This is a genomic window from Olleya sp. Ti.3.14, assembly GCF_038154885.1.
Classification (GTDB): Bacteria; Bacteroidota; Bacteroidia; order Flavobacteriales; family Flavobacteriaceae; genus Olleya.
The window spans coordinates 57,672-111,772 of the sequence record NZ_JBAKAO010000012.1; the positions used below are offsets into that span (position 1 = coordinate 57,672).

The 54,101-nt window shown below is 32.0% G+C and carries 54 protein-coding genes and 2 tRNA genes (1 of these 56 only partly in view); 21 read left to right on the plus strand and 35 right to left on the minus strand.

Annotation, left to right across the window (positions count from 1 at the left end; all coding sequences use genetic code 11):
* Both V6251_RS14085 and crcB read left to right on the plus strand, forming a co-directional pair.
* Positions 1-366, plus strand: partial view of an SRPBCC family protein gene (locus V6251_RS14085; protein ID WP_341588825.1) — the end only. 681 nt of this gene lie to the left of the window's left edge; only the last 366 of its 1,047 coding nucleotides appear in the window; its start codon lies off the left edge, out of view; the stop codon is at positions 364-366.
* The gene (crcB, locus tag V6251_RS14090) at positions 367-738 is read left to right on the plus strand and encodes a fluoride efflux transporter CrcB (protein ID WP_341588826.1); all 372 of its coding nucleotides are present in this window, start codon (positions 367-369) and stop codon (positions 736-738) included.
* Between the two features lies 1 nt (position 739).
* On the opposite strand, the gene V6251_RS14095 is transcribed toward crcB, so the two are convergent.
* Positions 740-1,342 (minus strand): DUF1684 domain-containing protein, encoded by a 603-nt coding sequence (locus tag V6251_RS14095; RefSeq protein WP_341588827.1) that lies wholly within the window; start codon positions 1,340-1,342, stop codon positions 740-742.
* Between the two features lie 255 nt (positions 1,343-1,597).
* On the opposite strand from V6251_RS14095, the gene V6251_RS14100 reads away from it, so the two are divergent.
* Positions 1,598-2,809: an MDR family MFS transporter gene (locus V6251_RS14100; protein WP_292943664.1), complete on the plus strand. Its 1,212-nt coding sequence runs from the start codon at positions 1,598-1,600 to the stop codon at positions 2,807-2,809.
* Entirely contained in the window at positions 2,806-3,180 is a 375-nt protein-coding gene (locus V6251_RS14105; RefSeq protein ID WP_341588828.1) for a VOC family protein, read from the plus strand. The genes V6251_RS14100 and V6251_RS14105 overlap by 4 nt, the downstream gene beginning before the upstream one ends.
* On the opposite strand, the gene V6251_RS14110 is transcribed toward V6251_RS14105, so the two are convergent.
* Positions 3,177-3,617 (minus strand): Lrp/AsnC family transcriptional regulator, encoded by a 441-nt coding sequence (locus V6251_RS14110; protein WP_341588829.1) that lies wholly within the window; start codon positions 3,615-3,617, stop codon positions 3,177-3,179. The genes V6251_RS14105 and V6251_RS14110 overlap by 4 nt on opposite strands.
* A gap of 117 nt (positions 3,618-3,734) precedes the next feature.
* Between V6251_RS14110 and V6251_RS14115 the strand changes: the two genes are divergently transcribed.
* The gene (locus V6251_RS14115; RefSeq protein ID WP_341588830.1) at positions 3,735-4,130 is read left to right on the plus strand and encodes a hypothetical protein; all 396 of its coding nucleotides are present in this window, start codon (positions 3,735-3,737) and stop codon (positions 4,128-4,130) included.
* 4 nt (positions 4,131-4,134) lie between these two features.
* Here the strand turns inward: V6251_RS14115 and V6251_RS14120 are convergent, their stop codons facing one another.
* The 4 genes from V6251_RS14120 to V6251_RS14135 all read right to left on the minus strand — a co-directional run bounded on the left by V6251_RS14120 (position 4,135) and on the right by V6251_RS14135 (position 9,666).
* Positions 4,135-4,749 (minus strand): DEAD/DEAH box helicase, encoded by a 615-nt coding sequence (locus V6251_RS14120; RefSeq protein WP_145000507.1) that lies wholly within the window; start codon positions 4,747-4,749, stop codon positions 4,135-4,137.
* A 56-nt stretch (positions 4,750-4,805) separates the two neighbouring features.
* Complete coding sequence (locus V6251_RS14125; RefSeq protein ID WP_341588831.1) at positions 4,806-5,345, minus strand: sigma-70 family RNA polymerase sigma factor; 540 nt, start codon at positions 5,343-5,345, stop codon at positions 4,806-4,808.
* A gap of 264 nt (positions 5,346-5,609) precedes the next feature.
* The gene (locus V6251_RS14130) at positions 5,610-6,083 is read right to left on the minus strand and encodes an OsmC family protein (protein WP_341588832.1); all 474 of its coding nucleotides are present in this window, start codon (positions 6,081-6,083) and stop codon (positions 5,610-5,612) included.
* A gap of 169 nt (positions 6,084-6,252) precedes the next feature.
* Entirely contained in the window at positions 6,253-9,666 is a 3,414-nt protein-coding gene (locus V6251_RS14135) for a methylmalonyl-CoA mutase family protein (protein WP_341588833.1), read from the minus strand.
* Between the two features lie 143 nt (positions 9,667-9,809).
* Here V6251_RS14135 and purU point away from each other — a divergent pair, with 143 nt between their 5' ends.
* The 3 genes from purU (at position 9,810) to V6251_RS14150 (ending at position 11,931) form a co-directional block, all read left to right on the plus strand.
* Positions 9,810-10,664 (plus strand): formyltetrahydrofolate deformylase, encoded by an 855-nt coding sequence (gene purU, locus V6251_RS14140; RefSeq protein WP_341588834.1) that lies wholly within the window; start codon positions 9,810-9,812, stop codon positions 10,662-10,664.
* 129 nt (positions 10,665-10,793) lie between these two features.
* The gene (locus tag V6251_RS14145) at positions 10,794-11,495 is read left to right on the plus strand and encodes a DUF4197 domain-containing protein (RefSeq protein ID WP_341588835.1); all 702 of its coding nucleotides are present in this window, start codon (positions 10,794-10,796) and stop codon (positions 11,493-11,495) included.
* Between the two features lie 238 nt (positions 11,496-11,733).
* Entirely contained in the window at positions 11,734-11,931 is a 198-nt protein-coding gene (locus V6251_RS14150; protein WP_341588836.1) for a Lacal_2735 family protein, read from the plus strand.
* Here the strand turns inward: V6251_RS14150 and V6251_RS14155 are convergent.
* From V6251_RS14155 to V6251_RS14220, 14 genes are all read right to left on the minus strand, one after another.
* Positions 11,914-12,705, minus strand: coding sequence for an ABC transporter substrate-binding protein (locus tag V6251_RS14155; RefSeq protein ID WP_341588837.1), 792 nt, complete (start codon positions 12,703-12,705; stop codon positions 11,914-11,916). The two genes, V6251_RS14150 and V6251_RS14155, sit on opposite strands and share 18 nt — an antisense overlap.
* Positions 12,706-12,894: 189 nt before the next feature.
* The gene (gene pyrF / locus V6251_RS14160) at positions 12,895-13,713 is read right to left on the minus strand and encodes an orotidine-5'-phosphate decarboxylase (RefSeq protein ID WP_341588838.1); all 819 of its coding nucleotides are present in this window, start codon (positions 13,711-13,713) and stop codon (positions 12,895-12,897) included.
* 34 nt (positions 13,714-13,747) lie between these two features.
* Positions 13,748-14,824, minus strand: a complete 1,077-nt coding sequence (gene prfA, locus V6251_RS14165; RefSeq protein ID WP_145000524.1) for a peptide chain release factor 1 — start codon at positions 14,822-14,824, stop codon at positions 13,748-13,750.
* Between the two features lie 136 nt (positions 14,825-14,960).
* The gene (locus tag V6251_RS14170; RefSeq protein ID WP_341588839.1) at positions 14,961-15,464 is read right to left on the minus strand and encodes a hypothetical protein; all 504 of its coding nucleotides are present in this window, start codon (positions 15,462-15,464) and stop codon (positions 14,961-14,963) included.
* A 195-nt stretch (positions 15,465-15,659) separates the two neighbouring features.
* Positions 15,660-16,631: a DUF3078 domain-containing protein gene (locus tag V6251_RS14175; protein ID WP_341588840.1), complete on the minus strand. Its 972-nt coding sequence runs from the start codon at positions 16,629-16,631 to the stop codon at positions 15,660-15,662.
* A gap of 23 nt (positions 16,632-16,654) precedes the next feature.
* On the minus strand, positions 16,655-17,833 hold the full coding sequence (locus V6251_RS14180; protein WP_341588841.1) for an AIR synthase related protein: 1,179 nt from the start codon (positions 17,831-17,833) through the stop codon (positions 16,655-16,657).
* A 91-nt stretch (positions 17,834-17,924) separates the two neighbouring features.
* The gene (locus V6251_RS14185; protein ID WP_341588842.1) at positions 17,925-19,412 is read right to left on the minus strand and encodes a carboxypeptidase regulatory-like domain-containing protein; all 1,488 of its coding nucleotides are present in this window, start codon (positions 19,410-19,412) and stop codon (positions 17,925-17,927) included.
* A 40-nt stretch (positions 19,413-19,452) separates the two neighbouring features.
* Positions 19,453-20,940 carry a CsgG/HfaB family protein gene (locus V6251_RS14190; RefSeq protein ID WP_341588843.1) on the minus strand — a complete coding sequence of 496 codons (1,488 nt, stop codon included), beginning with the start codon at positions 20,938-20,940 and terminating at the stop codon, positions 19,453-19,455.
* Between the two features lie 17 nt (positions 20,941-20,957).
* On the minus strand, positions 20,958-21,356 hold the full coding sequence (locus V6251_RS14195) for a curli production assembly/transport component CsgF (RefSeq protein ID WP_145000536.1): 399 nt from the start codon (positions 21,354-21,356) through the stop codon (positions 20,958-20,960).
* A gap of 10 nt (positions 21,357-21,366) precedes the next feature.
* Positions 21,367-22,527, minus strand: coding sequence for a CsgE family curli-type amyloid fiber assembly protein (locus tag V6251_RS14200; RefSeq protein WP_341588844.1), 1,161 nt, complete (start codon positions 22,525-22,527; stop codon positions 21,367-21,369).
* Between the two features lie 40 nt (positions 22,528-22,567).
* Entirely contained in the window at positions 22,568-23,080 is a 513-nt protein-coding gene (locus tag V6251_RS14205) for a hypothetical protein (RefSeq protein WP_341588845.1), read from the minus strand.
* Between the two features lie 133 nt (positions 23,081-23,213).
* Complete coding sequence (locus tag V6251_RS14210; protein ID WP_341588846.1) at positions 23,214-24,662, minus strand: hypothetical protein; 1,449 nt, start codon at positions 24,660-24,662, stop codon at positions 23,214-23,216.
* 438 nt (positions 24,663-25,100) lie between these two features.
* Entirely contained in the window at positions 25,101-26,036 is a 936-nt protein-coding gene (locus V6251_RS14215; RefSeq protein ID WP_341588847.1) for a hypothetical protein, read from the minus strand.
* A gap of 193 nt (positions 26,037-26,229) precedes the next feature.
* Positions 26,230-28,416, minus strand: a complete 2,187-nt coding sequence (locus V6251_RS14220; protein ID WP_341588848.1) for a glutamine synthetase III family protein — start codon at positions 28,414-28,416, stop codon at positions 26,230-26,232.
* Positions 28,417-28,604: 188 nt separating this feature from the next.
* On the opposite strand from V6251_RS14220, the gene V6251_RS14225 reads away from it, so the two are divergent.
* Positions 28,605-29,624: a glutamine synthetase beta-grasp domain-containing protein gene (locus tag V6251_RS14225; RefSeq protein WP_341588849.1), complete on the plus strand. Its 1,020-nt coding sequence runs from the start codon at positions 28,605-28,607 to the stop codon at positions 29,622-29,624.
* A gap of 83 nt (positions 29,625-29,707) precedes the next feature.
* On the opposite strand, the gene V6251_RS14230 is transcribed toward V6251_RS14225, so the two are convergent.
* Together V6251_RS14230 and V6251_RS14235 are read right to left on the minus strand one after the other, a co-directional pair.
* Positions 29,708-30,649 carry a calcium/sodium antiporter gene (locus V6251_RS14230; protein WP_341588850.1) on the minus strand — a complete coding sequence of 314 codons (942 nt, stop codon included), beginning with the start codon at positions 30,647-30,649 and terminating at the stop codon, positions 29,708-29,710.
* A gap of 336 nt (positions 30,650-30,985) precedes the next feature.
* On the minus strand, positions 30,986-32,953 hold the full coding sequence (locus tag V6251_RS14235; RefSeq protein ID WP_341588851.1) for an endonuclease: 1,968 nt from the start codon (positions 32,951-32,953) through the stop codon (positions 30,986-30,988).
* 544 nt (positions 32,954-33,497) lie between these two features.
* Between V6251_RS14235 and V6251_RS14240 the strand changes: the two genes are divergently transcribed.
* From V6251_RS14240 to V6251_RS14250, 3 genes are all read left to right on the plus strand, one after another.
* Complete coding sequence (locus V6251_RS14240) at positions 33,498-33,650, plus strand: hypothetical protein (protein WP_028282671.1); 153 nt, start codon at positions 33,498-33,500, stop codon at positions 33,648-33,650.
* A 65-nt stretch (positions 33,651-33,715) separates the two neighbouring features.
* Positions 33,716-33,789 (plus strand) — tRNA-Arg (locus V6251_RS14245).
* A gap of 87 nt (positions 33,790-33,876) precedes the next feature.
* The gene (locus V6251_RS14250; protein WP_341588869.1) at positions 33,877-34,068 is read left to right on the plus strand and encodes a YgaP family membrane protein; all 192 of its coding nucleotides are present in this window, start codon (positions 33,877-33,879) and stop codon (positions 34,066-34,068) included.
* A gap of 40 nt (positions 34,069-34,108) precedes the next feature.
* Here the strand turns inward: V6251_RS14250 and V6251_RS14255 are convergent, their stop codons facing one another.
* From V6251_RS14255 to V6251_RS14285, 7 genes are all read right to left on the minus strand, one after another.
* Entirely contained in the window at positions 34,109-34,384 is a 276-nt protein-coding gene (locus tag V6251_RS14255) for an ATP-dependent Clp protease adaptor ClpS (protein WP_341588852.1), read from the minus strand.
* 97 nt (positions 34,385-34,481) lie between these two features.
* On the minus strand, positions 34,482-35,312 hold the full coding sequence (locus V6251_RS14260; RefSeq protein ID WP_341588853.1) for a M57 family metalloprotease: 831 nt from the start codon (positions 35,310-35,312) through the stop codon (positions 34,482-34,484).
* Positions 35,313-35,547: 235 nt separating this feature from the next.
* Positions 35,548-36,387 (minus strand): 50S ribosomal protein L11 methyltransferase, encoded by an 840-nt coding sequence (prmA, locus tag V6251_RS14265; RefSeq protein WP_341588854.1) that lies wholly within the window; start codon positions 36,385-36,387, stop codon positions 35,548-35,550.
* 146 nt (positions 36,388-36,533) lie between these two features.
* The gene (gene tpiA / locus V6251_RS14270; protein WP_341588855.1) at positions 36,534-37,283 is read right to left on the minus strand and encodes a triose-phosphate isomerase; all 750 of its coding nucleotides are present in this window, start codon (positions 37,281-37,283) and stop codon (positions 36,534-36,536) included.
* An 11-nt stretch (positions 37,284-37,294) separates the two neighbouring features.
* Positions 37,295-38,371, minus strand: coding sequence for an ABC transporter permease (locus tag V6251_RS14275; protein ID WP_341588870.1), 1,077 nt, complete (start codon positions 38,369-38,371; stop codon positions 37,295-37,297).
* A 98-nt stretch (positions 38,372-38,469) separates the two neighbouring features.
* A complete protein-coding gene (locus V6251_RS14280) occupies positions 38,470-39,798 on the minus strand; it encodes a BT_3928 family protein (RefSeq protein ID WP_341588856.1) in 1,329 nt (442 codons plus the stop codon).
* A 34-nt stretch (positions 39,799-39,832) separates the two neighbouring features.
* A complete protein-coding gene (locus tag V6251_RS14285) occupies positions 39,833-40,372 on the minus strand; it encodes a DUF1599 domain-containing protein (protein WP_341588857.1) in 540 nt (179 codons plus the stop codon).
* Positions 40,373-40,487: 115 nt separating this feature from the next.
* On the opposite strand from V6251_RS14285, the gene folP reads away from it, so the two are divergent.
* The 4 genes from folP to V6251_RS14305 all read left to right on the plus strand — a co-directional run bounded on the left by folP (position 40,488) and on the right by V6251_RS14305 (position 43,284).
* The gene (folP, locus tag V6251_RS14290) at positions 40,488-41,312 is read left to right on the plus strand and encodes a dihydropteroate synthase (RefSeq protein WP_341588858.1); all 825 of its coding nucleotides are present in this window, start codon (positions 40,488-40,490) and stop codon (positions 41,310-41,312) included.
* Entirely contained in the window at positions 41,305-41,982 is a 678-nt protein-coding gene (locus V6251_RS14295) for a hypothetical protein (RefSeq protein WP_341588859.1), read from the plus strand. The genes folP and V6251_RS14295 overlap by 8 nt, the downstream gene beginning before the upstream one ends.
* Before the next feature lie 40 nt (positions 41,983-42,022).
* Entirely contained in the window at positions 42,023-42,808 is a 786-nt protein-coding gene (cdaA, locus tag V6251_RS14300; RefSeq protein ID WP_145000797.1) for a diadenylate cyclase CdaA, read from the plus strand.
* 74 nt (positions 42,809-42,882) lie between these two features.
* Positions 42,883-43,284, plus strand: a complete 402-nt coding sequence (locus tag V6251_RS14305; protein ID WP_341588860.1) for a hypothetical protein — start codon at positions 42,883-42,885, stop codon at positions 43,282-43,284.
* 58 nt (positions 43,285-43,342) lie between these two features.
* On the opposite strand, the gene V6251_RS14310 is transcribed toward V6251_RS14305, so the two are convergent.
* Together V6251_RS14310 and truA are read right to left on the minus strand one after the other, a co-directional pair.
* Entirely contained in the window at positions 43,343-45,118 is a 1,776-nt protein-coding gene (locus V6251_RS14310) for an ABC transporter ATP-binding protein (RefSeq protein WP_341588861.1), read from the minus strand.
* The gene (gene truA / locus V6251_RS14315; RefSeq protein ID WP_341588862.1) at positions 45,111-45,860 is read right to left on the minus strand and encodes a tRNA pseudouridine(38-40) synthase TruA; all 750 of its coding nucleotides are present in this window, start codon (positions 45,858-45,860) and stop codon (positions 45,111-45,113) included. The genes V6251_RS14310 and truA overlap by 8 nt, the downstream gene beginning before the upstream one ends.
* 155 nt (positions 45,861-46,015) lie before the next feature.
* On the opposite strand from truA, the gene V6251_RS14320 reads away from it, so the two are divergent.
* Positions 46,016-46,510, plus strand: coding sequence for a metallophosphoesterase family protein (locus V6251_RS14320; protein ID WP_341588863.1), 495 nt, complete (start codon positions 46,016-46,018; stop codon positions 46,508-46,510).
* Between the two features lie 59 nt (positions 46,511-46,569).
* Here the strand turns inward: V6251_RS14320 and V6251_RS14325 are convergent, their stop codons facing one another.
* Positions 46,570-46,983, minus strand: coding sequence for a DUF4293 domain-containing protein (locus V6251_RS14325; protein WP_145000808.1), 414 nt, complete (start codon positions 46,981-46,983; stop codon positions 46,570-46,572).
* A gap of 260 nt (positions 46,984-47,243) precedes the next feature.
* Here V6251_RS14325 and rho point away from each other — a divergent pair, with 260 nt between their 5' ends.
* Positions 47,244-48,929, plus strand: a complete 1,686-nt coding sequence (gene rho / locus V6251_RS14330; protein ID WP_341588864.1) for a transcription termination factor Rho — start codon at positions 47,244-47,246, stop codon at positions 48,927-48,929.
* A 316-nt stretch (positions 48,930-49,245) separates the two neighbouring features.
* Here rho and rpsT read toward each other — a convergent pair whose 3' ends face one another.
* The 3 genes from rpsT to proS all read right to left on the minus strand — a co-directional run bounded on the left by rpsT (position 49,246) and on the right by proS (position 51,224).
* The gene (rpsT, locus tag V6251_RS14335) at positions 49,246-49,497 is read right to left on the minus strand and encodes a 30S ribosomal protein S20 (RefSeq protein WP_028282655.1); all 252 of its coding nucleotides are present in this window, start codon (positions 49,495-49,497) and stop codon (positions 49,246-49,248) included.
* Between the two features lie 30 nt (positions 49,498-49,527).
* A tRNA-Glu gene (locus V6251_RS14340) sits at positions 49,528-49,599 on the minus strand.
* A 146-nt stretch (positions 49,600-49,745) separates the two neighbouring features.
* Positions 49,746-51,224, minus strand: coding sequence for a proline--tRNA ligase (gene proS / locus V6251_RS14345; RefSeq protein WP_341588865.1), 1,479 nt, complete (start codon positions 51,222-51,224; stop codon positions 49,746-49,748).
* 101 nt (positions 51,225-51,325) lie between these two features.
* Between proS and V6251_RS14350 the strand changes: the two genes are divergently transcribed.
* The 3 genes from V6251_RS14350 to V6251_RS14360 form a co-directional block, all read left to right on the plus strand.
* A complete protein-coding gene (locus tag V6251_RS14350; protein WP_341588866.1) occupies positions 51,326-52,267 on the plus strand; it encodes a hypothetical protein in 942 nt (313 codons plus the stop codon).
* Between the two features lie 20 nt (positions 52,268-52,287).
* Positions 52,288-53,808 (plus strand): OmpP1/FadL family transporter, encoded by a 1,521-nt coding sequence (locus V6251_RS14355; RefSeq protein WP_341588867.1) that lies wholly within the window; start codon positions 52,288-52,290, stop codon positions 53,806-53,808.
* A gap of 94 nt (positions 53,809-53,902) precedes the next feature.
* The coding region (locus tag V6251_RS14360; protein WP_282069359.1) for a dodecin family protein at positions 53,903-54,101 on the plus strand (199 nt) is incomplete at its 3' end.

Here is a 54,101-nt window from a genome sequence, read left to right on the forward strand (position 1 = left end):
ATTAAGCCTTCAGGAGCTCCTTTTGTTATATATCATAAATGGGATTTAGAAAACAATGCAGTCATTTTTTCTTGTGCTATGCCAACTAGTGATAGGGTTATTACAACTGATAGCGAAATTTTAACTGGACAATTAGAACCTTTTAATGCCTTAAAAACAACTTTAAAAGGAAATTACACGCATCTTGAAGAGGCTTGGAATACTGCTATGAAATATCAAACAGACATTAATTTAGTACCTGATAAAACTGGTGTTGCGCTAGAAGTATATGTAACAGACCCAAGCAATACGCCTAATCCTGCGGATTGGATTACTGAAATTTATTTACCAATAGTGTTAGAAAACAACACAACTTTAAATCATTAAATGAAACAACTTGTTTTAGTCTTTGTAGGTGGTGGTTTTGGTAGTGTCCTACGCTATATTATAGGAAAAGCGCTAAATAATACAAACAACGGAATACCTTACGGAACCTTTTTAGCCAATGTATTAGGAAGTTTACTTATAGGTATAATATTAGGTTTAGCTTTAAAAAATAATACAATTAGTAACAGCCAAACATTGTTACTAGCTACTGGTTTTTGTGGTGGATTTACAACCTTTTCTACTTTTGCTTATGAAAACCATGTATTTTTAAAATCTGGAGATTTTACCAGTTTTGCGTTATACACAATCGCTAGTTTTATTCTTGGTTTTTTAGCAGTCTTTTTGGGAATGTGGTTAGCTAAACAATTTTAGTTTACGCTTTGGTATATTTTTTTACACCTGCTTCAATACGTACATATAAAATATTTTCAGAAGGCACAATCGGACAAGAGTACTTTTTATTATAAGCGCAATAGGGATTATAAGCTTTATTAAAATCTATAAATATTTTGTCATCTTTAGGCAATTTAACCTCTATGTAGCGTCCACCTTTATAGCTTTCAACACCATTAGTATTATCCATAAAGGGTAAAAACAAAGCTTCCTCTTGACCTACTTCCTTAGCCATGTCTAAATCTTGATAGACATTCAATTTTAATATTTTATCTTTAATAGTAAAAGTAGCTTCGCCATATTTAATATAATCTACTTCTCTATCTGTGGTGGTTTTCATTTTAAAAGGCGTCTCATCAGGTGTGCGTTTAAAATCTGCATTAACCATATAAATGCTATCAAATTTAAAAAAATCTAGACTTCTAAATACTTTACGATCTCTATCTGTTAAAGGTGACTTGGCTGCATCTTTAAAATCCGCATTCATCTGTCGTTGGTAATCTGTATCTCCTAATAATGGTAATTTATCTTGCGCACAACTTAAATTTGTGATTATTACAAATAACAATATAATATATCTCATGCGTTACTATATTAAATATGAATACTTTAAAAATTCAACTCAAAAATACAACTTATTCAAAATTTTGTTTAGCTTTGGTCTAATAATTTATTAAAAATGAAATTAGTCATTACATATTTATCTAAACAAACCTCTTGTATAAACACAGGTAGTTGGCGCTGTAATATGTTATGATGATGTAAATATCAATTTATACAATACAAAAAAGTCCAACCTAACCGTTGGACTTTTTACATTTATAACAACAACCAAACCATGAAAAAACTATTTAACAACTACATAAACACTTTTGATGGACTATCAAAAGAAGTATGGTGGCTATCGTTAATTACGCTAATTAACAGAGCAGGTACAATGGTAATCCCATTTTTATCTTTATACCTAACAGAAGATTTAGGATTTACCTTATCAAACGTTGGTACAGTAATGACTGCTTTTGGGCTTGGATCTGTTTTAGGATCTTGGTTAGGAGGTAAACTAACAGACAAGATTGGTTACTACAAAATTATGGTATTTAGCTTATTTATATCAGGCTTTATGTTTATTGGTTTGCAATACCTTAAAACCATTTACACATTATCATTGGGTATTTTTGCGTTAATGATAGTGGCAGACATGTTTAGACCTGCTATGTTTGTTGCTTTAAGCGCTTACAGCAAGCCCGAAAACAAAACACGAAGCGTTACTTTAATTAGATTAGCAATTAATCTTGGGTTTTCAGCAGGACCTGCAATTGGAGGTTTAATTATTGTTGGATTGGGTTATGGAGGACTATTTTGGGTTGATGGCATCACTTGTATTGCGGCTACATTTGTTTTAATTAATGTATTAAATCCTAAAAAGGCAAGAATACAAGACGAAATTAAAGTAGACAACCCATACTCTGCTTATAAAGACAAACCCTTTATAATATTTTTGTTTGCCTTGTTTTTATTTGGATTTATCTTCTTGCAATACTTTTCTACAATGCCTTTATACTATAGATCAGAGCATCATTTAAGCGAGCTGCAAATTGGATTATTACTAGGTGCTAATGGTTTTTTTATTTTTTTATTAGAAATGCCATTAATTAAATATTTGGAAAACACACGTTTTGCAAAAACGTCACTAATCCTATTTGGCGCGTTTTTAACTGCCACTAGCTTTTTAATACTTAACTTTTCTAGTTGGTCTGGCATTTTAATTTTTGGTATGTTTTTAATGACCATTGGCGAAATGATAGCCTTTCCGTTTGCTAATGCTTTTGCCTTGCAACAAGCTAAAAAAGGAAATCAAGGTGAATATATGGCATTATACTCGATAGCTTTTTCGTTTGCACATATCTTTGGTCACAAAACAGGTATGGAACTTGTTGAAGGTGTTGGTTTTGATAACACTTGGTATATCATGACCTTATTAGGAGGATTGTGCATGTTTTTATTATACCTATTAAAACAGTTTATGAAAGGAAAAAAATTAGCTAAATGAATTTAAACCAAGTAACCATATCCTCTAAAAATTTAGACAAATCCGTCACATTTTATAAATGTTTAGGACTGCAACTTATTGTTGACGCACTACCAAGATATGCTAGGTTTACCTGTCCTGATGGTGACGCTACTTTTTCTATTCACCAAAATATAAATATGCAACCTAGTGATAATACAACGCTATATTTTGAGGATGAAAATTTAAAAGATTTAGTTTTTAAACTGAAACAAAAAGGGATAGTTTTTACATCTGATATTGAAGACAAGTCATGGCTTTGGACAGAAGCGCATTTAAAAGATCCTGACGGAAATAACATTATATTATTTAAAGCAGGAAAACATAGAAAAAATCCACCTTGGCGAATTTAAACTGGCTTTATAGCATTGTTTTTAACTACATGAGACAAAATTATTTGCGTTTTACATTCGCCATAAATAATTAATTGATCAATAAAAGCCTCTAAATGCTTGTGGTTTTTTAAAACCACTTCCATAACTATGTTTTCATTTCCGGTAATCCTGTAGCAATTAACCACCTCATCAAGGGTTTTTACTTTTTCTAAAAACGGTTTTAATTTACCCATAAACGCCTGTAAAGTAATTAAAGCTTTTAACTGATAACCGACTTCAAAAGGAGAAATCAACGTGATATGATTTTGAATAATCCCTAAATCCTCCATTTTTTTTATCCGCTCTGATACAGCAGGTGAGCTTATTCCCACCTGACGACCAATAGCAGCACTGGACTGCCTAGCGTTTTGTTGTAAACATTTCAAAATTTTCCAATTCAATTTATCTATACTCATTTTTAAATAATATTTTAAAAATATATTAAATTTTAAAGTAAATATACACTAATACTTTAAAATCGAAAGTTAAAAATACTGGTAAGTCGTTATTTTTGATAAAAATTTAAACTTAAAATGTCGGCTCCAATTCCTTCTCATCTGTCAGAACTACCTATATATAAGCAGGCTATGCAAATTTTTGTTTTATCTAGAAGCATTTCTAGCTATTTAAATCAGGATTTAGCATACTTATACGATGATGGTAAAGAAGATACCAACATTTATGTATCAGGTGATATTGTACAACAGTCGGTATCCTTAGCTCCAGAAATTATTAATGCAGAGTTAGAGCATTGTCGTGACAAAAAACACAGACATATAGCATCCGTAAACCGTTTAACTAATAGGTTGTATAAAAATTGTAGTCGTCTAGAATCTTGTAACAGTAATGGTAAAGACTACTTACCAATTTTAAAAAGAGAGATTAGAAAATTTAGAAAATTGCAAACAACTTGGATGTTGACACTTTAATTATTTAAGAAAAATCAACTACTCTTGCATTATACATAAATGAGTCTTGAAAGGCTTTAATTTTAGGATTAAAGGTTTCAGAAAAAATCACAAACTTAGCTTTAGGCGCGCTTTCGCTTAATCTTAAAATGTAATTGTGATAATTATTTCTAGTAATAAAATCGGCATCGTGTAAAACAAATAGCTTCAATTCTCCTAAATGCAGACTATTTAAATGATACAATTTACTTAAACGTTTTGGTGTTGCAATCAAAATATCCACACCATAATAGACCTCTTCACGTTGTTTTTCTAAATCATGCTCTTCATAAGCACAGTAAATGCGTAAATCAGTTCTTTTAGTAAATGCTTCAAAACGTTCTTTTAATTCTAAGGTCGTTTTTTTGTCTTTAGCTATAATTACTGCTCTTGGCGAATCCTCAAAAGCCTCGGCTCCTAATTTTTGAATGGTACTAATAATCATAGCAGTAGTCTTACCGCATCCTTTTGGTCCTATTGCGTAAAGATCTGTTCCTGCCTTAATTAAAGGCATCACTTCTTTTTGAAACTTGTTAGTGGTTTCAAAACCTGCTTTTTCAATATTTTCTTTTAATGAAGGATGGTATTTTTTGAAAGACATTTATGTAATTATGATATGTAAATATTAGTGTAAACTGTAGAATACAAAGGTAGTAATTAATGGCACATTTTACAGTCTGCTTTGTCTTTAACTTCACCAACCAAAAATCCTTGGTCATTAATTACAAAATCACAACAATCCACAAAACCTTGAGCAATCATTTTTCGACCACGTTGGATTTGTGACTTAATAGTAGGTAAGGCTAAATTTAATTGGTCTGCAATTTGTTGTTGTTTTAAACCTTTTACATCACTTAAAAGTAGAGGTTCTCTGTACTTTTCAGGTAAACTTTTAATAATACCATGTAAACAATCGGCTTCAGTATGTTCTAGTTTTTGTTCTTCAAAAATAAAATCTTCGTCTGTTGTTTGATACAGCAATTTTTTACTTCTAAAGTAGTCCAAAACGGTATACCTAGCAATGGAGAAAAGCCACGATTTAAGCTTATCTTCATCTTTTAAAGTATTTAATTTAGTATGTACTTTAATAAACGTTTCCTGCAATAAATCCTCCGCAATTATCTCGTCTTTTACTTTACTTAAAATAAAATATTTAATATCGTCTGCATGTAATTTCCAAATGTCTTTAGTATCCATATCGATTATATTGTAAAAACGCTAATCTTAGTATAAAGTTACCAAAACTAGCGTTATTAAAACTGTTTTTAAGTCATGCTTAACAGTTGCAGTTATTGCAAGTACACGTATTACATGTGCAGTTAAAACAATTTCCTTTAGAGCAACCATCACAGTCACAAGTGCAATTTATATTTTTCATAATATCTATTTTTATGGGTTCATATAATAGACGTGACGACTTAAAAAAAGATGCAAATTTGAAGTCTTTTTTTTTAGGTGAAATTATTTTACTATAATTTTAGCGTGATGTGTTATTGGAAAATTACATGAGTTTGCTATAAAACATAATTGATTTGCTTTACTATGAAGGTTTTCCGCCAACGACTTTTGAGTTTCATTTTTTATAGTTACTACAGGTTTTAATCTTACTGTTTTAAAACTTCCACTTCCTGAAGAATTCACTTCCAAGTCGCCTTCTGCATCATCTGTATAACTTATTACTTCTATATTGTTTTGCGCGCAAACGTATAAATAAGACATCATGTGGCAGGATGCTAAAGCTGATAATAATAAATCTTCTGGGTTGTATAACGTGTCATCTCCTCTAAATGGTTTTGCTGCAGACACGGATAAATCCGAAACTTTATTAGCAATGGTTACTTTATGATTTCTACTAAAAGCTCTTGGATTACTTGTACTTTCTCCATCATTAATTGTCCATTCTACTTGTGCTTTGAAGGTGTGTTTAATTGACATGTTTTTTTTATTGAATATAAAAAAGCGTTTCATATTGAAACGCTTTTTTGTTTTATGTATTAATATTCTTTGTTATCCTCTAAATACCAAAAACTATAATGAGATCTCCAATTTGTTTTGGGATAAGCGATTCACTCACTTTTCGTGAAAACAAATAGTGATTCTCTGCTTACATGTTTCTGCGATACTGACCACCAACTTCAAACAACGCTGAAGTAATTTCTCCTAAACTACAGACTTTACAAACATCCATTAGCGCTTCAAAAATATTTTCGTTGTTAATCGCTCGTTCTTGTAAATCCTTAAGCAATGCTTTTGTGTCATTTGCCTCATGAAGATTAGATAACGTTTTAATCTGGAATTGCTTTTCTTCTTCTGTTGCTCTAATAACTTCCGCAGGAATTACTGTTGGCGAACCTTTAGAACTTAAGAAGGTATTTACTCCAACAATAGGGAATTTTCCGTTATGTTTCAACGTTTCATAATATAAACTTTCCTCTTGTATTTTACTACGTTGGTACATGGTTTCCATTGCACCAAGAACACCACCTCTTTCTGTAATTCTGTCGAATTCTAAAAGCACAGCTTCTTCAACTAAATCTGTTAATTCTTCAATAATAAAAGAACCTTGTATTGGGTTTTCGTTTTTATTTAATCCTAATTCTTTATTGATGATTAATTGAATAGCCATCGCACGTCTAACTGATTCTTCAGTTGGCGTTGTAATAGCCTCATCATACGCATTTGTATGTAATGAGTTACAGTTATCATAAATAGCGTATAATGCTTGAAGCGTTGTACGAATATCATTAAAGTCAATTTCTTGAGCATGTAAACTACGTCCAGACGTTTGAATATGATATTTCAACATTTGTGCTCTTGCATTTGCACCATATTTGTGCTTCATTGCTTTTGCCCAAATTTTACGTGCCACGCGACCAATTACTGCGTATTCTGGATCGATTCCGTTTGAGAAAAAGAATGATAAGTTTGGACCAAATTTGTTGATGTCCATACCACGACTTAAATAATATTCCACGTAAGTGAAACCATTAGATAATGTCAATGCTAATTGCGTAATTGGGTTTGCTCCTGCTTCTGCAATATGGTATCCAGAAATTGATACTGAATAAAAGTTACGGACGTTATTCTCGATAAAATACTCTTGAACATCTCCCATTAGTCTTAAGGCAAATTCTGTAGAGAAAATACAAGTATTTTGTGCTTGATCTTCTTTTAAAATATCTGCTTGAACCGTTCCTCTAACTTGCGCAATGGTATTTGTTTTAATCTCTGCATATACATCTGCTGGTAATACTTGATCACCTGTAACACCTAAAAGCATTAATCCTAAACCATTGTTTCCTTCTGGTAAGTCGCCATTATAAGTAGGACGTTCTTTACCTTTATAAATCTTAGCTATTTTTGCTTCTACTTCTTTTTCTAAACCGTTTTCTTTAATGTAAAATTCACATTGTTGATCGATAGCAGCATTCATAAAAAACCCTAATAACATTGGTGCAGGACCATTAATTGTCATACTTACCGACGTCATAACATTTGCTAAATCAAAACCAGAATATAGTTTTTTGGCATCGTCTAAACAACAAATACTAACTCCTGCATTACCAATTTTACCATAAATATCTGGTCTTAAATCTGGATCGTTTCCGTAAAGCGTTACACTATCAAAAGCGGTAGACAAGCGTTTTGCTGGTAAACCTGCACTTACATAGTGAAAACGTCTGTTGGTACGTTCTGGTCCACCTTCTCCAGCAAACATACGTGCTGGATCTTCTCCTGTACGTTTAAATGGATATAATCCTGAAGTATATGGAAATTCTCCTGGTACATTTTCTTGCAATGTCCAACGTAATAAATCACCCCAAGCTTGATACTTTGGTAAAGCTATTCTTGGAATTTGTAAATGTGATAACGACTCAGAATGTGTTTCAATCTTAATCTCTTTATCTCTTACTTTAAAACTATAAATTGGATTTTTGTATTTGTTTACTTTTTCGTCCCAACCTGTAATCACTTCCCAATTATAAGGATCTAAGTTTAATTTTACACGGTCAAATTCTGCAATAAGCAATCTTACAAAATCTTTATTATCTTTTTTTATTTCAAAAGTTTCTGAAGCTATTCCGGCTTTATCTAACTGTGGAGTTACCTCTAAAACAGATTCTATAGTTTTGTAAATTCCGTATAATTTTTGAGCTACCTCAACTTGTGTATTTGCTGTTTTATCGTAAGCACGATTACTTTCTGCTATTTCCGACAAGTAACGTGTACGTGATGGTGGAATAACAAAAATTTTCTCGCTCATTTCCTGAGAAATTTCAAATGTCGATTTTAAAACCGAATCCGTCTTTTCTACCAACTTATCCATGATGGCTTTGTAAAGCGTGTTCATCCCTGGATCGTTAAATTGCGACGCAATAGTACCATAAACTGGCAACTGATCTTGTGGTATATCCCAAAGATTATTGTTACGCATGTATTGTTTTTTAACATCACGAAGCGCATCTAAAGAGCCACGTTTGTCAAATTTATTAATGGCAACTAAATCTGCAAAATCAAGCATGTCGATTTTTTCTAATTGTGTAGCTGCACCAAATTCTGGAGTCATAACGTATAAAGCCACGTCAGAATGTTCCATAATCTCAGTATCAGATTGTCCAATTCCAGAGGTTTCTAATATAATTAAATCGTATTCCGCAGCTTTTAAGACTTGCACTGCTTCGTTTACATATTTTGATAAAGCTAAGTTAGATTGACGTGTTGCTAAACTACGCATGTATACTCTTGGCGAGTTGATTGCATTCATTCTAATCCTATCACCTAAAAGTGCTCCTCCAGTTTTACGTTTTGATGGGTCAACAGACACTAAACCAATAGTTTTTTCTGGAAAATCGATTAAAAATCTTCGTACCAGTTCATCTACTAAAGATGATTTACCTGCTCCACCTGTTCCTGTAATTCCTAAAACTGGTGTTTTAGAATCTTTATTTTTAATATGAATTTTATCTAAAGTCGCTTTAGCTACATCAGGAAAGTTTTCTGCCGAAGAGATAATCCTTGCAATTGCTTTAGGATTTTTAGTAGGCAAAATGTCTAACTCGTTACTTAAAGTATCACCAATAGCAAAATCCGATTGTTCAACTAAATCATTAATCATCCCTTGTAATCCCATTGCACGACCATCATCGGGAGAGTAGATTCTGGCAATACCATAATCCATAAGTTCCTTAATTTCTGAAGGTAAGATTACACCTCCACCACCACCAAAAATCTTGATGTGCTCTGCGCCTCTTTCTTTTAATAAATCATACATGTATTTAAAATACTCGTTATGACCACCTTGGTAAGAGGTTAAACAAATAGCATTAGCATCTTCCTGTATTGCGGTATTTACCACTTCATCCACACTTCTATCGTGTCCTAAATGAATTACCTCAACTCCTGTAGATTGAATAATACGACGCATAATATTTATGGACGCATCATGACCATCAAATAAGGCTGCTGCTGTTACAATTCTAACTTTATATTTTGGTTTATATGGTGTTGCTTGTGTCATTCTTAAAATATAATGGGTTTTAAGGTTGCAATTTACGGAATATTCAAAAATATTGCTCTATAATCCGTAATTATCTAAAAGTTAAAAACAAATAATTATCACGATAAATTTACAGTAAATTTAGTTGCTAATACCAACTGAAAATGAACAAATTAACGATCCTAATACATTGTAATGACCAATCAGGAATTATTGCAAGTGTTACAAATTTTATTGCCAATAATAATGGTAACATTGTTTACATAGACCAACATGTTGATAGAGAACAAAATATTTTTTTTATGCGTTTGGAAAGCGAATTTGAACAAAACACATTTAATACCGAAGCTTTTAAGGTTACTTTTAAACATGAGTTAGCCGATCGTTTTAAAATGAAATGGCGTATTTACTCTGCCAAAACAAAACCAAAAATGGCACTATTTGTATCCAAATATGACCATTGTTTATATGATATATTAGGACGTTATAACTCTGGAGAATTAGACGTAGACATTCCGTTTATAATTAGTAACCACAACACTTTAAAACCCATTGCAGACAGTTTTAACATACCGTTTTATCATATTCCAGTTGCTAAAGAGACTAAAGCCAAAGCAGAAGACCAGCATTTAGAACTTTGTAAAAAACATGGTATTAATTTTATTGTTTTGGCACGCTATATGCAAATTGTATCCAATAAAATAATAAGTCAATATCCCAATAAGGTTATTAATATACACCACTCTTTTTTACCTGCTTTTGTTGGTGCAAAACCCTACCATTCTGCCTACAAACGTGGTGTGAAAATTATTGGAGCCACAAGCCATTATGTGACAGAAGATTTAGATGCTGGTCCGATTATTGAACAAGATGTTGCAAGAGTATCACACACACACGCAATTGAAGATTTAATTTCCAAGGGACGTGATTTAGAAAAAATTGTTCTGGCAAATGCTATAAAGCTTCATCTTAAACGAAAAGTAATGGTATTTAATAATAAGACTGTTATTTTTTCGTAAAAAATCATTTATCTAGTACTTTTAAGCCTTGTGTATATTCATAAAAAAAAGAAAATTAAAATAAAACGCAGTTTTTGAATTAAAAACGCATCTTATTAATAAGTATATTTGTGCCTTAAATTATATAACATGAAAAAAATATTAGCCTTACTAATTGTTTTAAATTTTACTGCTTGCGCAGAATTACAGCAAGTTGTTAACCAATTACCACAAACTGGTGGTGTTAGCGACTTAGATATTGCTGGAGGATTAAGACAAGCTTTAGACTTAGGTATTGACAAACAGGTTTCTAAATTGACACAAACGGATGGTTTTTTTAAAAACGAATTAGTTAAAATTTTACTTCCAGAAGAATTACAAAAAGTTGATAAAGCTTTACGTGATATTGGCTTAAGTAATCTTGCTGATGAAGGTTTAAAAGTTTTAAACAGAGCTGCTGAAGATGCTGTTGGAGAGGCTACACCAATATTTATTAATGCAGTTAAAGAGATTACTTTTACTGATGCTAAAAACATCCTATTAGGAAGTAATGATGCTGCAACGCAATACTTAAGTAGCAAGACACAAACAGCTTTATATGACAAGTTTAACCCAGTTATTAAGGCCTCATTTGATAAAGTTGGTGCTGACCAAATTTGGGCTAACTTAATTAATAAATATAATGCTATCCCTTTTACAAATAATGTTAATCCTGATTTAACAGATTATGTTACTGGAGAAGCTTTAAAAGGTGTTTACACTATGATCGCTGTTGAAGAGCAAGAAATTAGAACCAAAGTTGGCTCTAGAACAACTGCTTTATTACAAAAAGTATTTGCTTTACAAGATTAACCCTTTTATTAAACTTAGAATAATACTAAGTTAACATTGAAACAAAATATAAGTTAGATATTTGCATCGTATTAGAAAGCACACTTTCGTTTATGATGCAGAGTTAGTTTAGTTAGTAATTAGAGTCTATTTTTAGGGTTAAGAATGGGCTCTTTTTTTGTGCCAAAAAATCGCAAATTATTTTGTTTATATCAATAAAAAAAGTAATTTAAATGTCTAATTACCAACCCCTAAGACTATGGATAGACTAAATTTACTAAAACAACATCAAAATAAGCTTAATAAGCGATACAAACAACTTATAGAACAGTCTTATAATTTAAGACAAACAGACCACGAACAAAGTGACGTAACTGCATTTAAAGCTATTAAGATTTTAAATAAGCTAAATAGGTTAAAATTTTTAGCAAGAGAACAATCACAAACGGTCTCTTAATTTTTTAAAATAATCAAACGCTTTTAGTAATCTAGAACCATACCACGAAAAATATTCGCCATCCACAAAAATAACTTTTGCATTATTTGATGCATGACTAACTTCTAAAGCGTGTGCCTTTTTAAAAGGATAAGGCTCACTAGATAATAATATAACCTCAGGATTGCCTTCTAGCTGCATTGCTTTTATATCGACCTCTGGATAACGATCTAGGTTAGCGTATATATTCTCAAATTTATTTAATTGTAACAAATGATTTATAAATGTTCCGTTAGCAGCGACCATCCAAGGATCTTTCCATATAAAATAGGCTACTTTTATACTGGGTTTTTCTTTTATATAAATTTGAAATTCTTGTAAATTAGTTTCAATAGTTTCGCAAATCTTTTTAGCATTACCACGTTTGTTAAAAAGCTTACCATATTGCTTTATTACATCTAAGCAATCTAATACAGTTACAATATCTGAAACATGTACAGGACAAATAGCTTGACAATCTGACACGATATCTTGCGTATTTTCTTCTTTATTACAAAGTATAATATCAGGTTTTAATGCTTTAATTTTTTCAAGATTAATTTGCTTTGTTCCTCCCACAATTTGCTTATCTCCTTTTAAATGTACTGGATGTACACAAAATTTAGTAAGTCCAACAATACTATCTTTTAGACCTAAATCATAGAGCAATTCGGTTTGAGAAGGCACTAACGAGATGATGCGTATTGGTGTTGCATCTATGTTAAGTGTATTACCTATTTGGTCTGTAAGTGTCATTTAGTTATGGCTTAAAATTGTCGTAATGTTTTTAATAATGAGATGCTGAAACACGTTCAGCATGACGTTACAAGACGATATTATTTTTATTGAAATAAGTCCAGCATTACGATTGAATGTACGACACAACATTATTACTTAATTAATGTGATACTAAAATAAATTGAGCATGACGAAACGTTCAATTGTTTATTTACTATTTAAAATAACTTCCATTTGTTGCTGTAAATCTTTTGCTTTTGTAGCTGCTGCCTGTGCAAAATCTTCGTTTGTTGAAGCATATATAATTCCTCTTGACGAGTTTATTAATAAGCCAACATTATCGCTCATTCCGTATGTACAAACGTCTTGAAGGTTTCCGCCTTGAGCGCCAACACCAGGAACTAGTAAAAAACTATTTGGAACTATTTTTCTAATGTCTGCAAAATACTCAGCCTTAGTTGCACCAACTACGTACATTAGGTTTTCAGCATTTACCCACGATTTAGAGGTTTCTAGTACTTGTTTGTACAGCTCTTTACCATCTACTGTTTTAGTTTGAAAATCAAAAGCACCTTGATTAGAGGTTAGCGCTAACATAATTGTGTGTTTGTCTTTAAAAGCCAGAAATGGTTCTACCGAATCTTTTCCCATGTAAGGTGCAACAGTAACACTGTCAAACGCTAAGTCTTCAAAAAAAGCTTTTGCATACATTGTACTAGTATTACCAATATCACCACGTTTAGCGTCTGCTATTGTAAAAATCTCTGGATGCTTATCGTTAAGATAGTTTATCGTTTTTTGTAATGCTTTCCAGCCTTTTAAACCGTAAGCTTCGTAAAATGCAGTGTTAGGCTTATAAGATACACATAAGTGATGTGTTGCATCAATAATAGCTTTATTAAACTCGAAAATAGGATCTTCGGTTTGTAATAAATGTTTAGGAATTTTGTTTAAATCGACGTCTAGTCCAATACATAAAAAAGACTTCTTTTTAATAATTTGTTCTGTTAGTTGTTGTGTTGTCATGTTATAAAAAAAGCCTCAATAAAGAGGCTTGTTATTAAATATGTTGGTCACTAGCTTTTAATTTTTCTGTATTATCAGCTAATTGTAATTCGTCAATAATTTTTTGGATATCTCCATTTACAATGTTTTGTAAATCGTATAATGTTAAACCAATTCTATGATCCGTAACACGTCCTTGCGAGTAGTTGTAGGTTCTAATCTTAGCACTTCTATCTCCAGAGGTTACCATCGTACCACGTAAGGCTGCATCTTCTTCGTTTTTCTTGGCCAACTCCATATCATATAAACGCGAGCGTAATACTTTAAAAGCTTTCTCTTTGTTTTTATGTTGTGATTTTTGATCTTGGCATTGCGCTACTAATCCTGTTGGAATATGCGTTAAACGTACTGCAGAATATGTTGTATTTACTGATTGTCCACCTGGTCCAGAAGAACAGAAAAAATCTACACGAACTTCTTTAGGGTTAATCTCTACATCAAACTCTTCAGCTTCTGGAAAAACCATTACAGTTGCTGCACTAGTATGTACACGTCCTTGAGTTTCGGTTTGTGGTACACGTTGTACACGATGCACACCAGCTTCAAACTTTAAAGTCCCATAAACATCGTCTCCAGTGACTTCAAATTGGATTTCTTTAAAACCTCCATTTGTACCTTCGCTATAATCTACAGTATCTACTTTCCATCCTCTGCTTTCGCAATATTTGGTGTACATTCTAAATAAATCTCCTGCAAAAATACTAGCTTCATCTCCACCTGTTCCAGCACGAAGTTCAACCACTGCATTTTTAGAATCTTGAGGATCTTTAGGTATTAATAATACTCTGATCTCGTCTTCTAGTTTTGGTATTGCCTCTTTAGCTTCGTCGTATTGCATTTTAGCCATGTCTACCATTTCGGCATCACTACCATCTGCAATAATTTCTTCAGCTTCTTTTAAATTTTCAGTAAACTCGATATATATCTCACGCTTATCCATTAATAAACGTAAATCCTTATACTCTTTATTTAGTTCTACATAACGCTTTTGATCTGTGATAACATCAGGTTGAATGATTAAATCACTAACCTCATCAAAACGTTGCTTAACTATTTGTAACTTCTCTAACATCTTCTTCTAAAATTGTGAAACAAAAATACGATAATTTATGAATTTGCAATACTTTAATATTGTTTGCTTACAATAAAGCATTTATTTAAAATTTCCTTTTTTAAAATGCTAAACATTTGGTCTTATAAAATCAAAATTAAGGCTTTTCAATATTTATGTCAGAAGCAAAAAACAAATAGTATCCTAAAGTCATAAAACCTAAAAAGTACAGGAGTCTTTCAATAAAAAAGAAAGCATAGGCTTCAAAAAAATTAGCTATAAAACCACTTAAGTCTGTGAAAATGAATAAAAATGTAAACCCAACAAAATAAACCGCTTTATTAGAGTCGTCACAAAAATAATATTTAGCTGCTAAAGCACCCGAAATTACGCATACAATCCAATATAATTGAATGGATAATAACTGACTGTAATCCAATAATGTTGATGATTCTGATACTGTTTTATAACCAATTAATAGGTTGATAATGATGACAACTACAAATAAGCCTGTAATAGTTTTACCTAGCTTTTGATGTTTAATTTTTTTGTATATATTGACAGATAATAAAGAGAATGCTAACATTTTAATTACCGAATAGGTTTCAATTATAAATGGTTGAAGATAGTACAAATCAAAAGCATCTGCGATAATCAACAAACAGATAAAACCAATTAGATTTTTATCTTTTATTTTATAAAAAACAAATAACAATAAAAACAGACAACTTGAAACGAGTCTAACAATTTGGCTATTAAAAAAGTCCAAAAAGACTATCGATGCTATGTTTAAAATAACAACAATTAATGTGAAAATTTTTATAGCTTGTTTAGTTTTCAATAAGTCTTTATAATTTTAAAAATCAACTATCACTCCAATACCTAAAAGTTGCTTCCATTGTATTGAGGCTCCTTTTTCTGCAAATTCGTCTTCTATCTCTGTTTCTTCAATAATCTTAACATCATTATCATATCTTAAGTGTGATCCTAAGGTTGCTTTTACAAAATCATTAACCTTAAAATCAAAGACGACTTCCCAGTCTACATCTATATTACCAAAACTATTTAAATAATCAGTATATAAACTTACTCTATTTTTAAGATAAATATTTTCTAAAACCTGAGTCTCATAAGAATTTGTAACTAAAACACCCATTTCTGTCCTTACATTTTCACCATCTACTATTTTATTACCTAATGTATCAAAAATTGCAGGACTTACACCAAAAGTTCCTTTATCCGCTAATTCTTGATCTAACACAAAGGTTGCTTTAAAGGTTAGTGGAGACATATAGAATGATAATTTTTCGATGTTTCTACCGTATTCCACTCCGCCTCCAACAAACAGGTAACCAGGTGCCATAAATCTAGAAATAGCATTATCCCTATTTGGATAGTTATATCCATTAGCATACTGAGTTTTAAAATTAAAACGTCCAGAATAATACCAATTAGTAATAGTATCTTTTCTAAAACCTAAGGTAGAAATTAACTCTAACTCGTCTTCAGTTTTTCTTAAACGTTGGTTTTCTTGTTTGTTTACACCATAACGAGTTCTAACTTCATTAAACCAAATTAGGTTATTTTTTTTATATCTTAAACTAGATTTTATGGCTAATAGTGCTGATATTGAATTTGCTCCTCCAGCATTCCAATTAACAAAGGTGACTTCATTTATGTCTAACCCAAGTTTATTTAATTGTCTCCATTTTACTGTATCCAAAACTTTTACTGGTTGTTCTGGGTTTTGTGGATTTACTGGTTGTTCTGTTTGGGCAAATACACTATTTACACAAACCATTAAGCATATTAAGATAAAGCCTTTCATATCTTTTAATTTTTCATTTGTAATTAATAAACAAACGTTCCGTATTGACTTTCTATTGTAAGCTTTTTAGCATTTGAAGCCTCTACCCTTCCAATTACCTGAGCATTAACATTATATGATTTTGAAATTTCGATAATAGACTGTGCTATTTCTGGTGATACGTATAGCTCCATCCTGTGTCCACAGTTAAACACTTGGTACATCTCTTTCCAATCTGTCTTAGATTGTTCTTGAATTAATTTGAACAATGGTGGTACAGGAAACAAATTATCTTTTACAATATGATGATTATCTATAAAATGAAGGATTTTTGTTTGCGCTCCTCCACTACAATGCACCATACCATGCACTTCTTTATTATTATATTTTGATAATATTTCTTTTATAATAGGTGCATATGTTCTAGTTGGCGAAAGCACTAATTGACCTGCATCTATTGGAGAGTCTTCAACCTTATCTGTCAGCTTTACTTGACCTGAGTAAACTAAATCTTCTGGTACAGACGCGTCAAAACTTTCAGGATATTTATCTGCCAAATACTTACTAAAAACATCATGTCTAGCAGAGGTCAGACCATTACTTCCCATACCTCCATTATAACTTTTCTCGTAAGTTGCTTGACCAAAACTTTCTAGACCAACTATGACATCTCCTGCTTTAATATTAGCATTATCAATAACATCAGTTCGTTTTATTCTTGCTGTTACGGTAGAGTCTACGATAATAGTTCTGACTAAGTCTCCTACATCTGCAGTCTCTCCTCCTGTACTATGGATGGTTACTCCAAAAGATTTTAAATCCTCTATTAGCTCTTCTGTCCCATTTATTATTGCTGAAATAACGTCGCCTGGAATTAAGTTTTTATTTCTTCCTATAGTAGATGACAGCATGATATTATCTGTTGCACCAACACATAACAAATCATCAATATTCATGATTAATGCATCTTGTGCAATGCCTTTCCAAACCGAAAGATCACCTGTTTCTTTCCAATACATATAGGCTAAAGATGATTTTGTGCCAGCTCCATCTGCATGCATAATTAAGCAATACTCTGAATCGTTGGTTAAATAATCAGGCACTATTTTGCAGAAAGCTTTAGGAAATAGACCTTTATCAATATTTTTAATTGCGTTGTGTACATCTTCTTTTGAAGCAGATACACCTCTTTGGCTGTAGCGTTTAGAAATTTCGGAACTCATTGTGTTGTGTTAGGCTACAAAGATATTTATAAATAAAAAGCACACAAGTAATATGTGTGCTTTTCTATTTAAAATGATGTAAAGTAAGTATTTACTTCCAATCTGGCATTTTTGCATTTTCTAAAAACAAGGCTCTATCATTAGTAATTAATACATCAATTACAACTATGTCTTTTTGTGATATTCCATCATTTGATGTATTAACAAAAATAACCTGAGCTTCATTTGGTGAAAATTTAGGATCTAAATCATTAGTACCAGCAGGTTTATTTAATGATATATCATCAACAGCAGAAGTCGCTATTTCATAAATAAAAATATGGTTATTTAATTGCCTGTAATCTGTATTTTGATTACCAGACACATCATATGTATATAATAACTTTGTTCCATCAAAAGAATAGTCTAATCCTCCAGCAGCACCATTAACGCCTTGTAATACATAGTCCAAGATTGTACCAGAATTATTTATCGTGTAAATCTCTACGTTATAACCAGAAGCATTATTTGTTTTAATCGCTAAACGTTGTGTAAATTGATTCCAATCAACCTCTGTTATAAAATTAGCGTTTAATGTCTGATGGATTTGAGTTAACCCTGAACCATCTACATTTATTTGATATAGCTTATCAAAATTTGGATATACAAATTTTGTATTATCATCTTTCCACTCAAAATCTAGTTCTTCTAAATTAAAGCCATTAACTGAAATACTATTAGTTACCTGAGCCACATTGGATCCGTTAAGATCCATAGTATAAATTTGTGTTTGACCTCCATTTGATCTCAAAAATGCTAACTTATCAATATTGCTTGCTTTTCTTGGCCTCCAACTATTACTACCTGATGATGTTAATTGGTACTCATTACCATCAGAATCTGCAGAAAATATAACATTATTACCATTTATTTTTCTGGTAAAAAAAACTCTGTTGCTAGGAAATTCAATGGTTTTAAAGTTAAACGTTTCACTTAAAACAGGATCATTAATATTGTCTGAAGCAGAAACTTGCCAAAAATATTTGATTCCGTAGTCTAATCCTGAAACCGTCAATGTGGTATCTGTTAGGTCTGTATAATTTAAAACATCTGAATTTTGGTCGTTTAATATCTGAACTTGATAAACTAAATCATCATCTTCAGGATCTGTCCCAACCCAAGTTAGATCTACAGTTAAGGTTTGATTAATCGCATTATTAGCAGGTGTCACTAAAATTGGTGCATTTGGTGCGTCATTATTAGCAGTTTCTACATCTAGCTCAAAAATCACGTTTACACTATTATCCTCAGTAACAGTCGCTGACTCAAACTTTGATAAATAGCCATCTTTTTGTGCTTGTACAGAATAAGTGCCAATTGCAACATTATTAATTACAAAATCTCCAGAAGCATCTGTAAAAACGATACTAGAACTAGGGTTTGTTGATACTCTTGTATTTTCTAGTGGTACATTATCTCCTTTAGAAACCACTTTTCCAGTTATTGAACCAGTACCACTAAAGGATACTTTGTCTTCACTACAACCAACGACTAGTAAGATTATGACTAATAAACTTATATATTTTGAAAATGTTTTCATCTGTTTCACTTTTTTAAATGTTAAACTAAAATTTAACAGATTAATTATCTTTTTTGATTGGACGTGCTAACTTGTTTTTTTCTTGCATTTGTCTACGATTTTCTTTTTTCAAGGCTCTAAATTCTGCCTTTTTAAGACGCTCTAACTCTTTACGTTGATTAAATTTAGTATTAGGTGTAGATAAATAAATATTAACACCTAACCCAAAACGATAAAACATATCGTCAATGGATCCAGACACTACACCATCCAATTTATCGGAAAATACTAAGTTATGCTCTCCAAACACGTATATTCCTAAGTTATCTTTGACTAAATACTCTATTCCTAAACCTGCCTGTAATTTAGGATCTAAGGTGTTAAAATAGTCCAAAGCATTTGTACCAATACCACCAAACAAGTAAGGTGTTAGGTTGTCAAATGGTAAGATTTTATATTCTAAATTTAAATCAAAGGACATAAATCCTTCATTAAACATTTCTTTATTTTCTAAATTAAATTTATTAAAAGAAAAATCTAATCCTAAATATGGATTTAATTTACGTTTAAATCCTAATTTACCATTAAAAGCTAGCTGAGGATTAGCCAAATCTCCATTCATTAACGTACCTCCTAATGCTGCTGTAATTGCGTAATCGCCTCTTCTTTCTGTTAAAAAACGATCGTATAACTCTGTAGTTATTGCTTCATCTTTTTCAGCATCGTAGTCTTCTACAAGTTTAGCTGTAGCTTCCTCACTTAATCTTGGTAACCATAATTCGTCTTTTATTCCTTCAATAATCAAAGCCTCTACTGCTTTTTCAATAGCCTCTTTCATGGCTAATTGGACAGGTTCATTTTTAGTAAAACCTATTTCTGTCTCTAGTAATCTTTGAAATTTAACGTATTTAAACAGGTTAGCAGATACTGCCTGAGATAAGATTGTTTTTGAAATATAAACTGTTTTTAACACTCTACCACTAGAGGTAGACACCGCTCTTAAATACACTGTAATTCGATCTTGCCTATATTGTGTAGAAGTACCTACTCCTAGATATCTTGCTCCTGCACCACCTGTTATAATATTAGTATCATAGGATATTACACCACCTTCTAATAATATTCCTGCATAAAGTAATGGTGGTAAATTAGGTTCGCTTGGGTTTTGATTTTTTCTATACTCATCACGAGTAGATCTAATTATATTTCTTTCGTTTAAAAGATTACCTAAGTTTTCTCTTTCAATAACTGTAAACCATTTAGAGTCCTCTAAAGCCTTACTTAACATTGTTGTACCTCCTTGAGAGACTGCTGTACTAAAAGTACTTCCGTTTTCTACAGCTTTGTACTGACCTGTTTGATCTTTAAAGTTATACACTCCAGCTACAACAGGTTCTTGAGGTAATGGAAACGCTTTTAACTTTTGCGTTACAGGAGATGTTTCTCCAATCCTAGCTCGTTCTTGCTTATAAGGTTGGTTAAAAAACGCACCACAACTGGTTAATAATAAAAATAATATGACTGCAAAAGCAGATCTATAGTTAAGCATGATAGATAGTTAAGTGGTTAATTAGGGACTATAATTTGTGTCTGCTCTCCAGTAGTTGTATCTAAAATATTAATGACTAAGCCCTCTGCAGAGTCATATACTTCTAATGCTAAACTACCAAAACTAAAATTTCCTTCTTGTAGACCTTCTCCTAATTGGGTTTGAAATAAAGATCTAGATAACTGACTTAATATTTGCCTGTTAAGGTTTTCTGAAAATGCTGCTAATGAGCTATCATCATCCGATTGATTTGCTTTTGGGTCTGTAAAGGAATTTTGAGCGTTGGCTGAACTTAATAACCATTGATAGTTAAAAGTATCTCCTCCAAATGCTGGATTTATAGGTTTATATGATAACTGTTGACCAACACAGAAGTAGCTAGCCGAGAAAATTAAAATTATTAGTAATTTTTTCATGTCTAAAAAGTTAATAGCGTTTAATTGTTTTAGATTCGTTTTCAAGTTTTTTAAAATGTTTATACACGTTAACTATCGCATAATCATTCATTTTAGTTAAATACTCAAGACTAGGTCTTACAAAAAACGAAAAAATCTCATCATCTCCAACAATAACCTCTATTTTCGTGTTTCTACCTAATGCTAATACCTCTTTGATTGTCACTACTTTATTACCGTTAATATTATTTTGAGTGTATAAAGAATAAAATAACTTGTAGAAGTCCCTACCTGGTTTTGTTTTTGTGTCTTCTACTACAATTCCTTTTAACTCTAAACCATCTCTTTTACCTTTATTAACGTCTTGAGAGTTTGCCTGTTCCTCTTTTAATTTATCTAATAATTTTTGTTTATTTTCTATATCTAAATTTGACTTATCATTATAAACTACTCGATCTTGACCTATCAAATTATTATCTAAGTCATAAATTAGCATAACGCAAATAACTGGCTGATCTCCAATAATATTAAATGAAGCCTCAGCAAGTTCTATTTTTTGGTTGGCAGATATTATAAAGCGTTGCTTTTTGTCTTCTAGAAGGTTATCTACACTTTCTTCTTTATCAAAAACCATTAATTTAAATATTAAGCTTTTTGTAATTTCGGTTTTATTGAAAGCTGTAGCTTTTATGGTTGTAAAGTCATTTTGTTGAGCAGTTTCTATTTTAGCCTCAACTTCATTATTTACTAATTGCGCAGAAATTTTGACGCTAATATCATCAATTTTTTCTGCAATATTTTTTTTAACATTAAGAGTATTGTCTTCATTATCGTTATAAACAATTCTATCCATACCAATAATATTATCTGTTGAATCAAAAATTAAAAGTAGAATTATCACCTTTGTCTCTTGATCAAAATTAATGGATGTTGTTGACAAATCTTTTTGTTGATTTGCATTTAAATCTAATTGTCCGCTTTGCTCGTTTTTAGATTTGTTTTGATTTTTATCTGTTTTAAAAACAGATAATTTATAAGATATACTTTTAGACAATTGCATTTTATTAATCGCAACGCCCTTTATATTAATAATATCATTGTCTTGGGTTACTATCAGCTTTGCCTCAACTTGCGTGTTATATGATTGCGAGTGAGCGTTAATAGCATAAAAAAAGACAACAATTAATACCATTGTTTTTTTGAATTCACATAAAAACATAATGGCTTATTTTTTAAAAATTTCTAATTATGATTGATTGGTCTTGTCCTTGCATAGAAACTTTAATTTTTTCTGATAAAGAATTTGATCCAAACATGGTTAAATTTTGGTTATTCCCAGTTTGATTAATCGTTGTGTTTTTTATATCTGTTTTAAAAGGACTGTAATCAAAAACTGTATTATTATCTCCATTTTGTATTACCGTTTCAACAAGTTTAGTACTATTAATATCTAATACAGTAAGGTTATCGTTACCGTTTTGGATTATATTAATATTACTTTGTGTAGATCTTGTGACACTTACCGCTTCATTATTATCTCCTATTTGGGCAATAAAAATGGCGTTATTTGATGAAGTTGAATTTAGATTTGCAGCGCTTTGATTAAGTAAAAAGTTTTCTTCTGACGCCTGTGTATCAAAACCAGACAACTGACTATCTTCTTGAGCTTCAAAAGTTTGAGCAGTAAGAATATTACTAGATATAAGAATTAAGGCAACTATTAAAATTTTAAATATTGTTTTCATAGTCTTATGTTTTAACTGTGTTACTACATGTAAGTTATAAAATAAATCTGTTATAAAAAGTATAAGAGCAAATTAATGCTCTTATACCTTATAATTATTTTAGTAAATAATCTATTTTATAAAAGACAACTACTTAGTCCATTTGAGTTACAGTAGATGAATTGTTGTTACCAATTTGATCGACATCACTTACATGAGAGTTTCCAGTCTGAGTAACGATACTGTTGTTACTGTCTCCATCTTGAAACACGTCACTTGTATGAGATAAACCAGCTTGCGTAACATTACTTACGTTAAAGTTACCTAATTGTGCTACTGTAGACAAATGCAAGTCACCAGATTGAGCAACTGTACTTGTGTTAAAATCTCCTGTTTGTGCTACAATTGAAACATTATCATTACCTGCTTGAGCCACAGAAGATCCATTAGAGTTACCATCCTGGTCTACATCAGATGAGTTATTGTTACCATTTTGTGCAACTGAACTATTATTTAAGTTTCCGTCTTGTGCAACATCAGAATCATTTAAATCTCCAACTTGAGAAACAAAAGATCCATTATTATTACCTATTTGAGAAACAAAAGATTCATTATCATTTCCTGTTTGGATTTGAGTAGACCCATTTGCATCACCAATTTGATCCGTAGTAGAATCATTAGAATCTCCATTTTGTGCAACTGCACTATTATTAAAGAAACCATCCTGATCTACGTTAGAACCATTTAAGTTACCATTTTGATCTACATCTGAAGTGTTATTCCCTCCGTCTTGAGACACAAAAGATGTATTGTCATCACCAATTTGATCTACATCACTTGTATTGTAATTTCCAGGATACCCTTGAAAAACATCAGAATCGTTATTGTTACCATCTTGCTTAACATAACTATCGTTAAAATCGCCCCATTGATCTACATTTGAGTCGTTGTTATCTCCATCTTGATCTACAATGCTAACATTATCATTACCTCCAAATCCTTGAAGGACATTAGAAATATTGTCGTTACCATCTTGATTGACACTAGAATCGTTTCTATCTCCACCTTGATTTACTGTAGACATATTTGAATCTCCATCTTGCCATACATAAGATCCATTATCATCACCAACTTGGTATACATAACTAGTGTGATTATTACCATTGTATCCTTGGTAAACATCAGAATCGTTATCGTTACCGTCTTGAATAACCGTGTTGTCATTGAAGTTTCCCCATTGATCTACATAAGAATCATTACTTGTTCCATCTTGGTCGATTGAAGATAAATTATCATCACCATCTTGCCAAACAAAAGAATCGTTAGTAGTACCATCTTGTTCTACAGTACTAATATTACGATTTCTTAAAGGTCCATAACCACTTGCTTGTCTAACTTCAGATAAATTTGAAGTTCCGTCTTGATCTACAGTAGAGTCATTGTCGTCTCCAACTTGATCTACATCTGAATCATTTGTTAATCCCGCTTGAGTAACTGATGAAGTGTTGTTGTTACCTTGAGATAATACTGAACTGTTGTTCATTTGTGCAAACATCATTGTTCCACACATTAGCGCAGCTGCGCTGAAAAATACTTTTTTCATGTTTAAATATATATTGATTAATAGCAATTCAAAGATAAAGAATTTATTCTCTCTTAAAATTTGATTACCAAAAAAACAAGTGTTTTTAACTATATATTCGTTAACAACCGATATTTAAACGTTAAAACGCATGTTTTTAAAAGAATTTTCCTACAAGATTTACAGCTTAAAAAATTAAGCTAAACCCTTAATATACTTGAACATACGTATAACTACGTAGAAAAAAAGAGCAAAAAAACCGTAGTAAGACAACGCACCTTAACCTTTGTAGTCTTCCTAATATAATTTTAAAGAAATTTAAAGAGAATAAATAATTCAAATTATATGTTGAAGAATTTTTTATTGACCTTACAATAATTACTTCAATATAATTTATAGGCATAAAAAAAAGAGGATTCTTTAAAGAACCCTCTTTTTTAAAATAACACTTTTTTAATATTAATCGTTTTGAGTAACGATAGATATATTAGAATCACCTATTTGATCTACATCACTCATATGTGTATTACCTCCTTGATCAACTGTACTTGCATTAAAATTACCAGATTGATAAACATCACTTAAATGAGAAAGACCAATTTGACTTACCATACTACTATTAGAGTTACCTAATTGCAACGTTGCAGAATCGTTTTGATCACCATCTTGTATTGTAGAAGCCACATTACTATTTCCTGTTTGACTTGTAGTCTCGACATTATCATCTCCATCTTGAGACACATAAGAATCGTTTAAATTACCAATTTGATCTACAATTGAAGAGTTATTAATACCTACTTGAAATACTCTAGACTCGTTATCATTACCAATTTGATCTACATCACTAAAGTTATCTCCTCCAGTTTGTTTTTGGTTAGAAAAGTTTCTGTTTCCAGCTTGCGTCAAATAAGCTGTATTTCCTGCCGATTGATTAGGTACTGCATTTTGATTTTGTCGTCCTACATTTCTGTTTCCGTCTTGATCAATATCTCCAAAATTATTATCATAACGCTGGATTTGAACCGATTTGTTTCTGTTACCAAATTGATTTGTGTATGCAAAATTATCTTCTGCAGCACTTACACCTTGATCTATCCTAGCATTGTTTCTATTTCCTTCTTGATACACATCACCAAGGTTACGATCTCCAGCTTGTTTTACTTTAGATTTGTTTAAATCTCCTAATTGGAAGACATCAGAATCGTTTGCCTCACCACTGTTTGGGTTACTTGGGACAGAACCATATTGATCGACATCTGAATCATTGTTTGCTCCTTGTTGGAACACATCAGAATCGTTGGAAACACCTGATTGATCGACATCACTTACGTTAGATTGTGCGAATAACATTGTCCCACACATGAGCGCAGCTGCGCTGAAAAAGACTTTTTTCATTTTGAATATAAATTGATTAATAGCATCTCAAAGATATATATTAAATGCTTTCAAAAATGGTAATACCATAAAAATCAGCGTTTTTAAACCAACTATTCGATAACATTGTAATTTTATCGGACGAACAGGGTTAAGAGGCATAAAAAAAAGCCTCAATAGTAATTGAGTCTTTTTTTTATAAATATTCATACATTTATTTAGTAAACAACAACTCTCTATACTTTGTTAGAGGCCACAACTCATCATCAACTAACAATTCAAGTTTATCACAATGGTATCTAATATCATCAAATAAAGGCTTAACCTTGTTACAATAAGCTTTAGCTTTGGTTTCTATATTTTCATCTTTATTAGACTTTTTACGCGCTTCAGTCATTTTGGTCACGTTAGAATTAATAGATGCAATATGCTCTGAAATTTCTTCTATTAAATTAAGTTGTTCTTTTGCAAACTTTTTAAAATCTGCTCCATAGATCTCTTTTAAGCCTTTTACATTTTTAATTAGTATATTTTGATATCTAACAGCTGTAGGTACGACATGGTTACGAGCAATATCACCTATAACACGACTTTCAATTTGCACACGAAGTACATACTCTTCCATTTCAATTTCATAACGCGCTTCAGACTCAATTTTATTCATGACACCTAAACCTTCAAACAGCTCTAAAGTTTTTATAGACACTTTAGCCTTTAATGCTTCTGGTGTCGTTTTATTGTTACTTAAGCCTCTTTTTTCTGCTTCCTTCTCCCAAGCTTCACCATACCCATTACCTTCAAATAATATGTTTTTAGATTTTTTGATGTACTCTCTTAATATATTAAAGATAGCATCATCTTTTTTCATATCCTTTTTCTCTATTAAGGTATCCACCTCTTTTTTAAAGTCTATTAATTGTTTCGCAACAATACTATTTAAAACCGTCATTGGGTTAGCACAATTAGCAGTAGATCCAACCGCTCTAAACTCGAATTTATTTCCTGTAAAGGCAAAAGGAGACGTCCTATTACGATCAGTATTATCTAGCAATACATCAGGTATTTTACCAACAACATTAAGTTTTAAATCTGTTTTTTCTTCTGGAGACAATTTGCCATCCGTTACGTTTTCTAACTCATTTAAAGTTTTAGTTAACTGATCTCCTATAAATACAGATATAATAGCAGGAGGCGCCTCATTAGCTCCTAAACGATGATCATTACTTGCAGATGCAATTGCAGCACGCAGCAGCTCTTCATTATCATGTACCGCTTTAATAGTATTTATAAAAAAGGTTAAAAACTGAAGATTACTCATAGGTGTTTTTCCTGGTCCTAATAAATTAACTCCAGTATCTGTACTTAAACTCCAATTGTTATGCTTCCCAGAACCATTGACTCCTGCAAAAGGTTTTTCGTGAAATAGAACTTTAAAATTATGTCTGTCTGAAATCTTGTCCATCACATCCATTAATAATGAATTATGGTCGACTGCCAAATTAGCTTCATCATAAATTGGTGCTAATTCAAATTGATTAGGTGCCACCTCATTATGTCTAGTTTTTACCGGAATACCTAATAGCATGCACTCCGTTTCAAGATCTCTCATAAAAGCCATAGCACGATTTGGTATTGTCCCAAAATAGTGATCATCTAACTGTTGTCCTTTAGCTGGAGAGTGCCCTAACAATGTACGACCTGTTTGCACTATATCTGGTCTAGACATTGCCAAATCACGATCTATTAAAAAATACTCTTGCTCCCAACCTAAAGAAGCATTTACTTTTTTAACATTTTTATCAAAGTATTTGCAGACTGCTACAGCTGCACTATCTACAGCCTGTAATGCTCTAAGCAAAGGCGTTTTATAGTCTAAAGCTTCTCCTGTGTAAGACACAAAAACGGTTGGAATACACAATGTTGTACCATATATAAAAGCAGGAGACGTTGGGTCCCAAGCTGTATAACCACGAGCTTCAAAGGTATTTCTTATTCCACCATTAGGAAAACTTGATGCATCAGGCTCTTGTTGCACTAATTGTCCGCCTCCAAATTTCTCTATTGCTAATCCGCCTCCAATAGTTTCAAAAAAAGCATCATGCTTTTCTGCTGTTGCTCCTGTTAAAGGCTGAAACCAGTGTGTGTAATGCGTTGCTCCTTTAGAGATAGCCCATTCTTTCATTCCTGTAGAAATATGATCTGCAACTATTCTATCAATTTTTTTTCCCAATTTAATAGCATCACTAACACTTTCAAAAGCTTCTTTAGTTAAATATTGACGCATGGTGGACTCATTAAAAACATTGCTTCCAAAAATTTCTGAGCGTCGTTGTTTTTCTTCAATTACAACAGGACGTCGTTTTAATGATTCTTTTATAGCATGAAATCTTAATGTTGACATATTCTTTTTTTTAATTAGTTGAATTACGAATTTACAAAAAATAACACTTGTAAAATGTCATACCCTAAAAAAAATAGGGTTATTAACATTCTTTTAATAAAATTACTAATTACACCCATATTTTTTTAGAGGTGAATTCAATTTTATTCTATATTTGCCTTAACATATAACTAAAATGAGTTTTTACCATGAAAAAATCTAAATTAGAATACATCTGGTTAGATGGATACTTTCCAACACAAAACATGAGAAGTAAAACTAAAGTTGAAAATGACTTTAGTGGAAAATTAGAAGACTGCCCAATTTGGTCTTTTGATGGTTCATCTACTAAACAGGCTTCAGGAGGCGCTTCTGATTGCCTTTTAAAACCTGTCGCAATTTACCCAGATCCTGCAAGAAGAGATGGTTATTTAGTAATGACAGAAGTTTTAAATGCAGATGGCACACCACATGTATCTAATGGTAGAGCCACTATTGAAGATGAAGATGAAGATTTCTGGTTTGGTTTTGAGCAAGAATATTTTATCATGGACAACAAAACACAATTACCTTTAGGTTTCCCTATTGGTGGTTATCCTGCACCACAAGGTATGTATTACTGCTCTGTTGGCGGAAGACATACACATGGTAGAGATTTAGTTGAAGAGCATGCAGACTTATGTATCGATGCTGGCCTAAACTTTGAAGGAATTAACCAAGAGGTTGCTTCTGGACAATGGGAATTTCAATTATTTGCTAAAGGTGCTAAAAAAGCAGGAGACGAAATCTGGATTGCAAGATATTTGCTTGACAGATTAACTGAACAATATGGTTATTATATTGAATACCATCCAAAACCATTAGGTAAAGACATGGATTGGAATGGTTCTGGTATGCACGCTAACTTCTCTAACACTGTTTTAAGAACATGTGGTAGCCAAGAAACTTACGAGAAAATTTGCGAAGCATTTAGACCAGTAGTTAAAGAGCACATTGCGGTTTACGGAGAGTTTAACGACCAACGTTTAACTGGAGATCACGAAACAGCATCAATCCATGACTTTAGTTATGGTGTATCTGATAGAGGTGCATCGATACGTATTCCAATTATCACTGTAGAGAAAGGATGGAAAGGTTGGTTAGAAGACCGTCGTCCAGCATCAAATGGTGATCCATACAAAATAGCAGGTCGTATTATTAAAACTGTAAAATCTGCTAATATTAATTAATATTGATTACATAGTTAAATCCATTAAAAAACGCTTCCTATAACTAGAAAGCGTTTTTTTTTATATATAAACGATAAACTAAATTACCCTCTAAAAACTAATATTATAAAAACTGCATAAATCAATACTAAACCAAAACCTTTAATTTTTCCAATTTCATGCTGCTTAGGCAACAATCCTAGCACCAACACTAAAGCTGCAAAAATTAACATCCAAAATATATCTCTAGACAATATTAAAGATTCTGTTACAGGAATTGTCTTTATCATAGATGTTAAACCCAGCACAGACCCAATATTAAAGATATTTGATCCAATTAAATTTCCTAAAGAGATTGCTTTTTCCTTTTTAGCTGCTGCAATAACCGATGCTGCCAACTCAGGCACGCTTGTACCAATTGCAATCATAGTTACACCAATTACAGCTTCACTAACGCCTAAGCTTGTAGCTATTTGTGTAGCACCTTCAACTAGCCATTCACTACCAAAATACAAAGCTGCTGCACCAATAAATAACCAGATACCAATTTTAAAGTTAGACACCACAGCTAATGCATCATCCACTTCCTCTAAATCATCCGTAGATTTTTGTGTTTTAATCAAATAAACTATAAAAACAATTAATCCAATAAAAAGCACTAAACCTTCCATAGCAACTAATTGGTTATCATTCCATAAAAAATAATATAATGCTATGGAAAACAACATCATTACTGGCCAAGTCAATTTATAAAAGGATTTATCTATCGCAATTGCACCAACAATTGCTGTAATACCAAGCACCAAACCTATATTAGCAATATTAGATCCCACGACATTATTAATAGCTATTGCAGGCGACCCTTTTAACGCTGCTTGCAAACTAACCAATAATTCTGGCGCAGATGTCGCAAAGGACACAACGGTCATACCAATTACAATTTTAGAGATATTAAGCTTAAAGGACAAGGCTACAGATGATCGCACCAAAAACTCTCCTCCCACTACTAATAATACAAAACCTAAAATAAGATACACTACACTCATAATAATATAATTTTTGCGAAGATACATTTTGAAATCTTCAAAAAGAATTAGGACTTAATTTTTTTCGCTGTAGCGGAAAACACTTTTGCAAAACTAATTCTCAACTATAAAAAGCAATAGTAAGGATAAAATTATCAAAATTAAAATCTCAACAAATGACAAAAAAGGAAATAAAACTAAAACGAGTTATCAGTCTAATAAAGGAATAAGTCCAATAGAAATAAATTTAGATGGTACTGGAGAATTAGAAATAAATTCAAAATAAGTTACCAAATAAATCTATTAATAAAAAAGCCCAAACTATATGTTTGGGCTTTTTATTGTCTAGTATAAATACTATTCTACAATTATTTTTTTTGTAATACGTTTATCTTCAGTTTCAATTACAATCATATATAAACCGCTTGCTAGTTTTAAATCAATATAACTATTATTAATAACCGTTTGTGATAAAACAGCTCTTCCTTCCGAAGAAAAAATTGACAAATCATACATTTGATCTTCTCCTGAAATAAATAATTTATCTGTTACGGGATTTGGATATAGTTTTAAGGTTTCTGTCGTAAAATCAGCAACACTTAAAGACTGATTCCATGTGTTACCAACTTGATTTCCCCAAATATATTCAACCAAATCAGGTTGATCAATAAAAGGGTTTCTATTTACCTGCCATTCATAAACCACATTGTTTCTGTTCATTTCAAAATCATCTGGCGGATCGTTTCTATGCCAATCTAAAAGCGTCGCTAAATCACCCATTTGACCTGATACGCTAGGATAACCGTTTACAACACTTAATCCATTATATCGGATTTGCATATACAAAACACTTCTAGCAACATCACCTTTAAAGCTTCCTGCTGTACCTGCAGGTCCATTGTATTCTCCGTAGTGTTGATTTCCTCTAGAACTGTTTTCTGGTCCATCTGCAGCACGCAATGCGTGTCCATCACTATTACCATGACGTAGGGAATCTGCTGTGGTATTCCAAAACACATCTTTACCATCTCTAAAATCATCTAAATCAATACTATTGTAACCTGCTAAAGACCTTGGAAAAGTATGTTCTCTATTCCAAGTACCTGTATTATTAGATGTTGTCTGATAGTCTAACTTTGGACGACCAATTTCAGAGTATACTAGCCAAACCTGATTACTATTAGCAGGATTTTGGTCTGCTGCTTCCAAAATATCTATTATATCAGAATAAGTTTGCGCTTTAACCACACCTTCTTCTGCAACAATGTCTTGCAAAGCTTGCTGTAAAGCAACTCCAGATAAGCCATCTAAACCATCATAATAACCAGCAGGTTGAGTACTAGCCACGATACCATAAGTTGGGTTTAAAGGTGTACCAAAAGCTGCTACCACAAAATCATTATCCACAACTCTCACTTCTAAGTTATTATTAAGCGCAATATAAACCGTAGGCAAATTGGCTATAACTATTTTTAAAACCTCATCACCTTCATCTAAAACATCATCAATTAAAGTAATAGTTGTTACTATAGTATTTTGACCAGTCGGAATAACAACAGATGTGTTACCTGTAAAATCCGAAGTATCAAAACCTCCATTGTTTAAAGTAAAATCAATAGTTAAATCAGAATCTACATTTTGCTCAGTAATAAAAGTAATATCAAAAACAGAACCCTCATCAACTTGTGTTTGTGTGACAGAAGTTAATACTCCGTTTAATAAAATTCCGCTTCCATCATTTAAAGCTCTAGGTGTTGGCGTTGTAGCAACATACGTTATACTATTTGGATTACCTAATCCATCATCAAAACGCTGAATTGAATTTGTATTGTTACCAGAGCCCTCATTATATTGTTCTGTAACACCAAGTAATGCCATTAGACCTGTATCATCCGCATCACTAGTATCATATACCATTGCATCCACTAAATTAGTTTGTGTTGCTAAAGTCCCTTCCGGAAAATCTGTATCGTTTCCTAAATATACAGCCACAGCATCTGCACCATTTTGAATAAGATTAGCTGGTATAATTAACTGAGGAAATGGAGAAACAGTTGTACTACCAATAAGTAATAAACCATTGACATCTGTTGTGTAACCATCTAAATCTAAGGCAAAGTAACTTGAATCTCCTCCAGATGCAGAACCATTAAATAAAACCAACACGTAGCCTTCTAACGAAAAATTAGGCGTACTTGACAACAACTCTATAAATTCTTGATCATCAATTCCAGGCGTATCAGAATCCAACTCATTAATAACAACAGTTTGAGAATACCCAATTGCCGAAATAAGAATAATAAAAAGTAAAGTAATTTTTTTCATGCATTTATTTTTAGCAAATATAATAGATATTATTAGCCGAGCTTTTAAACAATAGTTAATTAACCTTATAATAATTAGAAATAATAGAAACTCGTTTTTGGTATCACTACTGAATCAAAATCCCCTTGAAAAAAAATACAACACTAAAAATCGCCCTACATTTGTATCAAAAACAAACTACAAACAGCATTTATTATTACATATTAAAACAAAATTTAAGGCATAATTTAAAATATTAAAATCAATAACATTTTTTTACTTTAATAAGTAAAGTCAAATGTATAGATATATTCATTTTTGTTTGGAGAATAATATTGAAAAAATATATCTTCAAAAAACAATCCTGAAAAGTATTGGTATTATTAACCCTTAAACTTAAAATTATGCTAACAATCGCCCAATTAGTAATCGATATTATAACATCGATTATACTTTAAACAAAAAAATGTAAAACTTAGTCTAGAATAAGTTTTACTATTTTAAATCTTAAAGTCTGTTAGGTTAACTACTACTAAAGCAATAATTTTGAATTTAAATTTTAATTATGAAAAAAACACTATTTAAGTTTTTAGCAAAGGTTAATAAGCTTGTTTTACCAAGTTACACAAAGCAAAAATTAGATCTAAGTAAAGCCACTAAAATACAAATGGCTATTTTTGGATGGAAAGTATTTGTGACAAAAAACGCATTAAATTAAATTAAATCATCAAAAAGTTTTGATGTTATTATAAAAAAGCAATATATTTGCACCCACAAAAAAAAGGCCTCGTGGCGCAACTGAATAGCGCACTTGATTACGGCTCAAGAGGTTACAGGTTTGAATCCTGTCGAGGTCACGAAAAAAAAGCAAGCTACTACAGCTTGCTTTTTTATGCGTTATACTTACATTTAAATACTTAACACCATTTATTATGAAAAAAAACATGGGAGCTTTGGATAAAAGCTTAAGAGTATTAGTTGCTGTAATAATAGTACTATTGTATTATCTAAATGTTATTACCGGAACCCTAGCTTACGTTTTAATAGGTATTGCAATAATTTTTTTAATAACCAGCTTTATCAATTTTTGTCCACTTTATACCGTATTAGGAATAAACACGTGCAAAGGAAAGTAATTACAACAAAAAAAGAGTCTTTTTATAAAGACTCTTTTTTTTAGATTATTTCAGCACTTAATCCTGCTTCCAGTAACATTGTACATCGTGGTTCCAATTCTATATAGGCGCCAGTCTTAACTGTACATTGTCCTTTATAATGTACCAAAATTGTACATTGCTCTGCTTGTTCTGGTGTATGGTCACAAGCATAAATTAAAGTATCTATGACGTGATCAAACGTATTAACGTCATCATTATAAACGACAATTTCGTTGTTAGGCTGCTCTAAAGTGCTAACGTCGTGCTCTTCTTGAATTTTTTCTTTTGTACTCATACGTACTGTTTTTTTTTATAAAAGTAAAAAATTATTGGATATAAAAAAAGACTTCTGTCGTCACAGAAGCCTTTTTATCACTTATTTAATATAAGTTTTAATACATAATTTGAAGCGCATTAATATCGTCTATACCAAACTCGCCATCTTCTCCACTACTAAAGCATGCTAACATTACAGACGTTTCTGGATTGTTTCCGCCTAAATCTATTGCTCCAATAGATCCTGCTCCTTCATTTTGGTTTTGACCGCAACTTGCTCTATTAAACCAATCTGTATGTCTAAATCCTACAGAATGACCAATTTCATGAGTAATAACATGCTCTACCACATTAGTATCATAGTTATCTAAACCATAAATTTGAACAAACTTATAAGGGTTACCATTACTTGGAAAACCTGCAGATCCACCTGCACCAGATTGACTTGGGTTATGATACACGACCATATCTTTAGACTGGTAATTGGTTCCAAAAGATAATTGAAACGAAATTGAAACTCCGCTTAGCGCATTATAATTATCAACAGCCCACTGTAAAGCAGTTCTTTCTTTAGTTGATAAAGCATTACTACCTCCTGTATATCCAATTATAGTAATGGTTTTACCTTGAGATACTAAATTATTTGTACGATAATTTCTATCTGTTGCTGAAGTCTCTTCATTTAAGTTTAAGATATCCTCTTCGCTCATAAAAAGATCACCCTCAACTTCAATCATTTCTTTGGTAGAACCATCGGGAAGCATGAAGTCTACTATTTTAGCATTGTCAGTATTTATTTGTGCTTTTGCCAATTTAGCTAAAAGCTCTGCAGACACTTCTCTTGCTGCAACTTCCTCGTCTATAATCGTGTCTTCATTTTTTTGACATGATTGTAATCCTAGAATAAAACATAGGCTAGCTAAAGCCATAAATTTAATTTTCTTCATTTTTGGTTGAATTTTAAATTAATAAATGGTTTGCTTTACGTAAAATGTTTCACACAATCTTAAAATGTTAGTTTAAGGATATTTTGCTATTAATCTTATGTGAGATAATTATCAGGTCAAAGATAATTGTTTAAAAAAGAAGAATCCTGAGGTTTTAACCACAGGACCCTGTTTATTTTTAATAAAATTGTTAAAATTTTATGTATTTAATCGATAATTATGATTCTGAATAATATTACTGCTTCTCAAACTTAAGTGCAACCCAATTATTTTTGGTTAATGTATCCTTTAAAACAAGTTGGTTATCGTTACACTCCTTTTCTATCATTGGGATGTCTTCTTGGTAAAAACCACTTAAAAACAGGGTGCCTTTTGCATCAAGACATTTTGAATATGTTGCAATGTCGTTTAATAAGATGTTACGATTAATGTTTGCTATAATGGTATCGTACTTTTTATCTTTTAAAAGTGCTGCTTCCCCTTCATAAACAGAAATATGTTTACAATTGTTACGCTCCACGTTTTCTAAGCTATTTAAGTAGCACCAATTATCAATATCTATAGCATCTAATGGATTTGCACCTTTCATCTCTGCTAATATTGCTAAAACAGCTGTACCGCATCCCATATCTAAAACGGACTTGCCTTCAAAATCGTTTTTAAGAATATGCTGGATCATCATGTGTGTGGTTTCATGATGCCCTGTTCCAAAACTCATTTTTGGCTCGATGATAATATCGTATTTTGTATCAAACTTGTCATGGAATGGTGCACGTACTGCACACAGATCATCGACTACTATTGGGTTAAAGTTTTTCTCCCACTCTTCGTTCCAATTGGTTTGCTCAATTTCGTCAAAGGTATATGTGATTTCAAACTCGTCTGACTTTAATATTTGGATATCGTCCAAAATAGTATCGTAATACTCTTCTTTTTGGATGTATGCTGTAACTCCTTCTTCGGTCTCTACAAAGCTTTCAAATCCTGCGTAACCTAATTCTGCAATAAGAATTTCTGTTCCTGGTTGCATTGGTTGCACTTTAAAGTAATACCCTATGTAAATAATATTTGACATTTTAATTTGTACTGTATTTTGCAGATTAGCCTGCGTTAGCGGTTGTAGTGGCATCCTTTTTTTGCTGCCACATATGGCAAAAAAAGATATAACGGAAGACGCGACCCTAGTGGTAACGCCCAAATTATTTTAATTTTTGTTGCTATTTAAAAGGCATTTACGATTGCGTAAAAATCTTCAGCTTTTAAGGCTGCTCCACCAATTAATCCACCATCTACGTCTGGTTTTGAGAAAATTTCTTTGGCGTTTGCTGGTTTTACACTACCTCCATAAAGTATAGTCATATCGTCCGCCACTTGGTTACCATATTTGTCGTCTAATGTTTGACGGATAAATTTGTGCATGTCTTGTGCTTGTTCTGGACTTGCTGTTTCTCCGGTTCCGATTGCCCATACAGGCTCATAAGCCAACACGATATTTTTGAATGCTGATGCGTCTAAATGAAACAGTGCGTTTTTGATTTGGCTTTCCACTACTGCTTCGTGGTTTGCTGCTTTACGATCTGCAAGTTCTTCTCCAAAACAGAAAATTACGCGTAAGTCTTTAGATAAGGCTTGGTCTACTTTTTTAGCTAAAATAACATCGTCTTCGTTAAAATATGCACGACGCTCTGAGTGACCCAAAATTACTGTTTGGACACCTACGCTTTTAAGCATGTCTGCACTTACCTCTCCTGTGTATGCGCCATTTTCTGCGAAGTGCATGTTTTGTGCAATAACCTCGATATCGTCATGTCTTGTAGCTTCAAAAGCATGCCATAAGTTGGTAAATGTTGGCGCAATCATAACCTCTGCATTAGAAGTTTTTGTTTGCTTTTTTAAATCTGAAATTAATGCTTCTGATTGTGGTAAATCATTATTCATTTTCCAGTTTCCGGCTACTATGTTTTTTCTCATGACGTTACGTTTTATTCTAATTTAACTTTTGGATCTAACCAAGTGTATATTATATCTACAAAAATATTAATTATTATGAATAGTAAGGCTATTATTAACACAGATCCCATAATTACAGGTAAATCTAAGGTGTTAAGTGCGTTTACAATTTCTTTTCCTAATCCGTTCCAACCAAAAATATACTCCACAAACACTGCGCCTGCTAGCATACTTGCAAACCAACCTGAGATTGCAGTTACTACTGGATTTAAGGCATTTTTAATAGCGTGTTTTTTAATAATCTGAAACTCAGACAATCCTTTTGCTCTGGCTGTCCTGATATAATCTTGATTAAGCACTTCTAATAGGGAGTTGCGCATTAATTGTATCACGACTGCTAATGGCCTTATTCCTAAAACGATTGCTGGTAGGATTAAGTTTTTCCATTTTATGTGCATTTTTTCGCCAAAATCATCCAACTCATAAAGACTTCCTGTCATTTCCAGATTAGTGTATTTATGCAATACAAACCCAAATAACCATGCGAATAATATGGCGCTGAAAAAGGATGGTACACTCATCCCTAAGGTACTTAATATTTGAATGGTTTTATCTAAAAAGGAATCTTTTTTTAATGCAGAAACCACGCCTAATATAACACCTAAAAATATTGCGATTAGTATTGCTGAAACTGCCAATACAAACGTATTGGGTAACGTCTCTGATAATACTTGGCTTACTTTTTTACCTTGCTTTGTAAAAGACTCGCGTAGATATGGAAATTTAACAACCATAGTGGTATTGCCAATTGCAAACAGTTGTGTTGCTGCGTATTTATTTTGACTTAAATATGTGTAGTCTCCTTCTGTTTTTGAGTGAAATGATATTGGAGACAAATCGTTTAAATAATACAAATATTGCGTAGCAACAGGCTTATCAAAACCGTATTTTTTTTTGATAATTGCTAGCTGTTGACTATCCTCATTTTGCCCTAACATCATTTGTGCTGGATCTCCTGGAAGCACACTAAATAATAAGAATATAACGGTTATTACACCAAATAATGTAAGTAATGCGTAACCTGTTTTATTTAGAAAGTATGTTATCAGTGGGTTTATTTATTTTAAATACGTTGTTTTACAGTTTTACAAATTAATGTGTTTCTAGATATAATTTGCTTATGCTTTACAAATCAATCGAAGATATGTTATTCTGTTTTTTTTGTTTCAATTTTTACAATACTTGTGTAATTTTTACCAGTAGCTGTGTTTATTGAGTCAATAACCGTTTTAACCTCTGAAGCTCCTTTAAAAACAGATACCTTTTCAATTTGATCCTCACTTAACTGTAAAGCTTCAAACGCTTCTTTATTTAAAACTTTATCATCAACTACATGTGCTGTTCCATCACCTATAACCTTAGGTGCTGGTCTATCTACTTTAGGGAACATTAATTGGTCCACATCATTCCAATGTACCTTTTGGATAATGGTTCCTTTTTCTAATTTTAATAATCCTGGATTAGAACGGATGATTGTTTTTAAAGCAGTCTCGTCACAAAAATAATACTCAAAACCTAATTTGTAATTTGAGATAACACCATTTGCCTCATCTGGACCAGATGCTGTTAATCCAATAACATCATAACCATTTGCGATTGCTTTGTCTGTAATTTGTTTTACAGCCACTAAACCATCACTTTCAGATTTTGCTAAATTGTAATTAACTACCAATAATACATTTGGTCGCGTTAGGATGTCTTGCGTAAAATCCTCACCATCTTTTTCAATTGAAAAATCATGGATTGGTGGCTCATAACCTTCCGCTATTGTTTTTGTTGTCACTGTAAGATATTCTCCTGGAGATTCAGGGTATGAACCGTCTGTTATATATTGTTTTTCTGTACCATTTTCATTAAACGTCCACGTATACTCAATTACTGGTTGTGGTGCATCATCTGGCACAATCATGTTATCTGTAATGTTGTTTCCTATTTTAAATGGTCTAAAATCTATACTTGGTAAATGCATTAACACATGGTAAGCAAAACCTAAACAAGCTATAAAACTTAATAAAGACAAAATAGTGGTAGCTAGTTTACCAAAAAATGGCTTAACGTATTTTATTCCGAAGAAAATAATTAAAATTAAAACTAACAGAAAAACATCTTTCCCGAAGCTTTCCCAAGGATCCATTTTCATGGCATCACCAAAGCAACCACAGTCTTTTACTTTATCAAAGTACGCTGAGTAAAAGGTTAAAAATGTGAAGAATACTATCATTAATAATAAACTCCAAATTGTAAATTTAGGTTTATATCCAATAATTAAAAATATACCTAAAAGCACCTCAAAAACGACTACTATTATTGAGATCCCTAAAGCATAAGGAATAAAAAATGGTAAATCTAAAACGGTTGGTCCAAAATATTCTTCTAATTTAAAAGCAAATCCGATTGGATCATTAAGCTTTATAAATCCTGAAATAATAAAAAATATACCAACAAATATTCTTAAAAAACCGACTATGTATTTCATAACTTTAATTAAATATCAAATTGCTAAAGCAATTTTATTGTTCTGTTAAATGTATCATTGCAAAAATGGCGTAATTAATCATGTCTTGATAATTAGCATCTATCCCTTCGCTTACAATTGTTTTACCTGAATTATCTTCAATTTGCTTAACACGTAATAATTTTTGTAAAATTAAATCCGTTAAACTACTTACACGCATATCTCTCCAAGCCTCTCCGTAATCATGGTTTTTGTCTTGCATCAACTGCTTTGTTGCTTTGACCTGTGCATCGTATAAAACCGTCGCTTCTTCTACTTCCAAATCCGGTTGCTCTACCACGCCTTTTTCTAACTGGATTAAAGCCATAATGCAATAGTTGATAATCCCGATAAATTCGCTTTGCTCGCCTTCGTCAACTTTGCGCACATCGTTTTGTTGCAAACCTCTAATACGTTGTGCTTTTATAAAAATTTGATCGGTTAATGAAGGTAAACGTAAAATTCGCCATGCACTACCATAATCTGTCATTTTATTAACAAAAAGGTCTCGACAGGTTTTTATTACAGCATCGTATTGTTTTGAAGTATCTTGCATATTTGATAAACTCTAATTGAATTTTGCGTAAATTTCGCATAAAATTATTTAAAGTTCAAGGTTTAGGGTTTAAAGTTTTACTAACGTTATCCCAACACCATATTTAAGTGCATCAATGACAATAAATTGTAAAGGCAAACTAATAGATTTAAGTACTCCAAAAGTAATGGGTATTTTAAATGTAACACCAGATTCTTTTTTTGATGGTGGACGTTATAAAGAAGAAACTTCAATAATAAAACAAGTAGAAAACATGCTAAATGAAGGTGCCACGTTTATTGACGTTGGCGCTTACAGCTCAAGACCTAATGCGCCATTTGTGTCTGAAGACGAAGAATTGCAACGAATAGTACCAATAATAAAACTTTTGGTTAGTCATTTTCCAGATATTATAATATCTGTGGACACCTTTAGAAGTCAAGTAGCAAAAGCAACTATTAGTGAAGGTGCTGCTTTAATTAATGATATTTCGGCAGGTTTATTAGATGATAATATGCTACCAACTATTGCCGACTTACAAGTCCCATATATAATGATGCATATGCGTGGTACACCACAAACTATGCAAACATTAACCCAATACAGTAACTTAGTCAAGGATATTAATTTTTATTTTTCAGAACGTATTGCCAAAGCACGCGAATTAGGTATTATAGATTTAATTTTAGATCCTGGTTTTGGTTTTGCTAAAACTTTAGAACAAAATTTTGAACTTTTAAGTAAGTTTGAATTATTAAATATTGCAGAATTACCAGTATTAGCAGGTATATCCAGAAAATCTATGATTTCCAAAACCTTAGATACTACAGCAGCAAATGCTTTAAATGGAACAACCGCTTTACACATGATTGCACTACAAAAAGGAGCTAAAATTTTGCGCGTGCACGATGTAAAAGAAGCTAAAGAATGTATCACACTATATAACAAATTACATGCTTAACAGATTTATATTTATTACTGTACTATTTTTATTTTTTTCCTGCGGAAACGAAAAAGTAATACAACTACCAGAAATACAAAATGCAGAAATAACTCAGATTTTAGACGTTTCTCCTGCTTATATTTTTTATGACGAAACCAAACAGGATAGCGTTGAGTTAAACCGAAAAAACTTAATTATTTCTACTAACTGGTTGGTAAACGTTGACAAGCGCTTAACATTAGAACAAGCGTTACCATCTATAATAAAACTACAAGAGAAGAAACGCAATGCAACTATGCATAAAAATGAAAAAGCTAGAAATTATTATACCTGTAATGATACTAGTATTAAAAATTTAGGATTTATTGATTTTACTGAAGTGGTTTATTTACATGAAAACGAAGAAGGAATTTCAAATAGCTCCAAAAATGAAGACAATAAAATTATTGATATTATGTGTTTTTCATTAGATAAAATTAAAATATCCATAGACAATAAAACTATTTTAAGTGATTATAGCCAACTTAAAAAGCTTTTACAAACCGAAATTAACCAAGAAGGAAGTTATATTGTTTTAGGTTTTAAAAAAACGTTATTATTCCAAGATTACATTTCATTAAAATCAATAATAAAAACCTTTGAAACTGAAAACACAGAAATTAGTAATAACGAATTCATTTTTGATTAAATCAATCCAATTTTACTAATTTTACAAAAACCGCTTTTCGTTGGAAATATTTAAAGACATTTTAAAATTTAGTTGGATTGACATGATAGATGTTGTGCTTGTTGCACTACTACTTTATTACGTATACAAGCTAGTTAAAGGGACTGTAGCCATTAATATTTTTATTGGTATTGTGGTTATCTACTTTATTTACTTAACGGTTGAAGCCTTACAAATGGTTTTACTTACCAAAATTTTAGGAGGTTTTATTAGTGTAGGTTTTATTGCTTTAATTATTGTATTTCAACAAGAAGTCAGAAAGTTTTTATTGATGGTTGGATCTACAAACTTTGCTAGTCGACGCAAGTTTTTAAGTCAGTTAAAGTTTTTAAAGATAGAACAAGGTACATCCACAGATATTGATGCTATCATCTCTGCTTGTAATAAAATGAGCAGTTCAAAAACTGGTGCTTTAATTGTTTTAGAACGTAATAATAATCTTGATTTTTTAGCCAATACAGGTGACGAAATGAATATTAAAGTTACACAACCAATTATAGAAAGTATCTTTTTTAAAAATAGTCCGCTACATGATGGCGCCATTATTATACAAGATAATATTGTTAAAGCAACTCGTGTTATTTTACCTGTAAATAACGAGAAAAACATTCCGCAACGTTTTGGATTACGTCATCGTGCAGCTGTTGGTGTTACAGAGCGTACTGACGCTATTGCAATTGCAGTAAGTGAAGAAACTGGACAGATTTCATGTTTTAGAAATGGCGAATTCCTTCCGTTTGAAAACACTATTGAATTAGCTCAAATTTTGAAAGATGATTTAGAGTAGGTCTTATTTCTATTCTGTTAAACATTTTATTCTACAACCATTTTATGCGTTTTCACCTTAATTAAAAAATTATAATGAACATTATTTATAACGAAAAAGAAAATACTATAGACATTAAAGATGGATTAAAATCTCAATATTTTATGATAAAAGCTTTGATGATTTTAAACCTATTAAACGCTGCTCTTAACGTTTCCTATATTAGTGAAAGCGGAATTGGTTTTATGCAAATAATCTGGCTAATATTAGGATTAGTATCCATAGTAGTCCTATATTTTTTTATTTTTAAAAAATCAAGTCAAGAAAAAATTGACACAAAAACAATTGTTAGTTTGACGGAAAAAAAAGTCTTTGGTGCAAAACGATTATCACTACAATTAACCAATGGAAAACATCGTGATTTGGCTTACTTAAAATCTTCTGAAGAAATTATTAAAGTAAAAAAAATGCTTAGTAAATTAGGCATCTCTGCTTAATTATAACATAAACAACTAAATACTAGTTACTTTTATATATTATTTGGTTTCTCGAGAATTAACTAGCTACCTTTTCTGCTTGCAAAAACTGTACTTCGTATAAGTTTTTATAATAGCCATTTTCTTTTTTAAGCAACTCGGCATGTGTTCCTTGCTCTACAATTAAACCAGCATCCATAACAATTATATTATCTGCTTTCTGTATCGTTGCTAATCTATGAGCAATAACTATGGATGTACGTCCTTTAGTAATTTTCTCTGTTGCTGTTTGTATTAATTGTTCTGAATACGAATCTACAGACGACGTTGCTTCATCTAAAACCAAAATACTTGGGTTAGTTACATAGGCACGTAAAAAAGAGATTAATTGGCGTTGTCCAGAAGACAACATAACACCTCTTTCCTTTACATTATAATGGTATCCATTTGGAAGACTCATTATAAAATCATGTATCCCAATATCCTTAGCTGCTTTGACCACATCAGCTTCGGTAATATTTGGATTACTTAGTGTAATATTGTTTAAAATGGTATCTGCAAACAAAAACACATCTTGAAGCACTACTGCTATTTGCTGTCTTAAAGAGACTAATGTATACTCTTTTATATCTACATTATCCACTGCTATGCTACCCGAATTGATTTCGTAAAAACGATTTAATAAATTTATAACTGTACTTTTCCCTGCACCAGTTGCACCAACAATAGCAACCGTATCTCCAACATTAACGTTAAAACTAATCCCTTTTAAAACTTCTTCGTCCTCCACATAACTAAAGTGTACATTTTTAAAATTAATAGCGCCTTTAAAGTTATCTGCTATTAAGTTTCCAGCATTATCAATATGCGATGTCGTATCTAATATTTTAAACACACGATTTGAGGCAATCATCCCCATTTGCAGCGTATTAAACTTATCTGCTATTTGACGTAATGGTCTAAACAACATTGGGATCATGGTAATAAACATAAATAAATCTCCAGGTGTAACATTACTACCTTCAACTAAAATATTTAAACCACCAAACCACACTACTAATCCTGTTGTTAGCGATCCTAAAAATTCTGCAATCGGAAAAAATATCGAGTTATACCAAACCGTTTTTAACCATGCTTTTTTATGACGATTATTTATTTCTTTAAAGTTTTTATACTCGGTATCTTCTCTTGTAAACAGTTGCAAAATTTTCATACCTGTTACACGCTCCTGCACAAACGAGTTTAAGTTAGACACCTCATTACGTACATCTTCAAACGCACGTTTCATATAACGCTGAAAAATTTTAGTTGCAAATAAAACAATTGGTAACGTTACAAACACAATTAAACTTAATTGCCAGTTGTAATATAACATCGCACCAGATATAACAACCATAACTAATAAATCTCTAACAATGGTAAATAAACCATCACCAAAAACAGATGCAATACGCTCCATATCTGTAACAGCTCTTGTTATTAAAACACCTACAGAAGAGGTGTTAAAATATTTCATCCTGAAGCTTAAAATATGGTCAAATAGTTTAACACGTATGTCTTTTACCATTTTTAACCCTAACCAAGACGAGTAAAATATAAAAAACAATTGTAGCAAAACTTGTGCTACCAGTAACACAACCATTAATATTATAAGATATACAAAACCACTGTAATCTTTTTTAACAAGATGCTCGTCAATAATTTCTCTAAGTAAAACAGGTGTTGCAATACTTAAAGCACCTAAAATTAAAACAGACACTATTAATGCGTAAAAAACGGTTCTGTAAGGTTTTGTGTATTTAAACAAACGTTTAAATAACTGTAAATCAAATATGTTTTCTTTAGTCTTAGTCATTTAATTTTATAGTATCAGGATACTCAACTTTTATTAGATATAAACCTTTAGCAGGTACGGAATAACCAGCTTCACTTCTATTTTTAGATTGTATTATTGTATGCATGTCGTTAACTTCCAACTTACCAATACCAATATTTATTAGCGTACCAACAATTGCTCTAACCATATTACGCAAAAAACGATCTGCTTTAATTGTAAAATGAATTTCGTCCTCTACCACATCCCATCTTGCCTCCATAATATCACAATTATAGGTATGCACATCTGTATTAGACTTACTAAAACACTGAAAATCTGTATAATCAAATAATATTTTAGTCGCTTGATTAAGCTTATCAATATCTAATGACTGTTTTAAAAAATAAGTCTGATCAAAATTAAAAGGACTTTTTCTTAATGCAATTCTGTACACATAGGCTCTGCTAGTAGCATGAAAACGTGCATGAGCATCAGGCTTTACCTTAAATATGGATTGGATAGCCACATCTTTAGGTAAAAAAGAATTTAATTTATACTGCAACGTATCAATATTAAATGCAACATCTGTATCCATATGAGCAAACAACTGTTTAGCATGTACACCTGCATCTGTGCGTCCTGCTCCCATAACAGTAATAGTTTCTCCTAAAATAGTTGATAGTGCTTTTTCTAAAACTTCTTGTACAGATATAGCGTTGGGCTGATTTTGCCAACCATGATAATTTGTTCCGTTATAAGAGAGTTCTATAAAATAGCGCAAGAAAGCTGTATTTTTACATTCTAAAAAGCAAAGATAATACAAACACAGAAGCTTCAACTCACAAGCCTAAAGTTTTAAGAATAGTTTACAAAAAAATAAATTTAAGTTTAGCACTTTTGCAGAAACTGATCCTCCTGAAAACAATTTTGGTATAAATGAAAAAAATATTATTACTATCAGACACACATAGTCACATGGACGATGCTGTACTTAATCACGTCAAACAAGCGGACGAAGTTTGGCACGCTGGAGATATTGGCGATTTAAAAGTCACAGATGCTATTAAGGCTTTAAAACCACTACGAGCTGTTTGGGGAAACATTGATGATGATAAAGCACGTGTAGAATTTCCTGAAAACAATCGCTTTACTATTGAAGGGGTAGATGTTTGGATTACACACATTGGAGGATATCCAAATAGATACAATATTAGAGTTAGAGAGGAAATTACTAAAAATCCACCTAAATTATTTATTTGTGGACACTCACATATATTAAAAGTAATGCAGGATAAAAAACTAGGTTTATTACACATGAATCCTGGAGCAATAGGCATTCATGGTTTTCATAATGTACGTACCATGCTACGCTTTACCATTGATAATGGTAAAATTGATAATCTAGAAGTTATTGAATATCCAAGAAAATAAAAAAAACCGAAGCTTTCACTTCGGTTTTTTCTCGCACTAATACTACTAAGATGTTAGGTTTAACGTAGACGATCTACAGATTTTACAAGATCTTCATCCTTCTTAATGGCTCTATTTGATAAAATCAAAAAGACGATAGAAATAACAGGGAGGAAAATCGCAACACCTTTCTCTGAAACATCATTTGCTTCTCCAGATGCATTTAGTATTCGATACACGAAAAATCCTAGTAAAATTAAATTTAATATCTGATTAAGTCGTCCAAGCATAAATTGAGACTTTCTATTTTTAAAACTAAATATTGAAACTAAAGCTAATAACGCAGATGCCAAAAACAAACCAAAAACAAGTAGCTCATCTTTTGCAAACACCACAACCTCATTAGTTGTTGTCCATAACTCAAAGACAAAAATAAGTCCACCAGAAATTGCAGCAACAATTAATAAATATATGGTTTGTATACGTTGTAACATATTAAAGTTTCAAATGGTATGAATGACAAAAATATAGTTTCTTTTAATATAAATGAAACATACATCATTAAAAATTTAGACAATTATTAAAATGAATAAACATTAGTACTTAAATAAAAAATTAAAATAAAAGTTGTATAATTGCGTAACGGTTTGCAACACTCACACTAGCAAGACGTTAATTCTTCAGAAGTATATCTTATTTTCTTCAAGAAATAATCAATTCAAATTACATCAACACATAAGTTAATTCAACATCAATGTTTGAAATCTCACAATTAAAAGAAATGAAGCTACCTGAATTGCAGGATATAGCTAAAAAACTGAATGTCTCAAAGTTTCGTTCATTAAAAAAATTAGATTTAGTATACCAAATACTAGATAAGCAAGCAGCAGACCCAAAAGCTGTTTTAGAAGTAAAAAAAGAGGATACACCTGTCAAAAAAGCACCTGCTAAAACAGAAGCTTCAAAAAAGCCTGCTACACAAAAACCAAAAAGAGCTAGAGTTAGTAAACCTGCACAACAAAAGGACAATACTAAGCAACCTCAATTAGATTTAAAACCTGAGTCAGAAGCAAAAACAGAGGTTGTAGATAAAACACCTGTAACAAAAGCACCTGCTAAACCACAACCAAAAAAACCGGTCCATAATCATCAAAAAAATAAGCAGTCTAACGACAATAAAGATGATAAACAAGGTGACAACAAGCAACCTAATCGACCAAAACATAACAACCAAAAAAATCAAAAAAATAACAATCAAAAAAATGGCAACCAACATAACGGTAACAAAGACAGTCGTAACCGTTACAGAGAGCCAGATTTTGAATTTGATGCAATAATAGAAAGCGAAGGAGTCTTAGACATCATGCAAGATGGCTATGGTTTTTTACGTTCTTCAGATTATAACTACCTTTCATCACCCGATGATATTTATGTATCACAATCTCAAATCCGTTTATTTGGATTAAAAGTAGGAGATACAGTATTAGGTCAAGTAAGACCACCAAAAGAAGGCGAAAAATATTTCCCTTTAATTAAAGTAAGTAAAATAAATGGTCAAAACCCAAATGTGGTTAGAGACCGTGTTGCTTTTGAGCATTTAACACCATTATTTCCTCAAGAAAAATTCAATATTGCAGAAAAGCAAGCGACTATTTCTACAAGAATCATGGATTTGTTTGCACCAATAGGAAAAGGACAACGTGGTATGATTGTATCACAACCAAAAACAGGTAAAACAATGCTTTTAAAGGATGTTGCCAATGCAATTGCTGCAAACCATCCTGAAGTATACCAAATGATTTTACTAATTGACGAGCGTCCTGAAGAAGTAACAGACATGCAGCGTAATGTGCGTGGAGAAGTTATTGCTTCTACTTTTGATAAAGAAGCGCATGAGCATGTAAAAATTGCTAACATCGTATTAGAAAAAGCAAAACGATTAGTAGAATGTGGACACGATGTAGTAATCTTATTAGATTCAATCACACGTTTAGCCAGAGCATACAACTCAGTACAACCAGCATCAGGAAAGATACTTTCTGGAGGTGTAGATGCAAACGCATTACACAAACCAAAACGTTTCTTTGGAGCTGCGCGTAACATAGAAAATGGTGGATCACTAACTATTATTGCTACAGCATTAACAGAAACAGGATCTAAAATGGACGAGGTTATCTTTGAAGAATTTAAAGGTACCGGAAATATGGAGCTACAATTAGACCGTAAAATATCTAACCGTCGTATTTTCCCTGCAATTGATTTAACATCATCAAGTACACGTCGCGACGACATCTTACTAGATGCTTCCACAATCCAACGTATGTGGGTAATGCGTAAATACCTTGCAGACATGAACCCTGTAGAAGCTATGGAATTTATAAACGACCGCTTTAAACAAACCAGAAACAACGAAGAGTTTTTAATCTCAATGAATGGTTAAACACTAAAAACATAAACTAAAAAAAGCCTTAACAATCGTTAAGGCTTTTTTATGCATTAAAGTAAACTCTTAAGTTTAGCAGTTTTTTATTTTAGGGCGTTACCTACATCCTGATTTAAGATCAGGATATAGGTCGCGTCATCCGTTACAAGTTTTGGCTCAAAGCGCAAGCTCGCCAAAAGCTATCCACTACTACCGCTAACGCAACACCAAAGGGCAGTATCTTCATTAAAAACAAAGACTACCAGAATATAAGGCACAAAAAAAGTGCTTCATTAAATGAAGCACTTATAATTTTTTAGAAACTAAAAGCTAATTATAGAGCAGCTACATGCTTAGCTAAACTAGACTTTAAGTTAGAAGCTTTGTTAGTATGAATAACATTTTTCTTAGCTAATCTGTCTAACATAGATACTACAGAAGGAAATAAAGCTTCAGCTTCTTTCTTATCTTCTAATTCACGTAATTTTTTAATAGCATTACGTGTAGTCTTATGTTGGTACTTATTTAACAAACGCTTAGCTTCGTTACTTCTGATTCTTTTTAAAGTTGACTTATGATTTGCCATTTTTGTTTCCTTATTTTTTTATAAAAATTGTAGCCCGTAGGGGAATCGAACCCCTCTTACATGGATGAAAACCATGCGTCCTAGCCGATAGACGAACGGGCCATTTGATTATTGAGAGCGCAAATATAAAACATATTTTTTAAACTTACAACCCTTTCAAATAACTTAGCAACGTTTCCATTGCGGGTGCAAATATACAACTATATTTAAGTGTTGCAACAATTTTTATAAAAAAAATTAAAAAAAAATTAATACGCTTTTGCAAACAATACGCGACGTGCTGATTCTCTGCCAGTAAGCACACAAATTCCTTTTTCAATTTTTCCTTCTAAAGGCATACATCTAATTGTAGCTTTGGTAATTTCTTTAATTTTATCTTCAGTTTCTGCAGTTCCATCCCAATGCGCAGAGATAAATCCACCCTTTTCTTCTAAAACTTTTTTAAATTCCTCAAAAGTATCTACTTCTGTGATGTGGTTATCTCTGTAATTTTTAGCTTTATTAAATAAGGTGTCTTGTATTTCTGTCATTAATCCTTCCACTTTATCAATTAAACCATCTAATGCAACAACCTCTTTAGTTAATGTATCACGTCTAGCAAGCTCCACTGTTCCATTTTCTAGATCTCTTGATCCTATTGCTATTCTTAAAGGCACACCTTGCAATTCATGCTGTGCAAACTTAGCTCCTGGTCTATACGTGTCTCTATCATCAAACTTAACAGAAATGTTTTTACTCCTTAGGTCTTTCATTATGCCATTTACCACTTCGGTAATAGCTTCTAATTGTTCGTCAGTCTTATATATAGGAACAATAACCACTTGATTAGGTGCTAAATTTGGAGGTAAGACTAAACCATGATCATCACTATGCGTCATTATTAATGCTCCCATTAATCTAGTAGACACTCCCCAAGATGTAGCCCATACATAATCCTGTTTCCCTTCTTTTGATGTAAACTTCACATCAAATGCTTTTGCAAAATTCTGCCCTAAAAAGTGAGATGTACCAGCTTGTAATGCTTTTCCATCCTGCATTAATGCCTCAATACAATATGTTTCATCAGCACCTGCAAAACGCTCACTTTCGGTTTTCAATCCTTGTATTACTGGTATAGCCATAAAGTTCTCAGCAAAAGTGGCATATATATTATTCATTAATTCTGCTTCTGTAATTGCTTCTGCTTTGGTAGCATGTGCTGTATGACCTTCTTGCCATAAAAACTCAGCTGTTCTTAAAAACAAACGCGTACGCATTTCCCAACGTACCACATTAGCCCATTGATTGATTAATAAAGGTAAATCTCTGTAAGATTGAATCCATCCTTTATATGTATTCCAAATTATAGCTTCACTAGTTGGCCTTACAACTAACTCCTCCTCTAGTTTAGCATTAGGGTCCACTCGTAATTTACCTGGATTATCTGGATCGTTTTGTAATCTATAATGTGTAACGACTGCACATTCTTTAGCAAAACCTTCAGCATTCTTTTCTTCTGCTTCAAATAAGCTCTTAGGCACAAATAAAGGGAAGTATGCATTTTGATGACCTGTCTCTTTAAACATTCTATCTAACTCTGCTTGCATCTTTTCCCAAATAGCAAACCCATAAGGTTTTATAACCATACATCCTCTTACTGCAGAGTTTTCTGCTAAATCAGCCTCTACCACCAGTTCATTATACCATTTGGAATAATTTTCTGCTCTACTTGTTAGTTTTTTACTCATATATAGTCTTTTGGCACAAAAATTGTGATTATGTTAAATAATAAAATAGTTGGACAAAACTAACTATTTTTGTAATGTTCAACAATTAAAAACAACACGATATGAAATTAATTAACTACTTAACTAATAAAGCACAGGTTTTTACTGTTCTTTTCACTGCTTTAGCATTAAGTTCTTGCGGTTCTTACCAATATGTTGGACAAACTACGGATGGCATATATGATACTGGAACAGAAAACAGACAGTATGAGTCTGAGGCTATACCTGCAGAAAATAATAATGACTATTACTCTAATTATTTTAAAGAAAAAGCTGATGAAGCAGAAATATATAGTCAGACTGAAGAAATATTTACTGACGTTGACACTTATCAAGGTGACTATGATGATTCTATAGAAGTGGCTGAACAGAATGCAGGTTGGGGAGCGACTAATAGTAATGTTATAATCAACATACACGATACTGGTTTTTACAATGACTATGGATGGGGTTGGAACAGACCTTGGGGTTGGAATGGATGGTATAATTGGGGATGGAACAGTCCATATTCTTGGAGATATGGTTGGGGATGGAATAATAGTTTTTACAACTCTTACTGGAGATCACCATATTACGGTTTTAATAATTTTGGTTATGGATATGGTTATGGATATAGTTATACCAATGGTTACCATAGAAGAGGCATATCGTACAATTCTGGAAGAAGAGGTTCTCTTGTTAACAGAAACTCTGTTTTAAGTTCAAGATACTCTAGAAATTCAACTGTTAGACCAAGAACAAACACTACAACTAGACCTAGAACAAGTACGACAAGACCAAGAACAAACTCTACTTCTAAACCTAGATTAAATACAACTAGACCACGAACTAATACTTCAACTCCTAGACCTAGAACTAATACATCGACGCCTAGACCAAGAACAAATACATCAACGCCAAGAAGTAACAATTCTACACCAAGAAGCATCTCTACACCTAGATCAAGTACTCCTTCTAGAAGTCGATCTACTTCTGGAGGTAGCTCAAGAAGAGGAAGAGGTTAAAATACAAAATCAAATTTGCTATGAAAAAATTATTTATACTAGTCATAGGTGTTATATCTGTGACTGTAAGTCAAGCTCAAAACATAAATGACGCGTTAAGATACTCCAGTGGAGACATTAAAGGAACCGCAAGATTTCAAAGTATGAGTGGTGCTTTTGGAGCGCTTGGAGGAGACTTAAGTGCTTTTAGCGTTAACCCTGCAGGTTCTGCAGTATTTACAAGTAGTTACGCTTCTATATCTTTAGGTATTGAAAATAATGAAAACGACACTAATTACTTTAACGGAATGAATAATTCATCAAATTCTTCGGTTAACTTAAATCAAGGTGGTGGTGTTTTTATTTTCAAAAATACCAATGATAATTCTAAATGGAGAAAATTTTCATTAGGTATTAATTATGACATCTCTAAAAATTATGAGGATGATTGGAGAGCTAATGGAACTGGTAATACTAGTATTGGCCAATATTTTTTAGCTAATGCCCAAGGGTTACGCTTGGATGAAATATCAGCATTTCCTGGTGAATCCACAACCGAAGCTTATGCCGAAATAGGTAGCGCTTATGGATTTGATAATCAGCAAGCCTTTTTAGGGTATGACTCATATATCTTAGAGCCTGAAACTTTTGATGATAACAATCAAAATTACACAAGTAACATTAGAGGTAATTCATTTAAACAAGATTATAGTTATGCAGCAACAGGATATAATGGTAAGATTAGTTTTAATGTTGGTACCCAATATGGTGATGACACTTATTTTGGATTAAACCTAAATTCTCATTTTTTAAATTACGAACGTTACACCAGTTTATACGAAACCAACTCAAATGAAAACTCTACTGTAAGAGACGTTTTATTTGACAATACACTATCTACAAATGGATCAGGTTTTTCTTTTCAATTAGGTGGTATATTTAAATTAACAAATGAATTAAGAGCAGGTTTAACTTATGACTCTCCAACATGGATGAGTTTACAAGACGAGACAACCCAATATTTAGAAACTTTAGTTATTGATGATACAAATGGAAACTTTTATCAAGTTGTAGACCCAAACATTGTTAATATTTATGAAACCTATCGTTTACAAACACCTAGTAAAATTACAGGAAGTTTAGCTTACGTATTTGGTACAAAAGGTTTAATAAGCTTTGATTATTCTAGAAAAGATCATAGTAAAACAAAATTTAAGCCTACGTCAGACACTTACTTTAACTACCAAAACACATTGATTGAAAATGCACTAACTGCAGCCTCAACATATAAGATTGGTGCAGAATACAAACTAAACCAATTTAGCTTTAGAGGAGGTTATAGAATTGAAGAAAGTCCATATGCAGACAAAAACACTATTGGAGATTTAAAAGGCTACTCTCTAGGTTTAGGTTATAATTTTGGAAACACTAATTTGGATTTATCTTACAGCAAATCTCAACAAGATAGAAACTATCAATTATTTGACACAGGACTTACTAATACTGTCGCGATAGACAACTCTAACTCAAACATTACATTAACATTAGGTTTTAAAATTTAAAACCCTTTACAAACTATATTTTAAAAACCTGAACTTAACGTTCAGGTTTTTTTTATGATTAATAACTTTTACGTCTATTAAGAATTTAAATATTATGGCAGTATTAAAAGTAATCGAAGTATTATCAAACTCTGAAAAAAGTTGGGAAGATGCAACTAAAAAAGCGGTAAAGCATGCGTCTAAAAGCGTTAAAAACATTAGATCTGTTTATGTACAAGATCAAAGTGCTAGCGTTAAAGATGGCGAAGTTGTAGACTTTAGAGTTAATCTTAAAATTACTTTTGAAGTTAACT

Excerpts from the sequence above, each read along its gene's own strand:
- tpiA (WP_341588855.1), bottom strand. The coding sequence starts at position 37,283 with ATGAGAAAAAACATAGTAGCCGGAAACTGGAAAATGAATAATGATTTA.
- V6251_RS14155 (WP_341588837.1), bottom strand. The coding sequence starts at position 12,705 with ATGACACTTACAGACCAAATAGGTAATACACTTAACATAGATGCAACA.
- V6251_RS14250 (WP_341588869.1), top strand. The coding sequence starts at position 33,877 with ATGGGAGCTTTGGATAAAAGCTTAAGAGTATTAGTTGCTGTAATAATA.
- V6251_RS14185 (WP_341588842.1), bottom strand. The coding sequence starts at position 19,412 with ATGAAAACATTTTCAAAATATATAAGTTTATTAGTCATAATCTTACTA.
- V6251_RS14240 (WP_028282671.1), top strand. The coding sequence starts at position 33,498 with ATGAAAAAAACACTATTTAAGTTTTTAGCAAAGGTTAATAAGCTTGTT.
- V6251_RS14230 (WP_341588850.1), bottom strand. The coding sequence starts at position 30,649 with ATGAGTGTAGTGTATCTTATTTTAGGTTTTGTATTATTAGTAGTGGGA.
- prfA (WP_145000524.1), bottom strand. The coding sequence starts at position 14,824 with ATGTTAGAGAAGTTACAAATAGTTAAGCAACGTTTTGATGAGGTTAGT.
- V6251_RS14235 (WP_341588851.1), bottom strand. The coding sequence starts at position 32,953 with ATGAAAAAAATTACTTTACTTTTTATTATTCTTATTTCGGCAATTGGG.
- V6251_RS14215 (WP_341588847.1), bottom strand. The coding sequence starts at position 26,036 with ATGAAAAAAGTCTTTTTCAGCGCAGCTGCGCTCATGTGTGGGACAATG.
- V6251_RS14295 (WP_341588859.1), top strand. The coding sequence starts at position 41,305 with ATGCTTAACAGATTTATATTTATTACTGTACTATTTTTATTTTTTTCC.
- V6251_RS14205 (WP_341588845.1), bottom strand. The coding sequence starts at position 23,080 with ATGAAAACAATATTTAAAATTTTAATAGTTGCCTTAATTCTTATATCT.
- V6251_RS14175 (WP_341588840.1), bottom strand. The coding sequence starts at position 16,631 with ATGAAAGGCTTTATCTTAATATGCTTAATGGTTTGTGTAAATAGTGTA.
- V6251_RS14125 (WP_341588831.1), bottom strand. The coding sequence starts at position 5,345 with ATGGATACTAAAGACATTTGGAAATTACATGCAGACGATATTAAATAT.
- V6251_RS14100 (WP_292943664.1), top strand. The coding sequence starts at position 1,598 with ATGAAAAAACTATTTAACAACTACATAAACACTTTTGATGGACTATCA.
- V6251_RS14325 (WP_145000808.1), bottom strand. The coding sequence starts at position 46,983 with ATGTTACAACGTATACAAACCATATATTTATTAATTGTTGCTGCAATT.
- folP (WP_341588858.1), top strand. The coding sequence starts at position 40,488 with ATGACAATAAATTGTAAAGGCAAACTAATAGATTTAAGTACTCCAAAA.
- V6251_RS14190 (WP_341588843.1), bottom strand. The coding sequence starts at position 20,940 with ATGCTTAACTATAGATCTGCTTTTGCAGTCATATTATTTTTATTATTA.
- purU (WP_341588834.1), top strand. The coding sequence starts at position 9,810 with ATGAACAAATTAACGATCCTAATACATTGTAATGACCAATCAGGAATT.
- V6251_RS14320 (WP_341588863.1), top strand. The coding sequence starts at position 46,016 with ATGAAAAAAATATTATTACTATCAGACACACATAGTCACATGGACGAT.
- V6251_RS14355 (WP_341588867.1), top strand. The coding sequence starts at position 52,288 with ATGAAAAAATTATTTATACTAGTCATAGGTGTTATATCTGTGACTGTA.
- V6251_RS14135 (WP_341588833.1), bottom strand. The coding sequence starts at position 9,666 with ATGACACAAGCAACACCATATAAACCAAAATATAAAGTTAGAATTGTA.
- V6251_RS14095 (WP_341588827.1), bottom strand. The coding sequence starts at position 1,342 with ATGAGATATATTATATTGTTATTTGTAATAATCACAAATTTAAGTTGT.
- V6251_RS14200 (WP_341588844.1), bottom strand. The coding sequence starts at position 22,527 with ATGGTATTAATTGTTGTCTTTTTTTATGCTATTAACGCTCACTCGCAA.
- rho (WP_341588864.1), top strand. The coding sequence starts at position 47,244 with ATGTTTGAAATCTCACAATTAAAAGAAATGAAGCTACCTGAATTGCAG.
- V6251_RS14280 (WP_341588856.1), bottom strand. The coding sequence starts at position 39,798 with ATGAAATACATAGTCGGTTTTTTAAGAATATTTGTTGGTATATTTTTT.
- V6251_RS14350 (WP_341588866.1), top strand. The coding sequence starts at position 51,326 with ATGAAATTAATTAACTACTTAACTAATAAAGCACAGGTTTTTACTGTT.
- V6251_RS14115 (WP_341588830.1), top strand. The coding sequence starts at position 3,735 with ATGTCGGCTCCAATTCCTTCTCATCTGTCAGAACTACCTATATATAAG.
- V6251_RS14120 (WP_145000507.1), bottom strand. The coding sequence starts at position 4,749 with ATGTCTTTCAAAAAATACCATCCTTCATTAAAAGAAAATATTGAAAAA.
- pyrF (WP_341588838.1), bottom strand. The coding sequence starts at position 13,713 with ATGACAACACAACAACTAACAGAACAAATTATTAAAAAGAAGTCTTTT.
- proS (WP_341588865.1), bottom strand. The coding sequence starts at position 51,224 with ATGAGTAAAAAACTAACAAGTAGAGCAGAAAATTATTCCAAATGGTAT.
- crcB (WP_341588826.1), top strand. The coding sequence starts at position 367 with ATGAAACAACTTGTTTTAGTCTTTGTAGGTGGTGGTTTTGGTAGTGTC.
- V6251_RS14105 (WP_341588828.1), top strand. The coding sequence starts at position 2,806 with ATGAATTTAAACCAAGTAACCATATCCTCTAAAAATTTAGACAAATCC.
- V6251_RS14110 (WP_341588829.1), bottom strand. The coding sequence starts at position 3,617 with ATGAGTATAGATAAATTGAATTGGAAAATTTTGAAATGTTTACAACAA.
- V6251_RS14195 (WP_145000536.1), bottom strand. The coding sequence starts at position 21,356 with ATGAAAAAATTACTAATAATTTTAATTTTCTCGGCTAGCTACTTCTGT.
- V6251_RS14285 (WP_341588857.1), bottom strand. The coding sequence starts at position 40,372 with ATGCAAGATACTTCAAAACAATACGATGCTGTAATAAAAACCTGTCGA.
- V6251_RS14150 (WP_341588836.1), top strand. The coding sequence starts at position 11,734 with ATGGATAGACTAAATTTACTAAAACAACATCAAAATAAGCTTAATAAG.
- rpsT (WP_028282655.1), bottom strand. The coding sequence starts at position 49,497 with ATGGCAAATCATAAGTCAACTTTAAAAAGAATCAGAAGTAACGAAGCT.
- V6251_RS14180 (WP_341588841.1), bottom strand. The coding sequence starts at position 17,833 with ATGAGTTCCGAAATTTCTAAACGCTACAGCCAAAGAGGTGTATCTGCT.
- V6251_RS14305 (WP_341588860.1), top strand. The coding sequence starts at position 42,883 with ATGAACATTATTTATAACGAAAAAGAAAATACTATAGACATTAAAGAT.
- V6251_RS14225 (WP_341588849.1), top strand. The coding sequence starts at position 28,605 with ATGAAAAAATCTAAATTAGAATACATCTGGTTAGATGGATACTTTCCA.
- V6251_RS14130 (WP_341588832.1), bottom strand. The coding sequence starts at position 6,083 with ATGTCAATTAAACACACCTTCAAAGCACAAGTAGAATGGACAATTAAT.
- V6251_RS14310 (WP_341588861.1), bottom strand. The coding sequence starts at position 45,118 with ATGACTAAGACTAAAGAAAACATATTTGATTTACAGTTATTTAAACGT.
- V6251_RS14145 (WP_341588835.1), top strand. The coding sequence starts at position 10,794 with ATGAAAAAAATATTAGCCTTACTAATTGTTTTAAATTTTACTGCTTGC.
- prmA (WP_341588854.1), bottom strand. The coding sequence starts at position 36,387 with ATGTCAAATATTATTTACATAGGGTATTACTTTAAAGTGCAACCAATG.
- V6251_RS14220 (WP_341588848.1), bottom strand. The coding sequence starts at position 28,416 with ATGTCAACATTAAGATTTCATGCTATAAAAGAATCATTAAAACGACGT.
- V6251_RS14260 (WP_341588853.1), bottom strand. The coding sequence starts at position 35,312 with ATGAAGAAAATTAAATTTATGGCTTTAGCTAGCCTATGTTTTATTCTA.
- V6251_RS14210 (WP_341588846.1), bottom strand. The coding sequence starts at position 24,662 with ATGAAAAAAGTATTTTTCAGCGCAGCTGCGCTAATGTGTGGAACAATG.
- V6251_RS14255 (WP_341588852.1), bottom strand. The coding sequence starts at position 34,384 with ATGAGTACAAAAGAAAAAATTCAAGAAGAGCACGACGTTAGCACTTTA.